Origin of the sequence: Caldimonas mangrovi (assembly GCF_023721835.1) — a bacterium.
Lineage (GTDB): Bacteria > Pseudomonadota > Gammaproteobacteria > Burkholderiales > Burkholderiaceae_C > Caldimonas > Caldimonas mangrovi.
This window is the reverse complement of the sequence record NZ_JAMKFE010000002.1, coordinates 281,630-336,271: the sequence shown is the minus strand read 5'-3', so window position 1 is coordinate 336,271 and position 54,642 is coordinate 281,630. Positions and strand designations below refer to the sequence as shown.

Below are 54,642 nucleotides of genomic sequence, written 5' to 3'. Positions count from 1 at the left end.
ATCACCTTCATGCTCGAAGCCGTGCTGAGCAAGCGCCGCATCCTCGAGATCTACCTGAACAACGTCGAGTGGGGCGACGGCGTCTTCGGCGCGGAAGCGGCCGCGCAACATTACTTCCGTGTCGGCGCCGACCGGCTGACACCCTACCAGGCCGCGCGTCTGGCGGTGATGCTGCCGGCACCGAAGCGCTTCGAAAAGCGCCCCGGCTCGGCCTATGTGTCCGGGCGCGCCGGCACCATCGTGGCTCGCATGGGCGCAGTCCAGCTGCCATGACCGCCAGCGAACACCCCAAAGGCAGCAGGCCCGCAGCCGAGGTGCGCGCGCGGCCCGCTCCTAGAATGCCGGTTGCCCTGCCCCGCCTGCCCATGCCCGCATCCCTGTCCCCGCTTGCTGCCGAAATCGCCGCCACCGCCGCACGGCTGATCGTGGAGGAAGGCATGGAGTACGGCCCCGCCAAGCGCAAGGCGGCCAAGCTGCTGTCCAAGCGCACGCTGGCCAGCGTGGACCTGCCGGGTAATGACGCGGTCGAGGACGAGGTGCGCGCTTACATCGACATCTTTTGCGCCGACACGCAGCCCGCCGAACTGGCCGCGCTGCGCGCCATCGCACTGCGCTGGATGGAGCGGCTCGCCGAATTCCGGCCGTATCTGGCCGGCGCCGTATGGAATGGCACCGCGACGCGGCTCAACGACGTCTGGCTGAACCTGTTCTGCGACGATTCCAAGTCTGCCGAGATTCGCCTGATCGACCGCGGCATGGACTACGAGGTCGGATCGGTCCAAGGCTTCCGCGGCGAACAGGTCGACGTGCTGACGCTGACCGAGACCAGCCACGAGCTGAGAGCACGCGTGTCGGTGCACCTCGTCGTCTACGACCTCGACGATCTGCGCGGCGCCTTGAAGCCGGACGCTCGCGGGCGCACCGAACGCGGTGGCGTCGAAGCCGTCCGCGCCCTGGTCGAGGCCGGCTCATGAACCGCCGCCAGTGGACCATCGCCGCCGGCGCCGGCGTGATGGCGGCGGCAGGCGGCACCGGCCTGGCGCTGTGGCAGCGTCGCGGCGAGCCTGCTGCCGCCACCGACGCCGACGCGCTGTGGCGGCATGATTTCGAAACGCCGGACGGCGCGGCGCTGTCGATGCGCCAGCTGCGCGGCCGCCCTTTGGTCGTGAACTTCTGGGCCACCTGGTGCGCCCCCTGTGTGCGCGAGATGCCGGAGCTGGACCGCTTCCACCGGCAGTTCCGCCCACACGGCTGGCAGGTGGTCGGGATCGCGATCGACCAGCGCGAGCCGGTGCAGGCCTTCTTGCGCAGGCTGCCGGTGGGCTTTCCGATCGGCCTGGGCGGTTTCGCCGGCATGGAACTCGTGCGCGCGCTGGGCAACCCCCACGGAGGACTGCCGTTCACGGTGATGATCGACGCCGCGGGCCGCAGCGTGCGGCGCAAGCTGGGCGAGACCAGCCTCGAGGAACTCGCCGGCTGGGCCCGCGACCTCGGCACCTAGCGGGCGCCCACCATGAAACAATTTCTCGACATTTGCGCCCATTTGCGCGTAAAGTCTCGCCTTCTCAGCTAGAAGGCCGTCCCGACGACCCCACGCCGATGTCCATCCTCGTTCTGCACGGTCCCAACCTGAACCTGCTCGGCACTCGGGAGCCGCAGGTCTATGGCTCGGTCACTTTGCCTCAGATCGACGCAGATCTGAAGAAGTTGGCCGCGGATCGTGGGGTAGCGCTGGATCACCTGCAGAGCAATCATGAAGGGATGCTGATCGAGCGCGTGCATCTGGCACGCACCGACGGCACCCGCTTCATCATCATCAACCCCGCCGCCTACACCCACACCAGCGTGGCCTTGCGCGACGCGCTCGCGGCCGTGGCCATTCCGTTCATCGAGGTGCACCTGTCCAACGTGCACCGCCGTGAGGCCTTCCGCCACCACTCCTATTTCTCGGACCTGGCCGAAGGCGTGATCTGCGGGCTGGGCGCAGCGGGCTACCGCGTGGCGCTCCAGCACGTGCTCGAAAAGCTGGCCCCCGCGGCCTGACATAATCCCCGGTTTTATTCGAGATCGCAGCGGTTGATCGCAGATGCGCGCCTGGTTGGCGCCCGATTACCGCGGTTCGAAGACAAGAAGCAAAGTTGGAGAGCACCATGGATCTACGCAAGCTCAAGACCCTGATCGACCTGGTCTCTGAGTCGAACATCTCCGAACTGGAGATCACCGAGGCCGACGGCAAGGTGCGCATCGTCAAGTCGGACGGGCAAGCCCCGGCCGTGGCAGCCCCCGTCATGATGGCAGCGCCGGCGGCGGCGCCGGCCTCGGCAGGTACTGCAGCACCCGCCGCGGCAGCTCCCGCGGCGGCGGCTCCGGTCGAAACCGGTCATGTCGTCAAGTCGCCGATGGTCGGCACCTTCTACCGCTCCTCCAGTCCCGGTGCCAAGCCGTTCGCCGAACTGGGCCAGCAGGTCAAGGAGGGCGAGCCGATCTGCATCATCGAGGCGATGAAGATCATGAACGAGATCGAGGCCGACAAGTCGGGCACGGTCACCAAGATCCTCTGCGAGAACGGGCAGGCCGTCGAATACGGGCAGCCGCTGTTCGTGATCGAGTGAGGGCAGGAACGCCTCCGACCCTCTAACCGCTGATCGCCCGAGAGCGCGCTCAGCGACCCAGCCAGCTTGGCGCAGCGGCGAAGCGAAGCACCGATGGATGCCCCGGCACCGGACCAGCTCGTCGCGGAGATCACGATGTTCAAGAAGATACTGATTGCCAACCGCGGAGAGATCGCCCTCCGCATCCAGCGAGCCTGCCGCGAGATGGGCATCAAGTCGGTCGTCGTCTACTCGGAAGCCGACCGGGATGCCAAATACGTGAAGCTCGCCGACGAGGCGGTGTGCATCGGCCCTGCCGCATCGAGCCAGAGCTATCTCAACATGCCGGCCATCATCTCGGCCGCCGAAGTGACCGACGCCGAAGCCATCCACCCCGGCTATGGCTTCCTGTCCGAAAACGCCGACTTCGCGGAGCGCGTCGAGCAGAGCGGTTTTGCCTTCATCGGGCCGACGCCCGACTGCATCCGCCTGATGGGCGACAAGGTCTCGGCGAAGAACGCGATGATCAAGGCCGGCGTGCCCTGCGTGCCCGGCTCCGAGGGCGCACTGCCCGAAGACCCGAAGGAGATCATCAAGATCGCTCGCGCCGTCGGCTACCCCGTCATCATCAAGGCGGCCGGCGGCGGCGGTGGGCGGGGCATGCGCGTCGTGCACACTGAAGCTGCGCTGATCCATGCGGTGCAGACCACCCGTTCCGAGGCCGGTGCGGCCTTCGGCAACCCGTCGGTCTACATGGAGAAGTTCCTCGAGAACCCGCGCCACATCGAGATCCAGGTGCTGGCGGACCAGCATCGCAGCGCGGTCTACCTCGGCGAACGCGACTGCTCGATGCAGCGGCGCCACCAGAAGATCATCGAGGAAGCGCCGGCGCCCGGCATCCCCCGGCGTGTCATCGAGAAGATCGGCGCGCGCTGTGCAGACGCCTGCCGCAAGATCGGCTACCGCGGCGCCGGCACCTTCGAATTCCTGTACGAGAACGGCGAGTTCTATTTCATCGAGATGAACACCCGTGTGCAGGTCGAGCATCCGGTGACCGAGCTGGTGACCGGCATCGACATCGTGCAGATGCAGATCCGCGTCGCGGCCGGCGAGAAGCTGCCGTTCGCACAGCGTCACATCGAGATGCGCGGGCACGCGATCGAGTGCCGCATCAATGCCGAAGACGCGTACAAGTTCACGCCCTCGCCCGGTCGCATCACCATGTGGCATCCGCCCGGCGGCCCTGGCGTGCGCGTCGACTCGCACATCTACACCAATTACTTCGTGCCGCCCAACTACGACTCGATGATCGGCAAGATCATCGTGCACGGCGATACGCGCGAACAGGCGCTGGCGCGCATGAGCATCGCGCTGTCGGAGACGCTGGTCGAGGGCATCCAGACCAACATCCCGTTGCACCGCGAGCTGCTGGTCGATGCCAAGTTCGTCGAAGGCGGCACCAGCATCCATTACCTCGAAGGCTGGATGAGCCAGCACAAGCGCTAGTGATCGGCTCCCCCCCTTCGCGCCTCGCGCGCCCCCGCGCGGGGGCGCCACTGGCAGACCGGCGGAGCCGGACCTGCGGTGTCTGCTCGAATGTGGTTCGTGCTGGCTATGGCGCGGTGGAGTACTCGCATGGTTGAACTGCTGCTGCTGGCCGGTGAGGCGCTCGTCGAAACGGTCTCGGACGCGCTGATGGAGCTGGAGGCGCTGTCGGTGTCGGTCGAGGACGCCGATGCAGACACCGACGCCGAGCAGGCGCTGTTCGGCGAGCCGGGCATGCCAGCACCGAAAGGCGGCTGGCAGCGCTCGACGCTGCGCGCTCTGTTCCCCGGCGAGGCGGAAGCCACCGAAGCCGCGACACTGCTGCTGGCCCAGCCTTGGGCCCACGACGTCCACGTTGTCGCGCTGCAACCGGTGCCGGAGCAGGATTGGGTGCGACTGACCCAGTCGCAGTTCGCGCCGGTCGAGATCACGCCGGAGTTCTGGATCGTGCCGACCTGGCACGAGCCGCCGGCTGCAGCACAGCGCGTGATCCGGCTCGACCCGGGGCTGGCCTTCGGCACCGGCACCCACCCCACCACCCGCATGTGTCTGCGCTGGATTGCGCGGCATGCCGGGTCGCACGCGTCCGCGTGGCATCGCGTGCTCGACTACGGTTGCGGTTCCGGCATCCTCGCGATCGGTGCGGCGCTGCATGGAGCGCGCCAGATCGACGCGGTCGACATCGACACCGCGGCGGTCGAGTCGACACGGGCCAACGCGCGGGCCAACAGCGTTGCGCTGAATGCCGGCCTGCCCGAACTTGCGCAGGGCAGCTATCCGCTGGTGCTCGCGAACATCCTCGCGACGCCGCTGAAGCTGCTCGCACCGCTGCTGTGCGCCCATGTCGCGACCGAAGGGCACCTGGTGCTCGCAGGCATCCTCGAGCGGCAGGCCGACGAGCTGACCGCGGCCTACGCCCCCTGGTGCGAGCTGCGCGTCAGCGACCGCGAAGAGGGCTGGATCCTGATGACGGCGCGCTTCGACACACCGGCGTGAGGGGGCCGGAATTGCCGACCCTGATGGCATCATTCGCGCCATGAGTCTTGCCACCCGTTGCCCTGCCTGCAGCACCACCTTTCGCGTGGTGCAAGACCAGCTGAAGGTCTCGGAGGGCTGGGTTCGCTGCGGGCGCTGCAACGAGGTCTTCAATGCAATAGAGGGGCTGTTCGACCTGGACCGCGACAGCGCGCCGACGGTCCCGACGCCCTTGAAGGACCGACCAGTGGCTGCAGCGGGTGGCGGGGCCGTCGTGCGCGAGACCACACCACCACCACCGCCACCACCGCCACCGCCCCAACCACAGGCTGCTCCGTCGCCGCCCCCCTCCCCGACACCACCCCAGCCCGCCGTGGCGGACGGCGAAGAAGCACCCACCGCCTACGAAGTGCTCGACTCCCGCTTTCTGAACCGCAGCACCTACGGAGCGCGCAAGGCACCGGACTTCGACGACGGTTTTGCCGATGCGCGCTTCGACAGCACGCTCGAAGGCCACGAACTCGAGTCACAAGCGGTGGCCGCCGGCGTTGGTGCATGGCAGCCGAAGCCTGGCGGCGACGCGCGCCGCAAGAGCCGATCGCGTTCTTCTTCGTCGCCGCGGGACAAGCGCGGCAAGCCGGACGTGGCCAACGCGCCCGAGTTCCTGCGCAAGGCCGAACGCGAGGCACGCTGGCAGCGTCCCTGGGTGCGAACCGTGCTGGGTCTGATGACGCTGCTGCTGCTGGCAGCGCTGCTGCTGCAGGCCGCTCACCATCACCGCAACTGGCTCGCTGCAACCCGGCCGGCGACGCGACCGTGGCTGGCCCGTATCTGCAACCTGGCCCGATGCACGATCGGCCCATGGCAGAACATCGACGCCGTCGCGATCGCCGGCAGCAGCCTCTCGCCCGGCGCCGCCACCGACAGCTACCGCCTGACGGTGCTGCTGCGCAACGACGCCGCGGTCCCGGTCGCGCTGCCGGCCATCGATCTCAGTCTGTCCGACTTCAATGGCCAGCTCGTCGCGCGCCGTGCGCTGTCGCCGGCCGACTTCCGCGCCAACGACGCCATAGGCGCACAAGAAGAGGTTTCGCTCGAACTCGAATTCAGCAGTCCCGGTCGACGCGTCGCGAGTTTCACCGTCGGCGCCTTCTACCCCTGACGCCCCCTCACCTGGAGCAACCATGTCTGCCCTGATCTGCGGCTCGCTTGCCTTCGACACCATCACCAACTTCCATGGACGCTTTCGCGAGCAGATCCTGCCGGAGCAGATCCACATCCTGAACGTCTCGTTTCTGGTTCCGACGCTGCGGCGCGAGTTCGGCGGCTGTGCGGGCAACATCGCCTATTCGCTGAAGCTGCTCGGCGGCGAGCCGCTGGTGATGGCCTCGCTCGGGGCCGACGGGCTGGAGTACCTGGACCGGTTGCGCGGCTGGGACGTCTCGACAGAGTTCGTCCGCACCATCGGCGAGAGCTACACGGCGCAGGCGATCATCATGACCGACGCCGACAACAACCAGATCACCGCCTTCCATCCCGGTGCGATGCAGTTCGCGCACCAGACCGCGGTGCAGCCGCGCAGCGACATCCGCCTCGCGATCATCGCGCCGGACGGCCGCGACGCCATGCTGTTGCACGCCGAACAGCTCGCGGCAGCGGGCATTCCCTTCGTGTTCGATCCGGGCCAGGGTCTGCCGATGTTCAACGGCGACGAACTGCGCCGCTTCGTCTCGCAGGCCACCTGGGTGGCCGTCAACGACTACGAGGCCAAGCTGTTGTGCGAACGTACCGGGCAGGACCTCGCCGAGCTGTCGCGTTCGCACCTGCAGGGCATCGTCGTCACGCTCGGTTCGCAGGGCTGCGAGGTCTGGGCCGGAGGCGAGAAGCACCACGTGCCCGGCGTGCCGGCCAGCGCGGTGGTGGATCCGACGGGCTGCGGCGACGCCTTCCGCGGTGCGCTGCTCTACGGGCTGGAGCGCGGCTGGGATCTCGTGCGCTGCGCCGAGCTGGGCAATCGCGTGGGAGCCATCAAGATCGCCTGCAGCGGCCCGCAGAACCACAGCTTCGACCGCGCCGCGCTCGGCCTCGCGTAACCTTCAGGCCGTGTGGGGCACCAGGCGCGCGAGCAGCGCTCCTGCCGCGCCCGCGTCGGCACCGCTCTCCACCAGCACTGCCTTGCGGCGCGATGTCTGGCCCCGCAACACCTGCAGCGACGCGCGGCCGACTCCCAGCCGCTCGGCCAGCCAGCGCAGCAGCGCCTCGTTCGCCTTGCCGTCGACCGGCGGTGCTTGCAACCGCACCCGCAGCGCACCGTCGTGCAGGCCGACGATCTCGGTACGCTTCGCATTCGGGATCACGCTGAAGTCGAGTTCCAGCCCGCGACGCGTGAGCTTCGCGTAAGACGGCAGATCGCCCGCGGCAGCAGTCCTCACACGCCGGCCAAGGTGCAAGAAAAAACCCGGCCGCAGCCGGGTTTGGATTGCAGGCGAGAGCCGCTCAGGGCTTGGCGCCGGTCGGGAAGGGCCACGCAGCCTGGGGGCTGAGCGTGGTCTTCGCCGCAGGCGCTGCAGGCGCGGGAGCCGCAGCAGGGGCAGCGGCAGCGGCAGCCTTCTTCGCAGCAGGCTTCTTCGCAGCTTTCTTCGCAGCAGGCTTCTTGGCAGCAGGCTTCTTCGCAGCGGTCTTCTTCGCAGCGGCCTTCTTGGCAGGAGCCTTTTTCGCAGCGACCTTCTTGGCAGCAGCCTTCTTCGCCGGTGCGGCCTTCTTCGCCGCAACCTTCTTCGCTGCGACCTTCTTGACGGCAGCCTTCTTCGCCGGTGCCTTCTTGGCAGCGGCCTTCTTGGCCGGCGCTGCCTTCTTCGCGGCGACCTTCTTCACTGCGGCCTTCTTGGCCGGTGCTGCCTTCTTGGCCGGAGCCTTCTTGGCAGCGGCCTTCTTGGCCGGAGCCTTCTTGGCCGCGGCCTTCTTCGCGGGAGCGGCCTTCTTCGCGGCCGGTTTCTTTGCAGTTGCCATAACGATTCTCCTTGATCAAGTTGCAAAAAGCACCGTGCTGCTCGATACAGCGCGGCGATTCACCACCCGAAGATTCGTCTTGGAGAGACGCCCCGGTGCGGTGAATGGGGTGGCAAGCAGTGTCTGCAGCTTCTGTGTCTGCCGATCATCACTTGCGAATCTTGATCTCTTCTTCATCATGACCTGGAGAGCAGCGTTCGTGCCCGCGCTTCAATCCCAGGACAACGCGCCACCGGACTGGTACTCGATGACGCGGGTCTCGAAGAAATTGCGTTCCTTCTTCAGGTCGATCATTTCGCTCATCCACGGGAACGGGTTTTCCTCGTTCGGGAAGAGCTCCTCGAGGCCGATCTGCGTCGCGCGCCGATTCGCGATGTAGCGCAGGTAGCCTTTGAACATCGAAGCATTCAAACCCAGCACGCCGCGAGGCATGGTGTCCTCGGCATAGCGGTACTCCAGCTCGACGGCCTTCAGGAACAGGGCCTTGATCTCGGCCTTGAACTCGGAGGTCCAGAGGTGGGGGTTCTCCAGCTTGATCTGGTTGATGAGGTCGATGCCGAAATTACAGTGCATCGACTCGTCTCGGAGAATGTATTGGTACTGCTCGGCCGCGCCGGTCATCTTGTTCTGGCGTCCGAGCGCCAGGATCTGCGTGAAGCCGACGTAGAAGAACAGCCCTTCCATCAGACAGGCGAAAACGATCAGCGACTTGAGCAGCTTCTGGTCGTTCTCCGGCGTGCCGGTGTGGAAGTTCAGATCCATGATCTGATCGATGAACGGAATCAGGAACTCGTCCTTGTCCCGGATCGACGACACCTCATGGTAGGCATTGAAGATCTCGCTCTCATCGAGGCCGAGCGACTCGACGATGTACTGGTAGGCGTGCGTGTGGATCGCTTCCTCGAACGCCTGACGCAGCAGGAACTGCCGGCACTCCGGTGCAGTCACGTGGCGGTAGGTGCCCAGCACGATGTTGTTCGCCGCGAGCGAGTCAGCCGTCACGAAGAAGCCGAGGTTGCGCTTGATGATGCGACGCTCGTCGTCGGTCAGGCCGTTCGGGTCTTTCCACGTGGCGATGTCCCGCGACATGTTGACCTCTTGCGGCATCCAGTGGTTGGCACAGGTGGCGAGGTACTTCTCCCAGGCCCACTTGTACTTGAACGGCACCAGCTGGTTGACGTCGGTCTGGCCGTTGATGATGCGCTTGTCGGCGACGTTGACACGACGCGTGCTGCTCGATTGCACGCTGTGCGCGGCGAGCGGCGCTTCGCCGGCAGACGGGGGGACCGATGAGAGTTGAGGCTGAGCGAACGCTGCAGCGGAGGAAGCGACGGACACCGATTGTTGGGGTGACGGGGGCATGGCCCGCGCTGCACTGGAGAGGTTCGGCGCGGTGCTCGTCGAGTGATTTGTCGAGGGATGGAGCTCTTCTTCCCAAACCAACATGGTGGACTTCCTATGGACGCGAATTATGAGAGTGTTGTGTCAAAACACCAAGCACTTCTTGACATGCGAGCGATGAACTTGTTGCGGTGTCGCATCGCTTTTTCGAGTGCTCGGTGTGCGATGCATCGGCCATCGCATGCGTCGCAGTGGCGGCATCGCGATCGATGCAATGCCCCACTGCTTCGCTCATGCGATCACTGGCAGGCTTCGCAGGTGGGATCGTCGATCGCGCAGAACTTGATGTCGGTCGCGGGCTCCCCTGCAGCAGCTGACGCCATCTGCGACTGCGCCGCCTTCGCCGCTGCTTCCATCGCCGACATGCCGCCACCGCCTTGCGTCGGCACCGCGTTCAACTGGCCCGACTTCACGGTCGATTTCTCGGCGTGCGTCGCGCCGACGGTGCGCAGGTAGTAGGTCGTTTTGAGGCCGCGCAGCCAGGCGAGCTTGTAGGTCTCGTCGAGCTTCTTGCCGGAGGCTCCCGCCATATAGATATTGAGCGACTGCGCCTGGTCGATCCACTTCTGCCGCCGCGCCGCCGCTTCGACCAGCCACTGCGTCTCGACCTCGAAGGCCGTCGCGTAGAGCTGCTTCAGGTCTTCGGGCACACGGTCGATGCGGCGCAGCGAACCGTCGAAGTGCTTCAGGTCCATGACCATCACGTCGTCCCACAGGCCCAGGCGCTTCAGGTCGCGCACCAGGTACTCGTTGACGATGGTGAATTCACCCGACAGGTTGGACTTGACCGACAGGTTGCCGAAGCAGGGCTCGATCGACGCGTCGACGCCGATGATGTTGGAGATCGTCGCGGTCGGCGCGATCGCCACGCAGTTGGAGTTGCGCATGCCGTTGACGCGGATGCGCTCGCGCAGCGACTCCCAGTCCAGCGTGCGGGAGCGGTCGACCTCGACATACCCGCCACGCGCTTCGGCGAGCAGGTCGAGCGAGTCGATCGGCAGGATGCCGCGGTCCCACAGCGAGCCCTTGTAGCTGGTGTAGCGGCCGCGCTCGGCGGCGAGTTCGGTGGAAGCCCAGTAGGCGTAGTAGCAGACGGCTTCCATCGAGCGGTCGGCGAACTCCACGGCGGCGTCGCTGGCATACGGGATGCGCAGCTGGTAGAGGCTGTCCTGGAAGGCCATGATCCCGAGGCCGACCGGACGGTGGCGCATGTTGGAGTCACGCGCCTTCTTGACCGCGTAGTAGTTGATGTCGATGACGTTGTCGAGCATGCGCATCGCCGTCGCCACCGTCTTCTTCAGCTTCTCGTGGTCGATTTCCTTGCCGTTGGCGCCGTCCTTCAGGTGTTGCGCCAGGTTGACGGAGCCCAGGTTGCAGACCGCGATCTCGTTGTCGTTGGTGTTCAGCGTGATCTCGGTGCACAGGTTGGACGAGTGCACGACGCCGACATGCTGCTGCGGCGAGCGCACGTTGCAGGCGTCCTTGAAGGTGATCCAGGGGTGGCCGGTCTCGAACAGCATCGACAGCATCTTGCGCCACAGGTCGACCGCGCGCACCTTCTTGAACAGCTTCAGCTCGCCGCGGGCAACCTTGTCCTCATAGCGGGTATAGGCCTCCTCGAAGTCGCGGCCGAACTTGTCGTGCAGGTCCGGGCAGGTCGACGGCGAGAACAGCGTCCACTCGCCGTTTTCCATCACACGCTTCATGAACAGGTCCGGAATCCAGTTCGCGGTGTTCATGTCGTGCGTGCGGCGGCGGTCGTCGCCGGTGTTCTTGCGCAGCTCCAGGAATTCCTCGGCATCCAGGTGCCAGGTTTCGAGATAGGCGCAAACGGCCCCTTTGCGCTTGCCGCCCTGGTTGACTGCCACCGCCGTGTCGTTGACCACCTTCAGGAAGGGCACGACCCCCTGGCTCTTGCCGTTGGTGCCCTTGATGTGCGAGCCGAGCGCGCGCACACGGGTCCAGTCGTTGCCCAGGCCGCCGGCGAACTTGGACAGCAGCGCGTTGTCCTTGATGGCTTCGTAGATGCCGTCGAGGTCGTCGGGCACGGTGGTCAGGTAGCAGCTCGACAGCTGCGAACGACGGGTGCCCGAGTTGAACAGCGTCGGTGTGCTCGACATGAAGTCGAAGCTCGACAGCACTTCGTAGAACTCGATCGCGCGCGCTTCACGGTCGATCTCGCCCAGCGCCAGGCCCATCGCCACGCGCATGAAAAATGCCTGCGGCAGTTCGATGCGTTCGCTGTCGACGTGCAGGAAATAGCGGTCATACAGGGTCTGCAGGCCGAGGTAATCGAACTGCAGGTCCCGGTCGGCCTTCAGCGCGCCGCCGAGCTTCTTCAGGTCGAACTGCAGCAGCCGCTCGTCCAGCAGTTCGGCGTCGACGCCCTTCTTGATGAAGCCGGGAAAATACTCGGCATAGCGCTCGTGCATATCGGCGTGCATCACCTCGTCGCCGAGGATCTCGCGGCGAATGGTGTGCAGCAGCAGGCGAGCCGTGGCGCGGGTGTAGCCGGGGTCCTTTTCGATCAGCGTGCGGGCCGCGAGGATCGATGCCTTGTACACCTCGTCGATCGGTACGCCGTCGTACAGGTTGCGGCGCGTCTCCGCCAAAATCGGTTCCGGCTTCACGTCGGCGCCGAGCCCGGCGCAGGCCGACTCGATCAGTCCCTGCAACTGGGGCATGTCGAGCGGCACGCGCTGGCCGCGATCGATCACGTGCAGCGCCGGCTCCGACGCCGCGGCCGGTTGTTGCTCGCCCTGACGCGCGCGCTCCTGCGAACGCCGTTCACGGTAGAGCACGTAGGCGCGCGCCACCTCGTGGTGTCCGCCCCGCATCAAACCCAGCTCGACGTGGTCCTGCACGTCCTCGATGTGGAAGGTGCCGCCGCCGGGACGCGAGCGCATCAGCGCGCGCACCACCGCCTCGGTCAGGCCGTCGACCATCTCACGCACACTCGCCGATGCCGCCCCCTGCGTGCCGTGCACCGCGAGGAACGCCTTCATCAGCGCCACCGCGATCTTGTTCGGCTCGAAGGCCACCACCGCGCCGTTGCGACGAATGATCTGGTAGCCGGCATACGCCGACGCGACCGGCGCGACCGGACGGCTGGTGCCCGGCGCATTGACGGCCGCTTGTGGATCGACGCTGGTGCTGGTGGTCTGCATGAGTTTCCCTTCCTACTGGCTGCACTCAAGAAAAAACAAAACCCTCAACGCACGCGTCGGCCCGGCTGAGCGCGCTGGCAGGTCGAGGGAGAGATGTGTCGGTGGTGCCCGTCGCGGTACCGGCCCTGGCCGCCGCGCCTGTGGCGCTGCTTCGCGCCGAGCGCTCGAAGGCGAGCCGGCTCAGCGTTTTGCGAGGGCGCGAGGATACCATGGCGGAACACTATATCTAGCGCCCCGACCCACTTCAAGCGCTAGCGATAGCGTTTCGTGAAGACTTATGAGGATTGACTCGCGGCGCTTTTTTTGCATGGCTCTTCGCACCGCCTCGGTGCCGCGTGGCGCAAACGCGCATCGTGACTGGTGCCTGCACGGTGAGGCCGCGCCGGTGCTTGTTCTGCGGGCAGGATGGTGCCGCGTGCGGCGTCGATGCTGCGCTGTGCGTGCAGCGCGCGGACGTCACTTCTGCTTCAGGCGGGCCGGCGATGCGCTCGCCGCACGCGCATGAACCTGCTGCGACCAGGGAAAACACCGATCGGGCCACTGCGTGGCGCGGGCGAGTGCAGGCCAGTCGAAACCTGGCCCCGGATCCTGCTTGCGTCCTGGCGCGACATGCTCATGGCCGGCGACATGCTCGATCGGATAGCGGTCCCTGAGCGCGGGCAGCAAGCGCGCGAGCGTGTCGTACTGCGCGGGCTCGAACGGCCCGCCCTCCAGCCCTTCGAGTTCGATGCCGATGGAGAAGTCGTTGCAGTTTTCTCGGCCGAGGAAACACGATCGGCCGGCATGCCAGGCGCGCTCGTCGCACGAGACGAACTGCAGCAGCTCGCCATCACGGCGTATCACGAAATGCGCCGACACTTGCATGCCGCGGATCTGCTCGAAGTACGGATGCGCGTCCCAATCGAGCCGGTTCATGAACAGCTGCTCGATCTCGTGGCCGCCGTAGTGCCCGGGCGGCAGGCTGATCGAATGAATGACGGCGAGATCGATGCGTGTGTCGGCCGGCCGCGGGCCGAAGTTGGGCGATGCGACCCGCCTGGCCGGCACATACCAGCCCTCTTGCCAGGCCGCTGTGCCGTCCATCAGGGCTCGTCGGGCTCTACCGCGACGCCGTGCTCGGCGACCATCACCCCGAGCCGCGCCATGCGGTAGCGCATCTGCCGCAGCGACAAGCCCAGGCTCGCGCCGGCCGCCGTGCGGTTGAAGCGATGGCGTTCGAGCGCCCGGATCAGGATGTCGCGCTCGACGGCATCGAGGTAGGCCGCGAGGTCATTCGGCAGTGCCTGCGCCGGCGGTTCCCCGCCGGCGGCCACCGGCGCAGCAACGGCCACGTCGGCGGAAGCCCCAACCGCAGTGGTCTCGAGATCATGCAGCCCGGTCTCGTGGAACACGGTGTCAGGCAGCGCGAGGTCCGCCTGGTCGATCCACTCGCCGCCCGACAGCGCGACAGCGCGGTGCAGCAGGTTCTCCAGCTCGCGCACGTTGCCGGGGAAGGCATAGCGCGAGAGATGCGACAGCGCCGCATGCGTCAGGCGCGGCGGCGGCCACACCTCGGCGTCCTGTGCGATGCGTTCGAGCACGCGCTCGCAGATCAGCGGCAGGTCTTCGAGCCGCTCACGCAGCGCCGGCACCCGGATCTGGATCACGTTGAGGCGGTAGTAGAGGTCCTGCCGGAAGCGCCCGGCCTGCACCTCGGCGGCAAGATCCTTGTGCGTCGCGCTGACGATGCGCACGTCGATCGGCGTCTCGACCACCGCGCCGACCGGACGCACCGCACGCTCCTGGATCACGCGCAGCAGCTTGGACTGCATCGACAGCGGGAGGTCACCGATCTCGTCGAGAAACAGCGTGCCGCCCCGGGCTGCCTGGAAAAAACCTTCCCGGTCCTCGGTCGCACCGGTGAAGGCGCCCTTGCGATAGCCGAAGAACTCGGCTTCGAGCAATTGCTCGGGAATCGCGCCGCAGTTGACCGCGATGAACGGCTGCGCGCGGCGCGCGCTGACCTCGTGGATGGAACGGGCGACCAGTTCCTTGCCAGTGCCGGATTCACCCTGCACCAGCACCGGTGCCATGCTGCGCGCGACCTTGTCGATCAGGCTGCGCACCTGCTGCATCGTCTGCGATGCGCCGGCCATGCGGTCCAGCGTGCCCGAGCCGCCGGTGACCAGTACCGCGGGGGCCGCCGAACGCACGCTGCCGCGCGCACTCGGCGGAGCCGGCACGGCGGAGCTGGCCGCCGCGCTCGGTGCCGGCACCATGCTCGGCCGCCCGAGCGCCGATGCCACCACGGTGCGAAACTGCTTCAGGTCGACCGGCTTGGTGAGGTAGTCGTAGGCACCCGCCTTCAGCGCCTCGACGGCGTTCTCGGGCGACGCGAAGGCAGTGATCATGATGGCCTTCTCGCGGCGGCCGGCATCGTCGAGACGGCGCAGCAGGTCGAGCCCGGTGCCGTCGGGCAGCCGCATGTCGGTGATCACCGCGCTGTAGGTGCGATCCTTCAGCCGTGCCCAGGCGTCCTCGACCGTGGCGGCCGTTTCGACGTCGTAGCCCTCGCGCAGCAGCGTCAGTTCGTACAGGGTGCGCAGGTCGGGTTCGTCGTCGACCACCAGCAGGCTGTAGTGTGAGGCAGATGTCATCGGGCGAGATTCAAACTGGCGGTAGGTGCTTCGTGGGGGCCGAGCGGCTCGAGCCGCATCACCATATAGAACTCGTTGCGCGCCGGATACTGCGGGCCCCGCAGCCGATAGTCGATCGTCGCGCCGTAGCGCTCGCACAACTCTTTGCAAATATACAGGCCCAGGCCCGTGCCCCGGCTGCGTGTCGAGAAGAAAGGCTCGAATAGATAACGCTCGACGTCGGGAGGAATGGGCGGCCCGTCGCTGCTCACACTCAGGGTCAGCACTTCGGGTTCGACGACTAGCCGCAGCTCGACGCTGCCCGGTCCGCCCGACGCATGCCGGTAGCCGTTGTCGAGCAGGTTGACCAGCACGCGGCGCAGGTGCTCGGGGTCGAAGCTGGCGCCCGCCGGCGTCACGGGCAGCTCAACGCGCAGTGCGCTGCGATCGTCCATCGGCAGCCGCGCGGTGCGCGCCCATTCGCTGCAGGTGTTGGCCACCAGCGTGGTGACATCGATCACCTGCGCCCGTACGGCCGGGCCGCCGGGCGCCACCTCCATCACGTCGTCGACGATGCGCTTGAGCCGTTCGACGTTGTCGGAGACCATCTGCGAGAGCTGACGCTGCGGCGAAGACGTGAGGTCCTCCGCAAGCAGTGCATTGGCCTGCGCGATGGCCGACAGCGGGTTGCGGATCTCGTGCGCGATGCCGGCCGAGATGCGCCCCATGGCCGCGAGCTTCTCCTGCCGCATGCGCGCCTGCACATCCCGCAGGTCCTCGAGAAACAGCACGCACAGCTCTTCCGACGACTGCGGCTGGCGGCGTTTGGTGAAGCGCATGCGCACGCGCAGCGCGCGCGTCTGGCCGGACGCGAACTGCAGGCCGACTTCGCGCCCGGCCTCCGGCCACGCTCCCTGGTCGAACGCACGCTGCACATTCGACGCCAGCGGCGCCCAGACCGGGTGGCTGTGAAGGTGGAAGGGCGCGGGCCGCACCAGCCCGTCTTCGGCGATCAGGCGGCGGGCCGCTGGGTTCGCCGCACGCACACGGCCGCGCCGGTCGACCACCATCACCCCGTCCTGCATCTCCTCGATCACGAGCCGGTTCAGCTGAGCCTGCTGGCGCGCCAGCTCCATGCTGCCGCGCGCGGCCAGTTCCTCGCGAGCCAGACGGCCGGCCAGTTCGCCGGCCAGCAGCGCGATGACGAAAAAACCACTGCCCACCAGCCCGGCCTGGGTGATCAGCACGGTCGCATCGCTGCCCAGCGAGCGCAGTGAGGCGTCGGCGAGCAGCAGCAGCGTGATGCCGGCAGCCACCGTCAGTGCCGACAGCCGCGAGGTCAGCACGCCCGCCATCAGCACCGGCAACACGAGCAAGGGCAGGAAGTTGATGCTGCCGCGCGATGCCGCGATGTGCAGCGCACCGAACACCACCACGTCGAGCCCGATGCTGGACAGCCATTGGCTGCGGTGCAGGCGGTTGATCGGCCGGCCCTGTTCGGTGCCGGTTTGCCGGCGTGCCAGCCACCAGACGACCACCGTCGCGGCCACGTAGCCGGCGCTGGTCAGCAGCGCCCATGGCACGCCGGGGGCGCCTGAGCCGACCAGGTAGGACGCCCCCTGCGCGCCGAGCAGCAACATGCCGACCGCCACACGCGCTCCCAGGAAGGCGCGGTAGATGCGCTGGAACGATGGTTGTGCGACGCCCAGCATGCGCCGCGCCTGGCGCGTCAGGAAGCGGGAATCGTCGGCCTCGGCGCCGCCCCAGTCGGTATAGCGTGATTCGCCCGGCCCGGCCGTGCCGTCTTCGTCGATCTGCGTGTCGTGACTGACGCCGAGGGCGGCGAACCACGACTCGTCGGCCTGCTGCCGCGCAAGTTTCGGCGAGCGGGGAGCCTGGCGGCGGGCCATGCGGGCGATCGCTTCAGCGCTGCGAAGCGCGATGCGCTTCGCAGCAATAGTGCCCGCCCGGCCCCGGCAATGCCTCGTCGGCCGGAAGGTGCACGCCGCACTGTGCGCAGACCACCATCGGTCGTGGCGAGCCGTTGGCCGGCGTCTCGCGCGACGGCTGGCGCTCGGACTGCGCGCGACGGCCGCCGGGGACACGCGGCCGCCCGGCCAGCCATAGCACCAGCACGACCACCAGCAGCAGCACGAGGTATTTCATCATCAGCGCCGGGACGGGGGCCGTCAGCCGGCGACAGCGGCGCGGCCGAGCAGCACCTCGAGCACGAAGCGCGAACCGACGTAGGCCAGCAGCAGCAGCGCCGCACCGGTATAGAGCCAACGCACCGCCATGCGGCCGCGCCAGCCGAACGCGCGCCGGCCGGCGAGCAACGCCGCAAATACCGCCCAGGCCAGCACCGAGAAGATGGTCTTGTGATCCCAGCGCCACGGGTCGGCAAACCACACGCCGAGCACCAGTGCGGCTGACAGCACTGTGAAGCCGGCCGTCACGAAACGAAAGGTCAGCTTCTCGAGCCGCAGCAGCGGCAGACCCAACGGCGTCGGGGGCATCGCACCGCGCGCATCGCGCATCTGGCGCTCGGCATTGCCCAGCAGCGCCGCGTGCAGCACGGCTGCACCGAACAGGCCGTACGACGCGATGCCCAGCACCCAGTGCAGCGGCATCCAGGCCGAGCCGAGGTGCGGCCGCACCTCGCCGGGGAAAAACAGCGCCAATGCCACAGCGGTCAGCCCCAGCACGGCGAGCGTGCGCCGCACACCGGGCAGCGGCACGAAGCGGCTTTCGACGGCATAGACGGCCAGCACCAGCCACAACGTCATCGACAGCGCCGGCGCAAAACCGAAACGCGCACCGGGATTGGGGACGCCCACACCCGACGTGTCGAACACCAGTGCCAGCCCATGCGCAACCCAGCCGATCAACAGCGCCCAGCGCAAGGCAGCCGCGGCACGCTCGCTCTGCGCCACCGCGACCGCGTAGGCCAGCAGCGCGGCAAGGCTGGCCGCCACCGTCATCGACGACTGCGCATAGAAGGCGGCTGCGGGCCCGGAAGCTAGAATCATCCGCACAGTGTACTTTCGCGGCACGCCGTTCTGCGCTGCCGCGCCCTCCCCCGGTCCACCCTCCGCAACCACTCCATGGCCTCTACCCTTTCCGACCGCCTGTCGCGCCTGGTCAAGCAGATGCGCGGACAGGCACGCATCACCGAGGACAACGTGCAGGACATGCTGCGCGAGGTCCGCATGGCGCTGCTGGAAGCCGACGTGGCGCTGCCGGTGGTGCGCGACTTCGTCGCGCGCGTGAAGGACAAGGCGCTCGGGCAAGAGGTCGTCGGGTCGCTATCGCCCGGGCAGGCATTGGTCGGTGTCGTGCACAAGGAACTCGCAGCGACGATGGGCGAAGGTGTCGCCGATCTGAATCTCGCGACGCAACCGCCGGCTGTGATCCTGATGGCCGGCCTGCAAGGCGCCGGCAAGACCACCACCACGGCCAAGCTCGCGAAGCTGCTGATCGAGAAACGGAAGAAGAAGGTGCTGACGGTCTCGGCCGACGTCTACCGACCCGCGGCCATCGAGCAGTTGAAGACCGTGACGAAGGCCGCTGGTGCCGAATGGTTTCCGTCCAGCGCCAACGACAAGCCGATCGACATCGCGCGCGCGGCCCTCGACCATGCCCGCCGCCACTACTTCGACGTACTGCTCGTCGACACCGCCGGCCGGCTCGCGATCGACGAGGCGATGATGGCCGAGATCCGGGAACTGCACGCAGCGCTGTCCCCGATCGAGACGCTGTTCGTCGTCGATGCCATGCAGGGCCAGGACGCGGTGAACACCGCGAAGGCTTTCAAGGATGCACTGCCGCTGAGCGGCGTGGTGCTGACCAAGCTCGACGGCGACGCCCGCGGCGGTGCGGCGCTGTCGGTACGCGCCATCACCGGCGCGCCGATCAAGTTCGCGGGTGTCTCCGAGAAGATCGACGGCCTGGAAGTCTTCGATGCCGACCGCCATGCCGGACGGGTGCTCGGCATGGGCGACATCGTCGCGCTGGTCGAAGAGGTGCAGAAAGGCGTCGACCTGCAGGCCGCCGAGAAGCTCGCACAAAAGGTCAAGTCCGGCGAAGGCTTCGACCTGAACGACTTCCTCGCGCAGCTCAGCCAGATGAAGAAGATGGGCGGCCTGTCGGGCCTGCTCGACAAGCTGCCGACACAGATGGCTGCCAAGGCCGGTCAGGCCGACATGGACCGCGCCGAGCGCGACGTACGGCGCATGGAAGGCATCATCAATGCGATGACCCCGCTCGAACGCCGCAAGCCGGAACTGATCAAGGCCAGCCGCAAGCGCCGCATCGCCGCCGGTGCCGGTGTCCAGGTGCAGGAGGTCAACCGCCTGCTCAACCAGTTCGAGCAGATGCAGGGCATGATGAAGAAGATGAAGGGTGGCGGGCTGATGAAGATGATGAAGCGGATGGGCGGCATGAAGGGGCTGCCCGGCATGGGTCGGTAACCGGGTGTTCTCCGACGGCAGGATTCGCAGGAAACCGCGGCTTCCGACGCACCGCCACGCACATCTACGAGTTGACCAAGCGAGGTGCGGCCGCTAAGGTCCTTGCAGGTCACCTTCCTCTTCCAGAATGCAACAAATCGTTCTTATCCTGCTCGTGCTGGTGGCGATGCTCGCCGCGGTGTTCTGGTGGTGGACCCACCGTTCGGCGCCGGTGTCCAGCGCGCGCCAGAGCAAGCGCGGCGCTGAAAGCCTCGACACGCTGATGGCATGGACGCCGCAGCCCAGCCGCATCCTCACCTCGGCCGAACGTCAAGCCTACTTAGTGCTGCGCCGGGCACTGCCCGATCACATGATCCTCGCGCAAGTGCCGATCGCACGCTTCCTGAAGGTGCCGACCCGTCATTCGTACAGCGAATGGCTGCGTCGTGTCGGGCAGCTGTGCGTCGACCTCGTGGTCTGCGACAACACCTCGCAAGTGGTGGCGGTGGTTGAACTCCGTGCGCCCGACGAAGAGGAAAGCGAACGCACGCTGAAGCGGCACGCCCGCATGGACCGGGTGCTGCAGGCGGCCGGCGTGCCGCTGCACGTGTGGCGCGAGAACCAGATCCCGTCGGCCGCCGCCGCGCGTGAAGCGCTCACCGAAGGGCATCCGGCCGACCTCGACCAGCACGAAGGCGCCGCGTCGATCAGCACCCGTCCGGCAGGGGCGGTCAACGGCGCAGGCCATCCGGGAGCCGACTTTCCTATCATCAACGGCACGCGCGAGCAGCAGCAGGAGCCTCCTTCGTCGACCTGGTTCGACGATCTCGACTCCGGCATGGCGCCGCTGGGTTCGTCTTCCTCGTCGGATCGCCCGCACTGAGCCGGCAGCCGGAACAAAGGCCCGCATCAGCGGGCCTTTTTTACGTGCGTCAATGCTGCGCAGCAGGCGCAGTCACCGTCTCAGCTCAGCAGCGCCTGCGCGAACTCGCGCGCATCGAAGGTCTGCAGGTCTTCGAGCTTTTCGCCGACACCGATGAAATAGACCGGCACCGGCCTTTCTCGCGCGATGGCGGCCAGCACGCCGCCCTTCGCGGTGCCATCGAGCTTGGTGACGACCAGGCCGGTGAGCTTCAAGGCCTCGTCGAAGGCCTTCACCTGCGCCAGCGCGTTCTGGCCGGTGTTGCCATCGACCACCAGCAGCACCTCGTGCGGTGCGCTTTCGTCGGCCTTGGCGATGACGCGGCGGATCTTGCGCAACTCTTCCATCAGGTGCAGTTGCGTCGGCAAGCGGCCCGCGGTGTCGGCAATGACGACATCGCTGCCCCGTGCCTTGCCTGCCGACACGGCATCGAAGGTCACTGCGGCCGGGTCGCCGCCTTCCTGGCTGACGATCTCGACCTGGTTGCGCCCGGCCCACACCGCCAGTTGCTCGCGCGCCGCGGCGCGAAAGGTGTCGGCCGCCGCCAGCAGCACCTTCTGGCCTGACTCGGCCAGGTGGCGGGTCAGCTTGCCGATGCTGGTCGTCTTGCCGGCACCGTTGACGCCGACCACCATGATGACCGTCGGTGTCTGCTGCCCGACGACGAGCGGTTTCTCCAGCGGCTTGAGCAAGTCGGCCACGGCATCGGCAAGCAACGTCTTCACGGCGGCCGGGTCGGTCGCCTTGCAGTCCTTGACGCGGCGCTTCAGGTCGCCGAGCAGGAACTCGGTCGCCTTCACCCCGGTGTCTGCCATCAGCAGCGCGGCTTCGAGTTCCTCGTAAAGCGTGTCGTCGATCTTCGTGCCGTTGAAGACCTGCGTGATGCTGCTGCCCGTCTTGCGCAGCCCGGTCTTCAGCTTGTCGAGCCAGGACCGGCGTTCGGATGACGGCTCCGGAGCGGTGGCTGCAGCGGGTGCGGTGACGGCTGGCAGCGGGGCGTCGGCCGCAGCAGGCGCAGGAGCAGGCGTCGGCTCGGGCCGTACCGTGGGAGCAGGGGCGGCCTGGGGTGCGGGTGCCGAAGCGGGTGCCGGAGCGGGAGGCGGCGTTTTTTTCTTGAAGAAGCTGAACATGGATTCCCTGTGGGTTGCGGCCGATTCTAAGGAAGCGCCTTGCCCCTCCATCGCCTCCTACAATCCAGGCGCCCGACCTGAAGCGACATGCCAGCACGCCCTCCCCGTTCACAACTGCCCCGCGAAGTCCGCATCATCGGAGGCCAATGGAAGCGCACCAAGCTGCCGGTGGCCGACAGGCCAGGCCTGCGGCCGACGCTCGACCGGGTGCGCGAAACTCTGTTCAACTGGTTGGGGCAGGACCTGAGCGGATGGCACTGCCTCGATGCCTACGCCGGCACCGGCGCGCTCGGCTTCGAAGCGGCTTCGCGCGGAGCGGCCGAGGTGGTGCTGCTGGAGCACGACGCAGCGCTGGTGCACCAGTTGCAGGCGCTGAAAGCGAAGCTGGCCGCCGCCAGCGTGCGGATCGAGCGCGTCGATGCGCTGGCATGGATGCGCCGGGCACCCGCCGCGCGTTTCGATCTGGTGCTGCTCGATCCCCCTTTCGCAGCCGGCCTGCTCGAGCCGGCATTGCGAGAAGCGATTCGTTTACTGGCACCTGAAGCTTTCGTCTATCTGGAAGCCGGTGCAGCACCCGATCCGGCGCTGCTCGACGCGCTCGGGCTGCAGGCCTACCGCGCCGGGCGGGCGGGTTCGGTGCACTTTCACCTGCTGCAGCGCGCAGCGGCCCGATAAACTGCACGTCCCGCCCTCGCAGCAGGAGAGCCAGCGATGACTTCCCCCCCCATCACCCGCATCGCGGTCTACCCCGGCACCTTCGACCCGATGACGCTCGGCCACGAGGACCTGATGCGGCGAGCCAGCGCGCTGTTCGACCGGCTCATCATCGCAGTGGCGGCCGGCCACCACAAACGCACGATGTTCACGCTGGACGAGCGACTTGACATCGCCCGCGAGGAGGCCCGTCCCTATCCCAATGTGGAAGTGATGGCATTTCGAGGGCTGCTGCGCGATTTTGTCGTGGCGCACCAGGGCCGCGTGGTGGTGCGCGGGCTGCGCGCCGTCAGTGACTTCGAATACGAATTCCAGATGGCAGGAATGAACCGACAGCTGATGCCGGAGGTCGAAACGGTGTTCCTGACACCGTCGGACCAGTACCAGTTCGTCTCGGGCACCTTCGTGCGCGAGATTGCCATGCTCGGTGGTGATGTCTCCAAATTCGTGGCACCCTCGGTGCTCAGGCGACTGCAGGATCGCGTGAAACAAAGCAACTGAGGATCTCGATGGCCCTGATGATCACGGACGAATGCATCAATTGCGACGTCTGCGAACCGGAATGCCCGAACCAGGCCATCTCGATGGGCCCGGAGATCTACGTGATCGACCCGAAGCGCTGCACCGAATGCGTCGGGCACTTCGACGAACCTCAATGCGTGCAGGTCTGCCCGGTCGAGTGCATTCCCATCCATCCCGAGCACCAGGAAACGAAAGATCAGCTCTGGGCCAAGTACCGGGTGCTACAGGGAGCGGCAACCGCTGCCGACCCGAAGGACTGACGGAGCTTTCCAGGGGCCGTCAGGGCGCGGCGTGCTTCAACCCGGCTGGTGCCGCCCTGTCTTGCGTGCGGTGCTTGTGCCTGGCTGAGCGCTTGCTGCGCGGCTTCGCAACCGGCGCCTCCTCTTCCTGCGTCTTTTGCACGCCATGGATGCCGCCGGCCGCAACCGGCTGTGCCTCGAATTCGCGCCGTTCGCGCGCCAGCTGCTCAGCCATCTCACGATGTCGCTGCTGTGCCTCCAGCGCCTGCTCGCGCTGGGCGTCTGAGCGCTCGTCGTCACGCCTGTCGATTTCGCTCGCGTCGCTGCAGGGGCGCTCCGAATACGCGTTGCCGCAGCGATAGATCGACTGGGCGCCGGCGATGGAACTCGCAGCAGCCAGCAGCAAGGCGCCGAACAACGCGGGGCACCTCATGACGCAGGCTCCTCGGGCCGTGCAGGCTTCGGTCGCGGCGGCTTCGCATGGATCAGGCGCATCGCGGCCTCCATCTCACCGTGCAGCAGCGCGTCGAGCGCCGGCAGCGAGCGGTCGATGGCCTGCTCCAGCGCCTCGCGGTGCTCAGAAGCCGGCTTGCGCAGCACGTAGTTCGGCACCTCGGCCTTGATGCCCGGATGCCCGATGCCCAGGCGCAACCGCCAGAAGTCGGCGCTGCCCAGGTGTGCATGGATGTCTTTCAGACCGTTGTGGCCCGCATGCCCGCCGCCCAGCTTCATCTTCGTCTGGCCCGGCGGCAGATCGAGTTCGTCGTGTGCCACGAGAATCTCCTGCGGCGCGATCTTGAAGAAACGCGCCAGCGCCGCAACCGACTGGCCGGAACGGTTCATGTAGGTCTGCGGCTCCAGCAACCATACCGGGCCGTCGACGCCGGGCCGCGGCCGGTTCACGCGCGCCACCAGCCCGTGGTAGCTGCGCTCGGCATGCAGCGTGGCACCCAGCTTGCGTGCGACCGCGTCCAGCCACCAGAAGCCGGCGTTGTGGCGCGTCGCCTCGTACTCCGGCCCGGGATTGCCCAGGCCCACAAACAAACGGATCATGGAGCGCGATTATCCCGGGGTTGGCGTGAACAGCCCTCCCCTCCAATGAGGGACCAGCAACGAAAAAGCCCCGCGATGCGGGGCTCTTCCGAAAGCCGTAGGGCCTGAATTACTTCTTGCCCTTGCCTTTGCCCTTGGCCGGCTCGGCGGCCGGGGCTGCCGGGGCTTCGACGATCACTTCCTCGACCGGGGCAACGGCCGTGGCGATCACCGGGTTCGGCTTGCCGTGCGTGACGACCTTCACGCCCTTCGGCAGCTTCAGGTCGTTGACGTGCAGCGACTGGCCCTTGACGACTTCGCCCAGATCCACTTCGATGAACTCGGGCAACGCCTGCGCCAGGCACTGGATCTCCAGGTCGGTGGCGATGTGGCTGATGGTGCACTTGTCGGTCTTGACAGCCGGCGAGTTCTCTTCGTTGATGAAGTGCAGCGGCACCTTCTTGACGATCTTCGTCTTCGGATCGACGCGCTGGAAGTCCACGTGCAGCACGATGGGCCGGAAGGCATGCATCTGCACGTCTCGCAGCAGCACCTTCTCGACCTTGCCGGCCAGTTCCATCTCGAGGATGGACGAGTGGAAGGCTTCCTTCTTCAGCGCGTGGAACAGCGCGTTGTGATCGAGTTCGATCATGGCCGGCGTACCGGCTCCGTAGACGATGCCAGGCACCTTGTCGGCGCGGCGCAGGCGGCGGCTCGCTCCGGTCCCCTGCAGTTGGCGCTCAAATGCGACGAATTTCATTCATCTCTCCAATCAACGTATGCGTCCGCGACCAGACGCGAAACGGCCGCAACATTGCGGCCTGCGGGCCGGACGACCGCCCGGGCGTGTCGTCCGTTCGGTTCTCGGCATCAAAAGTTGTTGTTCTGCTCCGAGAACAGGGAAGTCACCGACTCGCCATCGGAAATACGGCGGATCGTTTCGGCGAACAGGAAGGCGACCGACAGCTGGCGGATCTTCGTGATCGGCTTGGCAGCCTCGGCCAACGGGATGGTGTTGGTGATCACCACCTCGTCGAGCTCGGAATTCTTGATGCGCTCGAGCGCCGGGCCCGAGAACACCGGGTGGGTGCAATACGCGTAGACCGACTTCGCGTTCCGTTCCTTCAGCACCTCGGCCGCTTTCACCAGCGTGCCGGCGGTGTCGATCATGTCGTCCATGATCACGCAGTTGCGGCCTTCGATCTCGCCGATCACGTGCATCACTTCCGAGACGTTGGCCTTCGGGCGGCGCTTGTCGATGATCGCGAGGTCGCAGCCGAGCTGCTTGGCCAGCGCACGCGCACGCACGACGCCGCCAACGTCCGGCGAAACGACCACGAGGTCGTCGTAGTTGCGCGACTTCAGGTCGGACAGCAGTACCGGCGACGCGTAGATGTTGTCCACCGGGATGTCGAAGAAGCCCTGGATCTGGTCGGCATGCAGGTCCATCGTCAACACGCGGTTGACGCCGACCACCTCAAGCATGTTGGCGACGACCTTCGCGCTGATCGGCACGCGCGTGGAGCGCGGGCGGCGGTCCTGGCGGGCGTAGCCGAAGTAGGGAATGACGGCCGTGATGCGGCGTGCCGACGAGCGCTTCAGTGCATCGACCATGATGCACAGCTCCATCACGTGCTCGTTGGTCGGTGCACAGGTGGGCTGAACGACGAAGACATCGCGCCCGCGCACGTTCTGCTGGATCTCGACCGTGACCTCACCATCGGAGAAGCGACCCACATTGGCGCGACCGAGCGTCAGCCCCAGGTGGGTGGCGATTTCCTGGGAGAGCGCGGGGTTGGCGTTGCCGGTGAACAGCAGGGTGTCGGACAGCATCTTCCTCTCCGTCGAGGCCTACAGTGAGTGCGTCGTGACCGTCTCGGTATCGTCGCCCTGCACGCAGAGGACCAACTTCGCGCGGGCATCGCTCAAAACTACGGAAGCCCTGGGCCGATGCTGCGGCCCAGAGCTTCCTGGGTGGTTTTGGCAGGGGAGGAAGGATTCGAACCCTCGAATGTCGGAATCAAAATCCGATGCCTTAACCGACTTGGCGACTCCCCTACACGGGCCCTCGCAACAGCCTTGCGGGCGGAAGCGCGAGCCTTGAAAACGTCGCGTTTCAATCTGGTGTCCAGTCCCGTAACGGGTGCTGTTCCAGACTGCGGCAACCTCTGCTGCGCCAGCCGGCGGGAAGCTGTGTCAGCTCGCTGCCGTCCGGAGCCTCATCGGCACCGATCCTCGCGAACACCGCACTGCCCGAACCCGTCATCCGGCTGTTGCCGTAGCGCTGTTCCAGCAGTCTCGAAGCTTGCCCGACCTCGCTGCACAAAGCTTGTGCGGCGTTTTGCAGGTCGTTCTTGCCGAACCGGCCAGTGTCTGCGAGAAAGTCCGTGACTATAGCAGGTTTGGTATCGCGTACCAAGTGGGGGCTGGAAAAGATGTCCTTCGTCAACACATGGGCCGGCGGTTTGACGACCATGTAGCGGGCCGAAGGCAGCGACACCGGCGTGAGCCGTTCGCCGATGCCTTCGACCCAGGCGGGGCCGGTGCCGAGGAAGAACGGAACGTCGGCACCGAGCCTGGCGCCCAGCTCGATCAGTCGCGCGCGAGTCCAGCCGAGCCGCCACAAGCGATTGAGTGCCATCAGCGTCGTGGCGGCATCGGAACTGCCCCCACCCAACCCGGCACCGGACGGCAGCGTCTTCAGGATCGAGATGTCGACGCCCCAGCAGGTGCCGCTCGCGTGCTGCAGCGCGTGCGCCGCGCGCAGGCACAGATCGTCGGCCGGCAAGGGCTCGCCGAGATCGTGGCGGGCCAGCGCCCCGTCGTCGCGCAACTCGAAGTGCAAGGTGTCGCACCAATCGATAGGCACGAAGACGGACTGCAGCAGGTGGTAGCCGTCGTCGCGCCGGCCCAGCACGTGCAGGAAGAGGTTGAGCTTGGCCGGAGCCGGTACGTCGTAGAGCGCTTTCATGCGGTCGCGTCAGCCGGGGTCCAGCCTCGCTCGCACCGTCACCGACGGTGCGGCCGGCCGCACTGCAGTGATCAAGCCATCGTCGGCACGCACGAGCTCGACGCGCCAGCCCAGCTGCATGAAACCCGGCTCGCCACCGGGCAACGGCTCGCTGGCCTCACCGTCCCACGGGCGACCGCGCAGCCAGTCGAACAGGGCCGCGACCGGCAAAGGCTCGCCGACCATTTCGCGGGTCAGCTCGTCGAGGTCGGTGTAGCGCCGGGTCTTGCCCTCCGCCCGCAGCCACGCTTCACCAGGCTGCCAGTAGGCCACCGCGAGCGTCGTGCCGAGCGAGTTCGACAGGCGCAGCTCGCCGCGCGCCGGTTCGCCAAGCAGCTCGAAGAAGGCCGTGGACGAGCGTGGCGATTCGCCGGGCTGCGCCGCATCGATGCGGATCGCCAACCGGCCGGAGGCCGCCACCGCCAGTCCGTCGAGCACCGGCGTGCGCAGGCTCGCACAACCGGACAGCACCACCGCGCAGCCGAGGACGGCCGCACGCAACATGCCGGTTGCGCTCACAAGTTCACCTTCAAGCGGGCCAGCGTCTCCTTCAGCACCTCGTTGCCGCCGTCGCGTTCGCGCGCTTCGCGCCACACCTTGCGCGCCTCGTCCTCGCGCCCGAGCGCCCACAGCACCTCGCCGAGGTGCGCGCCGATCTCGGCGTCGGGCCGCGCCTGGTAGGCGCGCAGCAGATGGCGCAGCGCTTCCTCGCGGCGGCCCATCCGGTATTCGATCCAGCCCAGGCTGTCGATGATGAAGGGCTCGTTCGGCGCCAGCTCGAGGGCCTTGCGCACCAGATCGCGGGCTTCCTCGAGCCGGGTGTTGCGATCGGCCAGCGTGTAGCCGAGCGCGTTGTAGGCGTGGAAGTGGTCGGGCTTCAGCTCGATCACGCGACGCAGCAGGCGCTCCATCTCTTCGACCTTGTGCAGCTTCTCGGCCATCATCGCCTGCTCGTACAGCAGGTCGACGTCGTCGGTGAAGCGCTGGTTCGCCTCGGCCAGCACGTCATAGGACGCGGCCCAGTCCTTCAGCTCACGCATCAGCTGGGACTCGGCCAGCAGCTTGGCGCGCGCGTCTTGCGGCGCTCGTTCGGGCACCTTGCGGATCAGTTCGCGTGCGTCGCGCACGTTGCCCTGCTTCGCCATCAATGCGGCGCGCCGCAGCTGCACGCTGATCGCGCGGTCGGCATTGTCGATCTTCGCGAGCCACTGCTCGGCCTGCGCGAAGTCGCGCTGCTCTTCGGCAGCCTGCGCAAGCAGCAGGTAGGCCTGGGTCAGGCCTTCAGCGGGCGACGCCGACACGATCTCGATCGTGCCCTCCTCGGTCGCAGTCGGCGGGGGGGGCTCGGCGCGCGTGGCACTCAGTTCGAGATAGCGCTTCAGCGCAAGCTCGGCTTCGCGCGGCTGCTTCAGCTCGAGCCGCAAAGCGCCCAGGCTGAGCCAGGCAGGCGCGAGCGTCGGGTCGGCACGGGTGGCGTGTTCGAGTTGGGCCACGGCGTCGGCATAGCGCTGCAGGCTGACCAGGGCGCGCACATAGGACAGCCGTATCGCCGCCGTGTCGGGCTTGGCCTGCAGATAGCCCTGCACGATCGTTTCCGCGGCCGGCTGAGCCGGCATCAGCTCCAGTGCCAGCAGTGCCACCCCTTCCGATGCAGGGTCGAGGCGCGACGCCTGCTCGGCGAGCGCGAGCGCCCGCTCGGGCTCCTCGGCCAGCAGGCGCATGCGGCCGTTCGACAGCAGCGTCGGCAGCCGGGTCTCGGGAATGGTGGCGTACGGCTGCAGCGCCTGCTCGAGCACGCCCGCGACCGTCTTGCGATCTGCGGCACGCGCGAAGAAGCGCGGCAGCAGCGAGATCGTCGCCGGCCGCTCGGGTGCCGGTGTATTGGCCAGCAGTGCGCGCAGCGGGTCGAGCGCCTCGGCGGCGCGATTGAGCCCCACCAGCAGCTGCGCGGCGTAGCGATGCGCCTCCACGGAACCGGGCACGGACGTGCGCCAGGCCTGCGCGGCGGCAAGCGCCTGGTCGCCGGCGCGGCCCTGCAACGCGATCTCTACGGCGCGGCGGAACAGGCGCTCGTCGCCGGTCTTGCGGGCCGCATCGAGCAGGATCTCGTAGGCCGCCGCGGCATTGCCCGAGCGCTGCTCCATCTCGCCGATCAGCAACTGGTAGAACATCGGCGCATCGAGATTCGACGGCACCGCCGGCGCCTCGGCGGGCGTGCCAGTGGCCGCGGATGCCGCGTAGGCTGGCAGCGCAGCCCCCCAACCGCCGCCGGCAAGGCAGGCGGCCAGCGTGAGCACGCGGATCGAGGGGGCGGCAAACGGCATGAACAAACTCCTGGATGTGCGGAACGCGGTGCTGCGCCCGGCCTGATCGATCTGATTCTACGGAGCGGCCGATAATTCCCCGCATGCCCGAGTTACCGGAAGTTGAAGTCACGCGGCTGAGCTTTGCCGAACGCATCCACGGCGCCCGCGTGGAATCCGTGCGCCTGGGCAAACCGCTGCGCTGGCCGCTCGGCTGCGAGCCGGCGCTGCTGGCTGGCCAGACCGTGGGCCCGGTAAGCCGCCGCGGCAAATATCTCTGGCTGCCGCTGGATCACGGTGGCCTGCTGCTACACCTGGGCATGTCCGGTTCGCTGCGCTTTGCGCCCGACGTGCCGGCCCCGGGGGCGCACGACCACTTCGACCTCACGACCGATCGGGGCGTACTGCGCCTGCACGATCCGCGCCGCTTCGGGGCCGTGGTGTGGTCGCCTTCACTCGACGCCGATCCGGCGCGCAAGCTGCTGAGCACGCTGGGCATCGAGCCCTTCGACGCAGCGTTCACTGCAGCCTACCTGCATGAGCGGCTGCGCGGCCGGCGCGCGCCGATCAAGCAGGCACTGCTGGCCGGCGACATCGTCGTGGGGGTCGGCAACATCTACGCGTCCGAAGCCCTGTTCGGCGCCGGCATCGACCCCCGCGCTGCCGCCGGGCGCGTCAGCCTGGCGCGCTGCCAGCGCCTGGTCGACGCGGTGCGCGGCACGCTGCTGCGCGCGCTGCAGGTCGGGGGTTCCACGCTGCGCGACTTTCGCAACGCCGACGGGCAAAGCGGCTACTTCCAACTGGAGACACAGGTCTACGATCGCGAAGGTCAGCCGTGCCGCCAGTGCGCCGCGCCGGTGCGGCGCATTCAGCAGGGGCAGCGCTCGACTTTCTTCTGCCCGGGCTGCCAGCGACGCTGACCCGCCAGAGACGTGACCGACGGTAACAGCCGTGGTGCGCGCGCAATACAGCGCGGCCGGGCCGCGCCTGCGGGCTGGCCCGGGCTTGCATTGCGACGCCATGGGCTACCATTCGCGGGTCCCCCACTGCCTGCCGCGTTGTCTCCATGGTGCCGTCCTTTGCGAACAAGCTCGATGCGCTCGGCGCATGGCGCGCCGATCTGGAATCGAGGCTCGGCGAGCTCTCGCGCTTCCTGTTCGACCATGACCTGCTGGACCAGCCGGCCTCGGAGCTGCTGGATTCGCTGACGCTGCGGCTGTCCAGCGAGAAGCTGGTGGTGGCATTCGTCGCCGAGTTCTCGCGCGGCAAATCCGAGCTGATCAACGCGATCTTCTTCGCCGACACCGGCCGGCGCATCCTGCCGGCCACGCCCGGGCGCACGACGATGTGCCCTGTCGAACTCAGCTACGACGCCGAGGAGCCGCCGATGCTGAGGCTGCTCGACATCGATTCCCGGCTCGGCAGCGCCTCGCTGTCCGATTTGCGTGGCCACCCCAGCGCGTGGAAGCAAACCGAGCTGAACGTCAAGCGTCCCGACCTGCTGGCCGAAGAGCTGCTGCAGGTGATGCGCACCAAGAAGGTGCCGCTGGACACCGCGCGCGACCTGGGCTTCTGGGACGACGCACGCCCCGACGACAACCCCCCGCGCGACAGTGCCGGCATGGTGGAGGTGCCGGCCTGGCGCCACGCGATCATCAACTACCCGCACCCGCTGCTCAAGCGCGGCCTGGTGGTGCTCGACACGCCGGGCCTCAACGCCATCGGCGCCGAGCCCGAGCTCACGGTGAGCCTGCTGCCGTCGGCGCATGCCACGGTATTCATCCTGGCGGCCGACACCGGTGTCACGAAGTCCGACCTGGCAATGTGGCGCGACCATCTGTGCGGCCAGCCGCTGGCCCGCTACGTCGCACTCAACAAGATCGACACGTTGACCGACCCGTTGAGCCCGAGCGCCGAGGTCGAGATCCACATCGCGCGCCAGCGGGCGATGACGTCGCAGACGCTGGACATCCCCGAAAACCGCGTGTTTCCGATCTCGGCCAAACAGGCGCTGGCGGGCCGGGTCAGCGGCGACGCGGACATCCTGCGCTCGAGCCGCATCCTGGCGCTCGAGGACGCGCTGGGCCACCAGTTGCTGCCGCAGCGCCGCGAGGTGCTGGAGCGCGTGGTGCTCGCCGGCACCGGCCAGATCACGGCGCAGATCGGTCGCCGCCTGAACGACCGCCGCCGACAACTGGCCGAGCAGCTGCTCGAACTGCGCGGCCTGCGCGGCAAGAATTCCGGCATGGTGGGCGTGATGCTCAAGCGCGTTGACGCCGAGAGCGCGGAATTCGAGCAATGCATCGCTCGCGTGCAGGCCATGCGTTCGGTGCACACGCGCATGCTGAAGGACGCGCTGCTGACCATCAGCAACGACGTGCTGCGCGAACACACCGAAGCCCTGCAGGAAAAGCTGCGCACCGCGGTGCTCAACTTCGGCGTCAAGCGCACCTTCTCGGACATGTGTGCCGCCTTGCGCGAGCACCTGAAGAAGGCGCAGGTCAAGGGCCACGAGATCCACGACATGCTCGGGGCATCGTTCACCAAGCTGAACGCCGAATTCGGCTTCGGCCTGTCGGTGCCGCCAGCAGCGGACCTGTCGCGCTTCATCGCCGACCTGGACCTGATCGAGCGCAACTACATGCAGTATCTGGGGCTGTCGCACGCGATGCGCCTGTCGCAGAACCGCTTCATGGAGCAGTTCCGCCGCATGCTGGTGTCCAAGCTGCGGGTGGTGTTCGAAGGCGCGAGCAGCGAGCTGGAACTCTGGAACAAGACCGCCTCGGCGCAGATCGATTCACAGCTGCGCGAGCGTCGCCGCAACTTCAAACGCCGGCGCGAGTCGCTCGAGCGCGTGCAGCTGGCCAGCAACGAACTCGAGTCCCGCATTCAGGAAGTCAGCGCCCAGGAAGAACGCCTGCGCCACTTGCAGGCACGCCTGGCCACGCTGATCGAGGGCATCGAAGTGTCCGCGACCGGCCCGCTGCCGATGGGCGGGATCGACGCCGTGACGATCGAGCTGCCGCTGGGCGACGTCGCAGCCGCGCGCGCCTGACGGGCCCACCCGTACGCCATGCCGCAGCCGCGCACGGTCGATCTCGCTCGCCTCCAGACCGAGTTTGCGCCCCGGGTGATCAGCTGGCAGCACCAGCACGGCCGCCACCAGCTGCCTTGGCAACGCACGCGCGACCCGTATCGCGTGTGGCTGTCCGAGATCATGCTGCAGCAGACGCAGGTCAGCACGGTGCTCGGCTACTACGACCGCTTCCTGCAGCGTTTTCCCGATGTGCTCGCGCTGGCCGACGCGCCGTTGGACGACGTGCTGGCGGCCTGGAGCGGACTCGGCTACTACAGCCGTGCCCGCAACCTGCACCGCTGCGCGCAGGCCGTGCGCGATGAGCACCGCGGCAGCTTCCCGCGCGCCGCCGCTGAACTCGAACAACTGCCGGGCATCGGCCGCTCCACCGCAGCGGCCATCGCCGCCTTCTGCTTCAGCGAGCGGGCCGCCATCCTCGACGGCAACGTCAAGCGCGTGCTGACGCGTGTGCTCGGGTTTGGCCACGACCTCGCCCAGAGCCGTCACGAGCGGGAGTTGTGGGCATTGGCCGAAGGCCTGCTGCCGGCCGAAGGCATCGAAAGCTACACACAAGGCCTGATGGACCTGGGCGCTACCCTGTGCCTGGCGCGATCGCCGAGCTGCCTGCTGTGCCCGGTGCAACCGCTATGCCGTGCCAGCGCCGAGAGCCGGCCCGACGCCTACCCGGTCAAGACGCGCAAGCTCAAGCGCTCTCGGCGCGAGAACTGGTGGCTGTGGGCCGAGCACGAAGACGCGGTGTGGCTGACGCAGCGCCCGGACACGGGCGTCTGGGGCGGCCTTTTCAGCCTGCCCGAATTCGCGACGCTCGATGCACTGCACGAAGCTGCGGGGGCGCACGGCAGCGCCGCGGTTGCACAGCCGACCATCGAGCACGCGCTGACGCATTTCGACTGGGTGCTGCACCCGATCAAGCTGCCGCTGGAAGAGGCGCCGCGCTGGAGCGGCGGGCAGTGGGTGCGCTACGAGCGCCTGCCCGACATCGGCCTGCCGGCCCCGTTGCGCAAGCTGCTGTCGCTACGCTGAAACACGACGGTCCTCAGTCCTGCAAGATGCCCTTCTGGCGCAGGAACTGGTCGACCAGTTGCAGGCGCACCAGTGCGTCGGGCAGCTCCATCAGCTTCTGTCGTGCTGCCAGCGGGATGGGCAGGATCTCGCACCACCGGTTGGCAATCCATCCGGCGTCCTCGAAACGGTAGGGTTCGAGGAACGGCGCCTGGTTGCGCCGCTTCATCACCTGGATGGCGTTGGCCAGGCCCTTGGCCGAGCCGAGCAAGTCCTCGGTCGGCAGTTGCTGCGGATCGGGCTCGATGTACTCGACCTGCGCCGTCCACAGGCCGTTGGACGCCTGCTGGCTGTCGATCACCGAAAAGCGTTGCCCGCCGCGGCAGCGCACCTGCAGGATGCCCGGCTGAGCGCTGTCGACTTCGAGCAGCTCCGCCACGCAGCCGACGCTCTCGAATTCGACCGGCTCGCCGTCGCGCTTGACCTCAGCACCGCGCAGCAACGCCACCACACCGAAGGGCTTGCTCTCGCGCAGGCAGTTGCCGATCAGATCCAGGTAGCGAGCCTCGAAGACCTTCAGGCTCAACAGGCCTTCGGGGAACAACACGGACTGCAGCGGAAACAGCGGGAGTAGGGAGGGTTCTGCGGGAATGCTCATGCAGTGGCATCACGCGCATCGAGTTCGCGATGGCGTGTCAAGGTGGTGCCGCGAGCCGTGAAGCGCTTGGCCAGTTGTTCCACGCAGTACACCGAACGGTGCTGCCCCCCGGTGCAGCCGATCGCCACGGTGAGATAACTGCGCTGGTCCTGTTCGAAAGCCGGCAGCCAGCGGCGGATGAAAGCCTCGATCTGGGCCACCATCTCCGGCACTTCCGGCTGGGCTTCGAGATAGTCGATCACATCGGCGTCGCGGCCGGTCTGCGGCCGCAGCTCGCGGATGTAGTACGGGTTGGGCAGCACGCGCACGTCGAACATGTAGTCGGCGTCCAGCGGCACGCCGTGCTTGAAGGCAAAGGATTCGAACACCAGCGTCAGCTTGGCCGCCGGCGCCTGCACGACGTTCTTGATCCAGCTGCGCAGCTGGGCCGGACGCAGCTCGCTGGTGTCGACCACGGTGGAGGTCTGCCGCAGGTCGGACAGCAGCTCGCGCTCCAGCTCGATGGCCTCGATCAACGCCCGGTGCGCATCGTCACGGTCGTGCCTGGCATCGGACAGCGGATGCCGGCGACGTGTCTCGGAGAAGCGGCGCACCAGCGTGTCGGTCGAGGCGTCGAGAAAGACCGAACGCACCGTGACACCGCCGTCTCGCAGCTTCGCCATCGCCGGCAGCAGGTGCGGCAGCGAGCGAGCGCTGCGCACGTCGGCAGCAATCGCCACGCGCGGCGTGAAACGGGAATGCTCGAGCGCCACGAAACTTTCGATCAACTCGGGCGGCAGGTTGTCGACGCAGAAATAGCCGGCGTCTTCGAGCGCATGCAGCGCCACCGACTTGCCTGAGCCGGAGATGCCGGTGATCAGCACCACCTCGTGCAGCGCGTTGCGCTCTTCGACCGGCATGTCGCTCATGAGCGCTTGCGGCCTCGCGGGGGCGCTTCCGTGGAGGTGGTGCCCGGCGCCGCGAGGGCCGTGGCGAGCATTTCCTGTGCATGCGCGAAGCTGGTGCCCGACAGCTGCTGGCCGCCCAGCATGCGGGCGATCTCAGCCACGCGCTGTTCACCGGTCACCGGGTGCACTTCGCTGGTCGTGGTGCCGTCGCGACTGGCTTTGCTGACGACGTAATGATGGTCGGCGCAGGCGGCGACCTGGGGCAGGTGCGTGACGGCCAGCACCTGGCGGTCGCTGCCCAGCTGTTTCATCAGGCGGCCGACGGTATCTGCCACCGCGCCGCCGACGCCGGCGTCGACCTCGTCGAAGATGAGTGTGCCGGCCTCGCCGAGACGGCTGGTGGTGACCGCGATCGCGAGCGCGATGCGCGACAGCTCGCCGCCCGATGCCACCTTGGCGAGCGGCCGCGGCGTGCTGCCCTCGTGGCCGGCGACCAGAAACTCGATCGATTCCAGCCCGAAGGATTGCGGCGCGTCGAGCCGCACCAGGGCCACGTCGAAACGCCCGCCGCCCATGCCCAGGGCCTGCATCGCCTGCGTCACGGTTTCCGCCAGCGGGGGGGCGGCCTGCCTGCGGGCCTGCGACACCTGCTTCGCTGCTTCGTCGTATCGCTTGCGCGCAGCTGCGGCCGCTCGCTCCAGCGCCTCGAGATCGGTCGCAGCGTCGAGCCGGCGCAGCTCGTCTTTCCAGCTGTCGAGCAGCGCGGGCAGCTCCTCCGGCGCACGGCGATAGCGGCGCGACAGGCTGATCCAGGCCGACAGCCGCTCGTCCAGTTCCTGCAGCCGACCGGAGTCGAGTTCGGCGTGACGCAGATAGCCGTGCAGGCTGTGCGAGGCGTCCTGCAGCTGCGCCTGCACGCCCGTCAGCACGTCGATCACGGCGGCCAGCGACTCGTCGTACTCGGCCACCGCCTGCAGGTTCTCGACCGCGCGGCCGGTCAGTTCGTCGGCACTGCCGTCAGCCTCGGAGACGGCCTCCAGTGCGCCCTGCACCGCGTCGAGCAAGGCCTGCGCATGGCTCAGCCGCTTGTGCTCGGCGTTCAGATCCGCCCACTCGTCGCTGCCGGGCGCGAGCTTGTCGACCTCGCCGATCTGCCACGCCAGCCGCTCGCGCTCGCGCTCCAGGTCAGCCTGGCGCGAGCGCGCGTCGTCGAGCAGTTGCTGCGCGTCGCGCCATGCCTGCCACGCCGTCGCCAGCGGCTTCAAGTCGGTGCCGGCGTACGCGTCCAGCAGTGCCCGCACGGAGTCATTGCGCGTGAGGCTTTGCCACGCATGCTGGCCATGGATGTCGAGCAGGTGCTCACCGGCCGTCTTGAGCTGCGCCATCGTCGCGGCGCTGCCGTTGATCCATGCGCGGCTTTTTCCCAGCGCGTCGATCGTGCGCCGCAGCAGCAACTCGTCGCCGGTGTCGAAGCCGGCCTCTTCCAGCCAGTCGTGCAACGCCGACGGCGTGTCGAACACCGCGGTGATTTCGGTGCGCTGGGCGCCTTCGCGCACGACACCTGCGTCGCCACGGCTGCCGAGCGCCAGTTGCAACGCATCGATGAGGATGGATTTGCCGGCACCCGTTTCGCCGGTCAGCACGGAAAAGCCGCGCTCGAACTCGACGTCGAGCTCGCTGACGATCACGAAATCCCGCAAGGAGATGCGACGCAGCATCAGGCCCCCACTCCCTCGTTCCAATGCAGCTTCTTGCGCAGCGTCGCGTAATAGCTCCAGCCGCGCGGGTGCAGAAAGCGTACCTGGTGCGCCGAGCGCTGCACCCGGATGCGGTCGCCGTGCAACAGGCTGGCGAGGCTTTGCATGTCGAAATTCACGCTCGCGTCGCGGCCGGCGACGATCTCGACCGTCACTTCGCTCGCATCCGGCAGCACGATGGGCCGGTTCGACAGCGTGTGCGGCGCAATCGGCACCAGCACCCAGCCCTTGATCGCCGGGTGCAGGATCGGCCCGCCGGCCGACAGCGCATAGGCCGTCGAGCCGGTCGGCGACGCAACGATCAGGCCATCCGCACGCAGGTTCGCCATGAACTGCGCGTCGACGTCGACGCGCAGTTCCACCATGCTGGCGGTCGCGCCGCGGCTGACGACCACGTCGTTCATCGCGAAGCCGTCGAAGATCACCTCGCCGTCGCGCAGCACCTGCCCTTCGAGCATGGTGCGGTGTTCTTCTTCGTAGTCGCCGCGCAGCATGGACCCCAGCGCCGCGCGCACGTCGTTGACCGGCACGTCGGTGATGAAACCCAGGCGGCCCTGATTGATGCCGATCAGCGGCAGGCCGTAGCGCGCCAGTTCGCGCGCGATGTGCAGCATGGTGCCGTCGCCGCCGATCACCACCGCGAGGTCGCAGGCGGCGCCGATGCCGTCGACGTCCAGCGTGGGATAGCCCGCGAGGCCGGTGTTCTGCGCCGTGTCGTGCTCGAGCGTCACCTCGGCCCCTTGCCTTAGGATGAACTGGGCAATGTCTTCCAGTACCGGCTCGATGCCTTGAGCCTGGTATTTGCCGATCAATGCGACGTGGCGAAAGCGCGACTGCATGGGCGGGATTACACCACAGCACCCCCCGCATTCCGGGGGCGCTGGAGGGGGGGATCCCCCTGCGAAAACCCCCAGTCGACGTCGCGAACAATGGCGCTGACAACAATGCCCTACCCGCAGGGGGAAGCCGCGACCTACAATCTTTTGCATGTTGGACGACCGCTCCAGGATGCTGTTGAAGGCGCTGGTCGAGCGCTATATCGCCGACGGGCAGCCGGTCGGTTCGCGCACGCTTTCCCGGGCCTCGGGGCTCGAGCTGTCTCCGGCCACCATCCGCAACGTGATGGCCGACCTCGAAGAACTCGGCCTGATCGCCAGCCCGCACACCTCCGCGGGGCGCATCCCCACGCCACGCGGCTATCGCCTGTTCGTCGACACGATGCTGACGGCACGTGCGCTCGATGCCGAAGCGACGCCCACTGTCGCCAGCCAGCTGCAGCCGGACCAGCCCAAGCGCGTGATCGCCAATGCGGCGCAGATGCTGTCCAGCCTGTCGCAGTTCGTCGGCGTCGTCACGACACCGCGCAAGCCGTCGGTGTTCCGCCACATCGAGTTCCTGCGGCTGTCGGACCGCCGCGTGCTGGTGATCCTGGTCGCCCCGGACGGCGACGTGCAGAACCGGGTGATCTTCACCGAGCACGACTATGCCGAGTCCGAGCTCGTCGAGGCGACGAACTTCCTGAACACCCATTACGCCGGCCTGACGATCGAGGAAGTGCGCGGCCGGCTGAAGAGCGAGATCGAAGCGCTGCGCGGCGAAATCGCGGCCCTGATGCAGGCGGCCGTGCAGGCCGGCACCGAAGTGATGGCCGAAGACGATGACCAGGTCGTCATCTCCGGCGAGCGCAACCTGCTGCAGGTCCAGGACTTTTCCAGCGACCTGGCCTCGCTGCGCAAGCTGTTCGACCTGTTCGAACAGAAGACCCAGCTGATGCGGCTGCTGGACGTCTCCAGCCGGGCCGAAGGCGTGCGCATCTACATCGGCGGCGAGAGCCAGGTGGTGCCGTACGAAGAGCTGTCGGTCGTCTCGGCCCCGTACGAGGTGCACGGCCAGATCGTCGGCACCTTGGGCGTGATCGGCCCCACCCGCATGGCTTATGACCGCATGATCCAGATTGTCGACATCACCGCGCGGCTGGTGTCCAACGCATTGAGCCAGAAGTAGCGGCCTACAATGCGCGGTTCCGGCCCGCGTGTGCGCCGGATACGGGCCGTTAGCTCAGTTGGTTAGAGCAGAGGACTCATAATCCTTTGGTCGCAGGTTCGAGCCCTGCACGGCCTACCAAAAAACATCAAGATTCCCGCGTCGAGCCAGCCCTCGGCATCGGGTCGGCGCTCGAACTCGCCGCCACGGCGAACGCCCGCAAGCCGGTGCTCATGGCAAGGTGATGGGACGACACAGCTCGTCGCGGTTGCCGCCGCCATCGACGGCGTTCATTTGCTCCTGCGGAAATACGCGCCCTGCAAGTCCTCGCTGGATCACTGTGTTCTTGAAGGTGGTCGGGTGGCCAAGGTACAGGGTGTAGTGGCCGGTGGCAGGTTGCGCGCCGGCGGGCACCGGCTCGGCAAGAATGGCTGAATCCTCGAATCTGACTTCGGAGGCCTTCGAAAAGATCACGGCCGTCTGCGCGTTCGTGAACACGCCATTGTTCCGGAACACGACGCGGCGGAAAGTCTGGTCCCGTCCACCCAGCATCTGCATCGCCTCCGAATGCGCCGGCGGCTGGGTCTGTCCGATCTCGACGATGGAGTCCTCTACCAGCAGCGGCCGGCGGCTGGCCGCGTCGTACAGCGTGCGACCGTTGGGACGCAGCCCGACTGTCTGTCCACGGCCGTGAATGTGGGTGTTGCGCAGCGTCCAGCGGGCAAGCTCCGGATGGGTGGACCACGCAGGCATCCACCCCGTCTCCTGGGCCACGCTGCCCTCGACGATGCAACGCTCCAGCGTCAATCGCCCCACCCACACGAGCGACCCCCGGATGATGCAGTCGCTCAGGGCCAATGCACGGTCCGGCGCCAGCTGCGATATGGTCCCCGAGATCTCCACGCCGCTCCAGGTTCCACCTGCCGAGGCTGTCTCGGGAGACAGCGGGAGCAAGGCGTCGTGGGACGGCCCCACGCGAGGCGACGGAATGCAGGACGAGGAAGGCGGGCCCGGGGGTTCCGACGGCTGTTCGGTGCCGTCTCCCTTGTTCGAGCCGCCCCCGCAAGCCGTCATGAGAAGCACTGTCGACGCCAGCGCGATCGCCTCGAAGATCTTCATTTCCGTTCATTCCTTTAGCACGGTTGCGGCGATATCGGTTCTCAGGCGGACCGGTATTTCAAGATGGTCGTTGAATGGCCGAGACGCTAGGCGCGCTCGAGGCCCGCATCAACTACCTGGCAGGTGCAGCCACGCTCTCGGGACGGTGACAGGAGCCGATACGGGCACACACCTGTGCGCGCACCGCTGCGGCACGTCATCGGCCAGCCACGAGCGCCACCAAACAATTTCATTTGGCATTAATTTCATTATGCAATTATTATTTGCGATCGATGACTGAATGTGAGGGACGGCGATGCGGATGGACGAAAACCTGGCGGCCTTGCTGCGTTCAGCCCGCCGGGCGAGAGGGCTCAGCCAGCTGGAACTGGCGTTGCGCCTGGGCGTGTCGCAGCGCCACGTCGGGTTTGTCGAGAAAGGGCGGTCCCATCCGAGCCGGTCCTTGTTGATGGCGTGGATGCGAGAGGTCGACGCCCCCCGTTCGCTGTGCAATGTCGCCCTGCTGTTGGCCGGTTATGCGCCCACCCCGGTGCTCGACCCTGCCGCCAAGCCTCAGGCAGAGGTCGAAGCTCTGTTGCACCGGACGATCTCACTGCATCACCCGAGCCCGGGCCTGGTCTTCAACCAGGACTGGTGGATTGTCGGCATGAACCCCGCCGCGCGACGGCTATGCGAGCTTTTGATGCCGGAGGTCCCGCGAGAAGCAGACCGGCTCGACATGCTGGCGTCGCTCGTGCACCCGAGCGGATGGCTGAGCCGGGCGCGACAGCCCGTCGCGATCGCCGCCGCGCTTCTCGCACAGCTTCGCGTCGAGCAGTGGGCAAGGCCTGCCCTCGGGCCGCGGGTCGATGCCGTCGAGACGGCGCTACGGGGCCGCTACGGTGCGCTCGACGCCTGCACCGCCCGCGCTCCGTCGTCGACCTGCTTGAACATCGTGCTGGACACCCCCCTCGGCGTGCTGTCGTTCTCGGCGATCCAGACGGTCGTCGGCTTGCCGCCGGACACCGCATGGGCGCCTCTGCGCGCGGAACTGTGGTTCCCGGTGGATGCAGCCACAGTTGCCGTACTGCAAGCGCTCGACAGCGACACGGCGAGTGCCGAATCCCGGCCACCCGCCGCGCAACCGGCGGCAGCATGACCGACGAGCGCAGCGGGCCGGCATGGGGCACGTCCGCATCGGGGGCGCTCGGCCGACCGTCGAAGGGAGCAGACGCCTGGCGTCGCACGAAGGGGCGCAACGATTTCGCTTCACAATGAAGTTTTTTCAATGGAATGGGCATCATGCCGGCAAGTGCCGCTCCTCGCTTACTGCGTCTCGAGACCAGCCTGCTCTATCAGTTCTCGGTCATCAGCAATCGTGTGGGTGGCACGGTTCACGCGCTGTGCCGCGAGCGTTTCGGCGTGTCGGCCGCGGCTTGGCGCGTCATGGCGCACCTCGGTGAATTGCAACCGGTCACCGCCAAGGAGATCGCCAAGCGATCCGCCATGGACAGCGTCAATTTGTCGAGGGCGCTGAATCTGCTGGACGAACTCGGATACGTCGAGCGCCGCATCGACCCTTCGGACAGGCGAAGAATCATCTTGCATCTGACCGCCACCGGGCAGGCCGTCTACGACGAGGTCGTCCCGTACACGATCGCTGCCGAGCAGCGCTTGCTGTCCGAGCTGGGAGCTGCAGAACGCGCCACCCTGCGCAAGTTGATGAAACGCGTGTGGGAGCGCTCGGCCGCCATGCACGACGCGGACGGCGACGCGGAAACCCCGCAGGACTGATGCCGCTGCGTCGACGCCACGCCGCACGGCCGCACTGCTTTCGCCCTCCAGCGAGTCAGGAGCCCCGGGCGCCGGGGCAACGACCTGTGAGGTAGTCGACGGCGACGCCTTGCCGTCCGAGACTGGCCGTCTCGCTTTTGACAAAAACACGCCATGAGTCAAGCTCTCCCCGTGCAACGCCTCGGTTCGCGCCTGCCCACCCTCAGGACGGTACTCACGCTGGACGCGATGAGCTGCCTGCTCCTGGGGCTCGGTCTCACTGTGTTCAGCGCCAGCCTCAGCCCCTTGCTGGGCTTGCCGGCCACCTTGCTCCAGGGGGCGGGCCTGGTCCTCCTGCCTTGTGCCGCGCTCATGTGGATCGCAGCCAGACAGACACGCCCTTCGCCGATGCTGGTGTGGCTGATCGTCCTCGGCAACTTGGCCTGGTCGGCCGCAAGCCTCTGGGTCGCATGGATCGCGTTCACTCCGACGGCGCTCGGGCTGACCTTCGTTCTCGCCCAGGCCGCGTTCGTGCTGGCCATGGCCGGGCTGGAGTGGAGAGGTAGGGCACGGCCGCGCTGAGCACGGGCCATTGTTCAGCGGTGGCGCCACACACGCGCCCCCGGGCCACGCGCAGCACCATGACACCCGCCAACTCCCACGCCGCGTTCATTGCCTTCGCTGCCCAGCGTGGCGTGACATTGGCACGGAGCACCCCCCGATCGGGTATCGGGCAGATGGTCTCCTTCTACCAGGTCATCCGCGCCGACGGGTGCACGGGACCCGATGGGGAGATGCTCTTGTTGCAATGGGGCCCGCACGACTGGGGCGCGGGCCCGTCCTTTGAACTCTCCATCACGCGGCAGTTCATCGAGCAACGCGCGCGAGGCGACGACGCGCTCAGTCAATTGAGACTGACGTACAGGTTCCAGCCGTCGCCTGCGCTTCGAGCGCTGAGTGACGGCGAGCTGTGGTGTCACGAGCCTGCCGGAGCAATCCCGTTTCACGAGCTCGCTCTGTCCACGGTGGCGAGCCCGAAGCTCGTGGACGCCGCCGCTGCTGAAGTGGAACTCACGTACTCGCTCGTATAGCGGCACAAGGGCCCGAGTCCGGGCGGCGCCACCCGAACCCTCAACCACACAGCGTGTGGTCGCGATCGGTGACCGAAGCTCGCCGACCCTAAGCGGGATACAGGCCCCTCACCTGGGCCTGCAACCGCACCAGCCCGAGCAGGGCATCGATGTTCGGCGTGGCGATCCCGAGCTTGCACCCGATCTCGTGCACCACGGTGACCAGCGCATCCAGCTCGATCGGGCGACCGGCTTCGACGTCCTGCAGCATCGAGGTCTTGAAGGCACCCAGCTTGCGCGTGACGGCATTGCGGTCTTCGCCGCTTTGCTCGATGGAGCAGCCGATGCGCTCGCCGACGGCTTTGGCCTCGGCCATCACGTCGAGGCAGAAGCGGCGCACCAGCGGGTCGTCGAGGATGCGGTCGCACGTGGCGCCGGTCAGTGCCGAGACCGGGTTCATCGTCATGTTGCCCCACAGCTTGTACCAGATGTCCTGCTGGATATGCATCGACGCCTCTGCGTCGAAGCCGGCCTTGCACAGCAGCCCCACCAGCGATTCCAGGCGGGCGCTGGCGCCGCCGCGCGGCTCGCCGAGGACGAGCCGTTGGCCGAAGCCGTGGCGGACCAGACCCGGCTCGGGTGTCGAGCAGGTGGCATGCACGACGCAGCCGACCACATGCTGCGCCGGAATCGCCGCGGCGATACGGCCCCCAGGATCGACCGCGTCCAGCTGCATTCCCGCGTGCGCGCCGGACACCCCTTCGAAAAACCACCACGGCACGCCGTTCATGGCGGTCAACACCACGGTGTGCGGCGCAAGCAGCGGAGCGATGCCGGCGGCCACCGCGGCCAATGCAGGTGCCTTGACGGCCACGACCACCAGATCCTGAGCGCCGAGCTCCGAGGGGTTCGGGCTGACCCCGGCTGTCGGCCAGGATGCGACGCCGCCCGGCGTCTGCAGCCGCCAGCCACGCGTCCGCAACGCTTCGGCGGTAGCGCCCCGGGCAACGGCCGCGACCGACACGCCACACGCGGCCAACCGAGCCCCGATAAAACCGCCGATCGCACCGGCGCCGTAGATGCAGATTTTCATGGGCGAGTTGTCCTCCCCGGGTCTTTCAGCGCGGGACCGCAGCGGCTGGCGGGGCCCCGAGCTCGCAGCACGCGGCGGCCAGCGCCTGCTCGCGTCCACTGGGCAGGTGGCGCATCACACACCGCCCCCCTACCGACTGCAGGCTCAGGCGTTCGGGCGGCTCGATCATGCGGCCGCTGTGGTGCTGCGCGGCGGACTGCAGCAGCACCGGGCCGGAAAAGAACGCATCCGGGGCCAGGCGCACGGGGCGGCCCGACAAGTCCCCGGCCGTTCGCTGCAATGTCTCGAAGGGGCAGGCCTCGTTGGCCTGCAAGGGCGGCGCGGGCGCGCACCCCAGCATGAACGCGGCCGCAGCTGCGACGCTCAGCCGCGCAGCAGCGGGCCCTGCCTCAACGGCGCAGCAGCTTGATTTCGCGCAACGGCGATCTGGCTTCGATCTTTCCGGCATGCGGGCGCTCCGATTGCAGGGACTGCTCCGACGCCACCGTACACGATCCGGTCGACCGGTAGGCCAAGGCCGCGGCCAGCATGCCCTCGGTCGTCGAGCCGAGCGCTCGATCGAAGTCGTCCGCCACCGTGCACGTCGGCGTGATGCCGCTGGCGGGAAAGGTCTGCCCCAGGTGATTGCGGCCTTCGAACTCGAGCGGGAAATACGCCAGGGTGCAGTTGTTCTCCTGCGTGAAGCCGTAAGGCTTGCCGCAGGTGGTGCGACCGATCAGGACGACCTCGAGCCCGATGCCTCGCAAGCCGCTGATCAGCGATTCGCTGGCCGAGCAGGTGTTGCCCGAGACCAGCACGAACACGCGCGACAGGTTCAACGAAGGCAGGGCCTCGCCCTCGCGCTCGGTACCGGCGAAACCGATGACCTCGTCGAAGAACGGGTAGGCGACGTCGTCGTCCCGGCGCTTGCGGTTGTGCACCAGTGTCTCGAAGGTCTTGTCCGCCGTGCGCCCCGCCCCGGCCAGCATGTAGCCGAGCTGGGACGAGATGGCGAGATAGCCGCCGCCGTTGTAGCGCAGGTCGAGCACCAGGTCGGACACGCCCTGGTCGGCGAACGCGGCGATCGCGTCGGCCAGCTGCAGCTCGCCCGCCGGAGAGGAAAAGTCGGTGTAGTGCAGGTAGCCGACGCCGTCCGGCAGCAGGTCGCTGCGGTGCACCGGATGCAGCGTGTAGACCGCATTGGTGAGCGACACCGTGGCCGTCGTTGCATCAGCGGGTGTCGTCTTCACGCCGAGCGCGATCGTGCCGCCTGCCGCCTCCGGGTAGAGGGCCGCAGACTGGACGTCGGTGAGCTCGCTGCCGACCGGCGTGCCGTCGATCGACACGATCTGCGCGCCGCGCACCAGTTGCCCATCTGCCGGCGAGCCCGTCTCGACATAGGCCACCCGCAACCGGTTCTGGCCATCGTAGGCGAAGCTGGCACCGGTGCCGGTCGCCGTGCCGGCCTGGAAGGTGGCGTCCGCTTCGCTCTGCGCAATCACGAAGCTGAAGCGGTCCCGCGAGGCGAGGCTGACCCGGGTCATCTGGTAGAACACGTCGGTCGGGCCGACGTACGCCAAAGGATCGATGCTCGGCAGCGCGTCGTAGAAGAGATAGTCCTCGTTCAGGTCGGCACGCACCCAGTAACGTTGCCGCTCGGACGTGCAGCTCGTTGCCGACCAGTCGCTGGCCTGGGCACCGGCGCCCGGCGCTGAATTGGTCAGGACGCCTGCGTACTGGCTGGACGCACCGATGGAGCCGCCGTTGCCATCGTCGGGGGGAAAGGGCGACACGCCCGGGCCGTCGCTGGCGAACGGCGGCGTGCCGGCGTCGCTGCCGCCGCCCCCGCAAGCGGCGACGCCAAGCGCCAGCGCCGCCAAGCACAGGCTCGTACGCGCGAACACCGCGCAATTCAGCGTGAATCTCGAGATCATGACTCCCTCAACCAGGACATGGCGGGGCCTGCGCTCTTGAATGGCGGCGTCCCGGCCGGTGCAAAGGTGCACAGCATACAAGCGAGGCGGCATGATGGGGTGGCCCTATCATGCGTGCACCCCTCACTTCGATGACTTCTTCCTCGCGTCCATTGCCCGTGGTCCCTCGCCTGTTCGGCGCCTGGGTGCGCTTCGTCTCGCCGGCCACGCTGCGCGCCGACCTGCTGGCCGGCCTGCTGGGCGCGGTGCTTGTGCTGCCGCAGGGCATCGCCTTCGCGACGCTGGCCGGCCTGCCGCCGCAGCACGGGCTCTACGCGGCCATCGTCCCCTGCATCGTCGCTGCGCTGTTCGGCTCGAGCTGGCATGTCGTCTCCGGCCCCACCAACGCCAACTCGCTGGCGCTGTTCGCGATGCTGTCGCCGCTTGCTCTGGCCGGCAGCGCGCCCTACATCGAACTCGCGCTCGTGATCACCGTGATGGTCGGCGTGATGCAGTTGCTGATCGGCGGCCTGCGGCTGGGATCCATCGCCAACTTCATCTCGCCGGCGGCATTGCTCGGCTTCACCAGCGGCGCGGCGATCCTGATCGCGGTGCATGCGTTGAAAGACTTCCTGGGCTTCGGCCCCGATGCCGGCATCAGTGCTGGCGCCGTGCTGCAATACGTCGTCGCGCACGCGGCCGAGGCCCATCCGGGCGCCGTGCTGGTCGGCATGGTGACGCTCGCCGCAGCGCTCGCCGTGCGGCACTTCAAGCGCCACTGGCCCTACATGCTGATCGGGCTGGCGGCAGGTACCCTTGTCGCCGTCAGCGTGAACGACCGCGGCGGCGAGTGGGCAGTGCGCACGCTCGGCGTGCTGCCGTCGGCTTGGCCGCCTTTCCATGTGCCGCGTATCGATTGGGAAACCGTGCCCGACCTGCTGGGGCTGGCCTTCGCCTTGACCATCGTTGCACTCGGGCAGTCGATCTCGATCGCGAAGGCAGTGGCCGCCCGTTCCGGCCAGCGCATCGACGCGAACCGCGAGTTCCTCGGCCAGGGGCTGTCGAACATTGTCGGCGGCTTTTTCTCGTCGTATGTGTCGTGCGGCTCGTTGAATCGCTCGATGCCCAACCTGGAAGCCGGCGCACGCACGCCGCTGGCGGCAGTTTTTTCCGCCGCGCTGCTGCTCGCGCTGGTCGCATCGACCGCCCAGGCCCTGGCGCTGATACCGTTCCCGGCGATCGCAGGACTGCTGGTGTTGGTCGCCTGGAAGCTGCTCGACGTGCCGCGCTGGCGGCGGCTGTCGCAGCTGAACCGCACCGAGTTCGGCATTGCAGCGGCCACGATGGTGGCCACCGTGGCGATCCGGCTCGAGATGGCGATCCTGCTCGGCACCATCCTGTCGCTCGTGAGCTACCTGTACCGCACGGCCAAGCCGGCGATGCGACCGATGGGCTTCGACAGCATGTCGCCCGAGCGGCACTTCGTCGTCGTCAGCGACACGCCGAACGCGCTGCCCGAGTGCCCGCAGCTGAAGCTGCTGCGCATGGAAGGCTCGGTCTACTTCGGCGCCGTCCAACACGTGGCCGATCGCCTGCACGAGCTGCGCGCCGCTCCCGACGCCGCGCGCCACCTGCTCGTGATGGCCAAGAGCATGAATTTCATCGACCTGGCGGGTGCCGAGCTGTGGCAGGCCGAGCTGATGGCGCGGCGCGCGATGGGCGGCGACCTCTACTTCCACCGCCCACGGCCGCAGGTGCTGGAAATGTGGGAGAAGACCGGCTTCATCGAGCTGCTCGGGCGCGACCACATCTTCCCCGACAAGCGCACCGCGATCGAGGCGATCTTCAAACGGCTCGACCCGCGGCTGTGCGCATCGTGCCGCGCGCGGGTGTTCTGGGAATGCAAGGACGCGCCCTACACGCCCACGCCGCCCGAAGAAAAGAAGGACCCGGCCGTCGACGCCCTGCAACCGCCGTAACGCCCGCGTTGCCCGGGCGCTGCCATCATCCGGGCATCGCTTACCACCCAAGGAGAACGACATGCCCTTGCGCACCCTGCTGGTGCTCGCCACCCTGGCGCTGGTCGCGCTGTTTGCCGCCGTCAACTGGGCGGCCTTCACCGCACCGACCGAGCTGTCGCTGGTCGTCGGGAACGTGCAGGCGCCGCTGGGCGTGATCCTGCTGGCGCTGCTCGCGCTGGAGGCGGTGGTGTTTTTCGTCTACGTGACGGCCATGCAGGCGCAGCGACTCGTCGACGCGCGACGCTTCGGTCAGAGCGTGCAGCAGCAGATGCAGTTGGCCGAGAAGGCCGAAGCCTCGCGCCTGACCGAATTGCGCGGCTTGCTGGAAACCGAGATGGCCGCGCTGCGCACACGGCTCGACGCGATGGAGGGGCAGCTGCGACGCAGCCTCGACGAATCGAACAACGTGCTGGCCGCGCACATCGGCGAAGTCGAGGACAAGCTGGACCGGCTGCTGCCGCCGGCGCTGCCCCGATAGGCGGCCGGGTTCAGGCCGCCAGGCGCGACGGCTGCTCGAGCGAGCGCAGCACGCGCTGCAGCGCGTCGACCGCTTCGTCGAGCTGCGCACGCGTGACCACCAACGGCGGCGCGAGGCGCACCACCGTGTCGTGCGTGTCCTTGCTCAGCACGCCTTCGTGCATCAGGCGCATGCAGACCTCGCGCGCAGATGCGAAGCCAGGGTCGATCTCCACGCCCACCAGCAAGCCCTTGCCGCGCACCTCGGTGACGGCCGGGTGCTTCAGCGCGAACAGGCGCTGGCGCAGGTGGCGGCCCAGTTCGTCGGCGCCTTCCGCAAGCCGTTCGCGCTCCAGCAGCTCGAGCGCCGCCAGACCGACGGCAGCCGCCAGCGGGTTGCCACCGAAGGTGCTGCCATGGTCGCCGGGCGTGAACACCGCCATCACGTCTTCGCGCGCCACGAAGGCGGACACCGGCAGCAGGCCACCGCCCAGCGCCTTGCCGAGCGTGATGCCGTCCGGTGTCACGCCTTCGTGCTGGCAGGCCAGCAGGCGGCCGGTGCGCCCCAGCCCCGTCTGCACCTCGTCGCAGATCAGCAGCACGTGGTGGCGCGTGCACAGCTCGCGCGCGGCACGCAGGTAGCCCTCGGGCGGCACGACGATGCCGGCCTCGCCCTGGATCGGCTCGAGGAAAAAGGCCACGGTGTCGGGCGTGATCGCGCGTTCGAGCGCTGCGATGTCGCCATAGGGCACGTGCACGAAGCCCGGCGCGAAGGGGCCGAAGCCGTCGCGGTACTGGGCCTCGCTGGAAAAACCGACGATGGTGGTCGTGCGCCCGGCGAAGTTGCCTGCCGGCACGATGATCTGCGCCTGGCCTTCCGGCACCCCCTTGACCTTGTAGCCCCACTTGCGTGCGGCCTTGATCGCCGTCTCGACCGCTTCGGCGCCGGTGTTCATCGGCAGCGCACGGTCCAGGCCGGTCATGCGGCACAGCTTTTCGAGGAAGGGGCCGAGCCGGTCGGTGTGGAAGGCGCGCGAGGCGATCGCCAGCCTCTGTGCCTGCTGCGTCAGCGCGGCCACGAGCTCGGGATGGCTGTGGCCGAAGCTGACGGCCGAGTAGGCGGACATCATGTCCAGGTAGCGCCGCCCTTGCTCGTCCCACAGGTGGACGCCCTCGCCGCGCGTCAGCACGACGGGCAGCGGCGCGTAGTTGTGGGCGCCGTAGCGGTCTTCGAGGGCTGGTGCCCGGGAGGGAGTCGTCTGGCTCATGGCTGTGCAGTCCCTGGTGTGCAGCGAAGCAGTGGCTGAAGCCACCACTCTAGGCGCCTCGCGGGGAAATTTGCACTCCATTTCTTTTGCATCTAGCATCGAACACGAAATTTTCTTGCGTGATAGGAGGGCCCGCGATGGCTGGCGCACACCTGGATGCCATCGACCGCCGGATCCTGAAAGTGCTGCAGGAAGACGGTCGCGCTTCGAATGTGGAACTGGCGCAGCGGGTGCACCTGTCGGCGCCGCAGTGCCTGCGCCGGGTGCGCGCCCTGGAAGAGCGCGGCGTGATCCGGGGCTACGCCGCCCACGTGGACCGGGAATCGCTCGGCTACGGCGTGATGGCGTATGTGAACCTCAACATCGACCGCGAGCAGTTCGGCCGCGTGCGCGAGCTCGAACAGATCCTGCGCTCCTTCCCCGAGATCATCGAGTGCCATTGCATCTCGGGCGACCACGACTACCTGCTGAAGGTGGTGGCGCGCGACCTGAAGTCGCTGTCGCAGTTCCTGACCGACCGGCTGATGCAGGTGACCGGCGTCGACGACGTGCGCTCGATGATCTGCATGGAAGAGATCAAGCCGAGCGCGCCGCTGCCGGTGGACTAGGGCCGCACTACGCGAGGCGGTCGATGCGCTTTGCGAGCACGATGGATGTGGTCGTCTTCACGACGCCCTCGACCTCGCCGATCTCGTCGAGCAACGCATCCAGCCGTTCCGGCGTCTCGGCACGCAGCCACGCGACATAGTCGTATTCGCCGCTCACCGCGCACAGCTGCTGCACCTCGGGCATGCTCGACAGCCGCCGAGTGACGTCGCGCCCGGACTTCGGCTGCACCGTGATGCCGACATACGCCTGCAGCGCTGCCCCCTGCGCATCCCGCGCCAGCCGCACCGTGTAGCCGACGATGACCCCCTGGGCCTCGAGCCGGGCCAGGCGCGCCAGCACCGTCGTGCGGGCCACGCCCAACTTGCGGGCGAGGTTGGCGGCGTTCTCACGCGCGTTGGCCTGCAGCAGCACGATCAGGCTGCGGTCCAGCGAATCGATTGCCTTCATCGGTTCTCCTGACGATGTGGCAACAATTGTCGCCGATTCGACGAAGCACCGATCCTTTTTGACGATATCGCGCTATCTTCCGGCAACATCACTGCCTAGACTGCTCCTCATATTCCACCCAGAGGAGACCCCCATGCGCGTCGTATTGCTCGGTGCCGGCCACATCGGCCGCACCATTGCCCGGCTGCTCGGCGAAAGCGGCGATTACCAGGTAACGCTGGTCGACAAGAACGAAGCGGCGCTCGACGGCCTGGCGACCGACGCGGTCTCGACCGTCGTCGCCGACACCGAACACCCGAGCCGTCTGGGTGCCGTAATGCGCGGGCACACGACGGTCGTCAACGCGCTGCCCTACCATCTTGCGATCGGCGTCGCGACACAGGCACGCGAGGTGGGTTGTCACTACTTCGACCTGACCGAAGACGTGGCTGCGACCCAGGCCATCAAGCGCCTGGCCGACAGCGCACCCAACGCCTTCATGCCGCAATGCGGGCTGGCTCCCGGCTTCATCGGTATCGTCGCGCACCATCTCGCGCGCGACTTCGACGTGCTGCATGACGTGAAAATGCGCGTGGGCGCCCTGCCCGCCTTTCCGACCAACAGCCTGAAGTACAACCTCACCTGGAGCGTCGACGGGTTGATCAACGAGTACTGCCACCCTTGCGAGGCCATCCACGACGGCGAGCGCATCGAGTTGCTGCCGCTCGAAGGCCTGGAGCACTTCTCCCTCGATGGCGTCGAGTACGAAGCCTTCAACACGTCCGGCGGCCTCGGCACCTTGTGCGAGACGCTGGAAGGCAGGGTCCGCTCGCTCGACTACAAGTCGGTGCGCTACCCCGGCCACGGCGCCTTGATGAAGTTCCTGCTCGAGGAATTGCAGCTCCGGTCCGACCCCGGCACGCTGAAGCACATGCTGCGCAAGAGCGTGCCCGCGACGATGCAGGACGTGGTGCTGGTGTTCGTCACCGTCAGCGGCCTGCGGCGCGGGCACCTGGTGCAAGAGGTGTTCGCGCGCAAGATCTTCGCGGACCGCCATGGCGAAACGCCGCTGAGCGCAATCCAGATCACCACGGCGGCCGGCATCTGCGCCGCCGTCGACTTGTTCCGCGAGGGTAAGCTGCCGACACGCGGATTCATCCGCCAGGAGCAGATCGACCTGCCGACCTTCCTGGCCAACCGGTTCGGCCAGGCGTACCAGCAGTCGCGCCAGATCGAATCCATATCGTGATGGACCACCCCCTGCGCGCTTCGCGCGCCCCCTTCAAGAAGGCACCACCCGCGGACCGGCGGGCCCGGCTGCGCGGCGGTCGCCGGCATGGAATGCTGTCGTGCCGCCGTGATGGCGCTTGAACCGTTTGGAGCACAGAGATGAACCTCGACGACCTGATGAAAGCCCTGGGTGTGCCGAAGAGCGCGTATGCCGACGGGCCGATCCCGACCCGCTCTCCGATCGACGGCCGCCTGCTGGGGCAGCTCCGGCAGGCGAGCGCGGCCGATACGGCGGCCGCCGTCGAACGTGCACAGGCTGCCTTCTTGCGCTGGCGCGACGTGCCGGCGCCGCGCCGCGGCAAGCTGGTGCGGCTGCTCGGCGAAGAGCTGCGCCGGCACAAGGCCGAGCTGGGCTGGCTGGTCTCGCTCGAAGTCGGCAAGATTGCCGCGGAAGGCGAAGGCGAGGTGCAGGAGATGATCGACATCTGCGACTTCGCGGTCGGGCTGTCGCGTCAGTTGCACGGGCTGACCATCGCCTCCGAGCGGCCGGGGCACCGGATGATGGAGACGTGGCACCCGCTGGGCGTCGTGGGCGTGATCACGGCGTTCAACTTCCCGGTCGCGGTGTGGGCCTGGAACGCCGCCCTGGCGCTCGTGTGCGGCAACGCCGTCGTGTGGAAACCGTCCGAGAAGGCGCCGTTGTGCGCGCTCGCCGTGCAGTCGCTGTTCGAACGTGCGTGTAGCGCCTATGGCGACGCTGAACTGGCGCAGCTGTCTCAGGTGGTGGTGGGCCTGGCCGACGCGGGCGCCGCCCTGGCCGACCACCCGAGGGTCGCGTTGGTCTCGGCCACCGGCAGCACGCGCATGGGCCGCGCGATCGGGCCGCGCGTGGCACAGCGTTTCGGCCGCTGCCTGCTGGAGCTGGGCGGCAACAACGCCGTCATCGTCGCGCCCTCGGCGGACCTGGACCTCGCGACACGGGCCATCGTTTTCGCAGCCGTCGGCACCGCCGGGCAGCGCTGCACCACCGCACGCCGGCTGATCGTGCACGAGAGCGTGTACGTGGAGCTGGTCGGCCGGCTGAAACGTGCCTACGCGAGCGTGCGCGTCGGCGACCCGCTGGAGACCGGCACGCTGATGGGTCCGCTGATCGACCAGGCCGCGTATGAAGGCATGCAGCGCGCACTCGACCAGGCCCGCTCGGAAGGCGGCAGCGTGCACGGCGGCGAACGGGTGCTGGCCGATCGGCACCCCGAGGCCTGGTACGTCAGCCCGGCGCTGGTGGAAATGCCGGCGCAGACCGAGGGGGTGCGCGGCGAAACCTTCGCACCCATCCTGTATGTGATGCACTACGCCGACTTCGACAAGGCACTGGCGCTGCACAACGACGTGCCGCAGGGCCTGTCATCGGCCATCTTCACGACCGACCTGCGCGAGGCGGAAGCCTTCCTGTCGGCGCGCGGCTCGGACTGCGGCATCGCCAATGTCAACATCGGCACGTCCGGCGCCGAGATCGGTGGCGCGTTCGGCGGCGAGAAGGAAACCGGCGGCGGCCGCGAGTCGGGCTCGGACGCGTGGAAGGCCTACATGCGGCGCGCGACGAACACCATCAACTATTCGCGCGAACTGCCGCTGGCGCAGGGGATCAAGTTCGATCTCTGAGCCGCTCAGGTCATCCTGGCTGCCAGTGCGCCGTCGCGCTGGCGCAGGAAGGCTCTGAGGCGTTCTGGGTAGTCCGGCGCGACGGCGTCGCGCACCGACGGCCTCGCGCTCAGCGCCTGCCGCCACGCCTGCACCTTCGGCAGACCCTCGAACACACCGAAGTCGGCGATCTCGTCGAACACGTCCCAGTACCGGAATACCGGCCCGAACACCGCGTCGACGAGCGAGAAACGCAGCCCGTCGAAATACGGGCCGTCGCCGAGCACCTGCTCGATGCGCTCGAACTTCGCGCGCATCGCATCGCGCTTCTGGCTCAGCACGGCATCGTCGGGTGCCGTCTCGAACCCCCACAGGTCTGCCAGTACGCTGGAGCCGAACTCGATCCAGCCGCGGTGACGCGCCCGCTGCAGCGGGTCGGCGGGGTGCAGCGCGGGCGCCTGCGTCTCTTCGAGGTATTCGAGGATCACGGCCGATTCGAAGATGACCTCGCCGTCGACGCGCAGCAGCGGCACCTTGCCCAGCGGCGAGATTTCGGTGAACCAGCCCGGCTTGTCGTCGAGATCGATCGTGGTGCGCTTGAACGGCACGCCTTTCTCGGCCAGCGCGATCGCCGCGCGCTGCACATAGGGGCACAAGTGGTGGCTGACGAGTTCGAGTGTCATGGCAGGTTTTCGCAGGTGGGTGGATCAGAGGCGCTCACGCTTCAGCGCCAGCACGCCGTCGCCGAGCAGGAAATGCGCGATCGATGCGACGATGAGAAAGACCGGGTACTCCCAGCCGCCGTTCGGGTTGGTGAACACCCAGCCATTGCCGGCGTGGATGTGCGTCGCGCCGAGCAGGATGGGCAGCAGCGCCAGCGAGACCCAGCGGCCGTGGACGCCGAGCACGATGGCTGTGCCACCGGCGATCTCGGCCAGCACGACGGGCCAGGCGAGTACCGACGGCAGCCCTTGTGAACTCATCCAGCCGGCAAAGCCGTCGATGCCGAACGTCATCAGCTTGAGCACGAGGCCATGGGTGATCCACATGACGCCGAG

General features: G+C 67.5%; 56 protein-coding genes, 2 tRNA genes and 1 pseudogene (2 of these 59 only partly in view). 29 read left to right on the top strand and 30 right to left on the bottom strand.

What is annotated here, in order from left to right; all coding sequences use genetic code 11:
* The 9 genes from mtgA to M8A51_RS04125 form a co-directional block, all read left to right on the top strand.
* Positions 1-273 carry the final stretch of a monofunctional biosynthetic peptidoglycan transglycosylase gene (gene mtgA / locus M8A51_RS04165; RefSeq protein ID WP_251776862.1) on the top strand. The gene continues 474 nt to the left of window position 1, outside the view, so only the last 273 of its 747 coding nucleotides appear in the window; its start codon lies beyond the left edge, outside the window; the stop codon is at positions 271-273.
* A 92-nt stretch (positions 274-365) separates the two neighbouring features.
* On the top strand, positions 366-974 hold the full coding sequence (locus M8A51_RS04160) for a hypothetical protein (RefSeq protein ID WP_251776861.1): 609 nt from the start codon (positions 366-368) through the stop codon (positions 972-974).
* Positions 971-1,501: a TlpA disulfide reductase family protein gene (locus M8A51_RS04155; RefSeq protein WP_251776860.1), complete on the top strand. Its 531-nt coding sequence runs from the start codon at positions 971-973 to the stop codon at positions 1,499-1,501. Before M8A51_RS04160 ends, M8A51_RS04155 begins: the two co-directional genes overlap by 4 nt.
* A gap of 98 nt (positions 1,502-1,599) precedes the next feature.
* Positions 1,600-2,043, top strand: a complete 444-nt coding sequence (gene aroQ / locus M8A51_RS04150) for a type II 3-dehydroquinate dehydratase (RefSeq protein WP_251776859.1) — start codon at positions 1,600-1,602, stop codon at positions 2,041-2,043.
* A 107-nt stretch (positions 2,044-2,150) separates the two neighbouring features.
* Positions 2,151-2,612: an acetyl-CoA carboxylase biotin carboxyl carrier protein gene (accB, locus tag M8A51_RS04145; protein ID WP_251776858.1), complete on the top strand. Its 462-nt coding sequence runs from the start codon at positions 2,151-2,153 to the stop codon at positions 2,610-2,612.
* Positions 2,613-2,747: 135 nt separating this feature from the next.
* On the top strand, positions 2,748-4,097 hold the full coding sequence (accC, locus tag M8A51_RS04140; protein ID WP_251777040.1) for an acetyl-CoA carboxylase biotin carboxylase subunit: 1,350 nt from the start codon (positions 2,748-2,750) through the stop codon (positions 4,095-4,097).
* 129 nt (positions 4,098-4,226) lie between these two features.
* Positions 4,227-5,132 carry a 50S ribosomal protein L11 methyltransferase gene (prmA, locus tag M8A51_RS04135; RefSeq protein ID WP_251776857.1) on the top strand — a complete coding sequence of 302 codons (906 nt, stop codon included), beginning with the start codon at positions 4,227-4,229 and terminating at the stop codon, positions 5,130-5,132.
* A gap of 40 nt (positions 5,133-5,172) precedes the next feature.
* The gene (locus tag M8A51_RS04130; RefSeq protein WP_251776856.1) at positions 5,173-6,273 is read left to right on the top strand and encodes a zinc-ribbon and DUF3426 domain-containing protein; all 1,101 of its coding nucleotides are present in this window, start codon (positions 5,173-5,175) and stop codon (positions 6,271-6,273) included.
* 22 nt (positions 6,274-6,295) lie between these two features.
* The gene (locus tag M8A51_RS04125) at positions 6,296-7,204 is read left to right on the top strand and encodes a carbohydrate kinase family protein (RefSeq protein ID WP_251776855.1); all 909 of its coding nucleotides are present in this window, start codon (positions 6,296-6,298) and stop codon (positions 7,202-7,204) included.
* A 3-nt stretch (positions 7,205-7,207) separates the two neighbouring features.
* On the opposite strand, the gene M8A51_RS04120 is transcribed toward M8A51_RS04125, so the two are convergent.
* From M8A51_RS04120 to M8A51_RS04080, 9 genes are all read right to left on the bottom strand, one after another.
* The gene (locus M8A51_RS04120) at positions 7,208-7,543 is read right to left on the bottom strand and encodes a DUF167 domain-containing protein (protein ID WP_251776854.1); all 336 of its coding nucleotides are present in this window, start codon (positions 7,541-7,543) and stop codon (positions 7,208-7,210) included.
* Positions 7,544-7,607: 64 nt separating this feature from the next.
* Entirely contained in the window at positions 7,608-8,120 is a 513-nt protein-coding gene (locus M8A51_RS04115) for a histone H1-like DNA-binding protein (protein ID WP_251776853.1), read from the bottom strand.
* Positions 8,121-8,330: 210 nt separating this feature from the next.
* Positions 8,331-9,566 carry a ribonucleotide-diphosphate reductase subunit beta gene (locus M8A51_RS04110; RefSeq protein WP_251776852.1) on the bottom strand — a complete coding sequence of 412 codons (1,236 nt, stop codon included), beginning with the start codon at positions 9,564-9,566 and terminating at the stop codon, positions 8,331-8,333.
* Positions 9,567-9,760: 194 nt separating this feature from the next.
* Complete coding sequence (locus M8A51_RS04105; RefSeq protein WP_251776851.1) at positions 9,761-12,688, bottom strand: ribonucleoside-diphosphate reductase subunit alpha; 2,928 nt, start codon at positions 12,686-12,688, stop codon at positions 9,761-9,763.
* A 456-nt stretch (positions 12,689-13,144) separates the two neighbouring features.
* Complete coding sequence (gene ampD / locus M8A51_RS04100; RefSeq protein ID WP_251776850.1) at positions 13,145-13,771, bottom strand: 1,6-anhydro-N-acetylmuramyl-L-alanine amidase AmpD; 627 nt, start codon at positions 13,769-13,771, stop codon at positions 13,145-13,147.
* Positions 13,771-15,324 carry a sigma-54-dependent transcriptional regulator gene (locus tag M8A51_RS04095; RefSeq protein ID WP_251776849.1) on the bottom strand — a complete coding sequence of 518 codons (1,554 nt, stop codon included), beginning with the start codon at positions 15,322-15,324 and terminating at the stop codon, positions 13,771-13,773. The genes ampD and M8A51_RS04095 overlap by 1 nt, the downstream gene beginning before the upstream one ends.
* Complete coding sequence (locus M8A51_RS04090; protein WP_251776848.1) at positions 15,321-17,213, bottom strand: two-component system sensor histidine kinase NtrB; 1,893 nt, start codon at positions 17,211-17,213, stop codon at positions 15,321-15,323. Before M8A51_RS04090 ends, M8A51_RS04095 begins: the two co-directional genes overlap by 4 nt.
* Positions 17,214-17,226: 13 nt before the next feature.
* Positions 17,227-17,469 (bottom strand): PP0621 family protein, encoded by a 243-nt coding sequence (locus M8A51_RS04085; protein WP_251776847.1) that lies wholly within the window; start codon positions 17,467-17,469, stop codon positions 17,227-17,229.
* Positions 17,470-17,492: 23 nt separating this feature from the next.
* Positions 17,493-18,332, bottom strand: a complete 840-nt coding sequence (locus tag M8A51_RS04080; protein WP_251776846.1) for a cytochrome C assembly family protein — start codon at positions 18,330-18,332, stop codon at positions 17,493-17,495.
* 75 nt (positions 18,333-18,407) lie between these two features.
* On the opposite strand from M8A51_RS04080, the gene ffh reads away from it, so the two are divergent.
* Together ffh and M8A51_RS04070 are read left to right on the top strand one after the other, a co-directional pair.
* Positions 18,408-19,772, top strand: a complete 1,365-nt coding sequence (gene ffh, locus M8A51_RS04075; RefSeq protein ID WP_251776845.1) for a signal recognition particle protein — start codon at positions 18,408-18,410, stop codon at positions 19,770-19,772.
* A gap of 127 nt (positions 19,773-19,899) precedes the next feature.
* Positions 19,900-20,634 carry a DUF2726 domain-containing protein gene (locus M8A51_RS04070; protein ID WP_251776844.1) on the top strand — a complete coding sequence of 245 codons (735 nt, stop codon included), beginning with the start codon at positions 19,900-19,902 and terminating at the stop codon, positions 20,632-20,634.
* Between the two features lie 80 nt (positions 20,635-20,714).
* Here the strand turns inward: M8A51_RS04070 and ftsY are convergent, their stop codons facing one another.
* Positions 20,715-21,803, bottom strand: coding sequence for a signal recognition particle-docking protein FtsY (ftsY, locus tag M8A51_RS04065; RefSeq protein WP_251776843.1), 1,089 nt, complete (start codon positions 21,801-21,803; stop codon positions 20,715-20,717).
* An 87-nt stretch (positions 21,804-21,890) separates the two neighbouring features.
* Here ftsY and rsmD point away from each other — a divergent pair, with 87 nt between their 5' ends.
* From rsmD to M8A51_RS04050, 3 genes are read left to right on the top strand one after another with little or no spacing between them, the layout of a single operon-like run.
* Positions 21,891-22,478 carry a 16S rRNA (guanine(966)-N(2))-methyltransferase RsmD gene (gene rsmD / locus M8A51_RS04060; protein ID WP_251776842.1) on the top strand — a complete coding sequence of 196 codons (588 nt, stop codon included), beginning with the start codon at positions 21,891-21,893 and terminating at the stop codon, positions 22,476-22,478.
* Between the two features lie 36 nt (positions 22,479-22,514).
* Positions 22,515-23,018: a pantetheine-phosphate adenylyltransferase gene (gene coaD, locus M8A51_RS04055; protein ID WP_251776841.1), complete on the top strand. Its 504-nt coding sequence runs from the start codon at positions 22,515-22,517 to the stop codon at positions 23,016-23,018.
* 8 nt (positions 23,019-23,026) lie between these two features.
* Positions 23,027-23,299 carry a YfhL family 4Fe-4S dicluster ferredoxin gene (locus M8A51_RS04050; protein WP_251776840.1) on the top strand — a complete coding sequence of 91 codons (273 nt, stop codon included), beginning with the start codon at positions 23,027-23,029 and terminating at the stop codon, positions 23,297-23,299.
* A gap of 19 nt (positions 23,300-23,318) precedes the next feature.
* On the opposite strand, the gene M8A51_RS04045 is transcribed toward M8A51_RS04050, so the two are convergent.
* The 8 genes from M8A51_RS04045 to M8A51_RS04010 form a co-directional block, all read right to left on the bottom strand.
* Positions 23,319-23,711 carry a hypothetical protein gene (locus M8A51_RS04045; protein ID WP_251776839.1) on the bottom strand — a complete coding sequence of 131 codons (393 nt, stop codon included), beginning with the start codon at positions 23,709-23,711 and terminating at the stop codon, positions 23,319-23,321.
* Positions 23,708-24,331, bottom strand: a complete 624-nt coding sequence (gene pth, locus M8A51_RS04040; protein ID WP_251776838.1) for an aminoacyl-tRNA hydrolase — start codon at positions 24,329-24,331, stop codon at positions 23,708-23,710. Before pth ends, M8A51_RS04045 begins: the two co-directional genes overlap by 4 nt.
* Positions 24,332-24,440: 109 nt before the next feature.
* On the bottom strand, positions 24,441-25,070 hold the full coding sequence (locus tag M8A51_RS04035) for a 50S ribosomal protein L25/general stress protein Ctc (RefSeq protein ID WP_251776837.1): 630 nt from the start codon (positions 25,068-25,070) through the stop codon (positions 24,441-24,443).
* Between the two features lie 110 nt (positions 25,071-25,180).
* On the bottom strand, positions 25,181-26,143 hold the full coding sequence (locus M8A51_RS04030; RefSeq protein ID WP_280925980.1) for a ribose-phosphate pyrophosphokinase: 963 nt from the start codon (positions 26,141-26,143) through the stop codon (positions 25,181-25,183).
* 148 nt (positions 26,144-26,291) lie between these two features.
* A tRNA-Gln gene (locus tag M8A51_RS04025) sits at positions 26,292-26,368 on the bottom strand.
* Positions 26,369-26,426: 58 nt separating this feature from the next.
* Complete coding sequence (gene ispE / locus M8A51_RS04020; protein ID WP_251776836.1) at positions 26,427-27,281, bottom strand: 4-(cytidine 5'-diphospho)-2-C-methyl-D-erythritol kinase; 855 nt, start codon at positions 27,279-27,281, stop codon at positions 26,427-26,429.
* A 9-nt stretch (positions 27,282-27,290) separates the two neighbouring features.
* Positions 27,291-27,839, bottom strand: coding sequence for a lipoprotein insertase outer membrane protein LolB (locus M8A51_RS04015; RefSeq protein WP_251776835.1), 549 nt, complete (start codon positions 27,837-27,839; stop codon positions 27,291-27,293).
* On the bottom strand, positions 27,836-29,644 hold the full coding sequence (locus tag M8A51_RS04010; protein ID WP_251776834.1) for a tetratricopeptide repeat protein: 1,809 nt from the start codon (positions 29,642-29,644) through the stop codon (positions 27,836-27,838). The genes M8A51_RS04015 and M8A51_RS04010 overlap by 4 nt, the downstream gene beginning before the upstream one ends.
* Positions 29,645-29,727: 83 nt before the next feature.
* Between M8A51_RS04010 and mutM the strand changes: the two genes are divergently transcribed.
* The 3 genes from mutM to mutY all read left to right on the top strand — a co-directional run bounded on the left by mutM (position 29,728) and on the right by mutY (position 33,743).
* Positions 29,728-30,543, top strand: coding sequence for a bifunctional DNA-formamidopyrimidine glycosylase/DNA-(apurinic or apyrimidinic site) lyase (gene mutM, locus M8A51_RS04005; protein WP_251776833.1), 816 nt, complete (start codon positions 29,728-29,730; stop codon positions 30,541-30,543).
* 146 nt (positions 30,544-30,689) lie between these two features.
* Positions 30,690-32,678: a dynamin family protein gene (locus M8A51_RS04000; RefSeq protein WP_251776832.1), complete on the top strand. Its 1,989-nt coding sequence runs from the start codon at positions 30,690-30,692 to the stop codon at positions 32,676-32,678.
* An 18-nt stretch (positions 32,679-32,696) separates the two neighbouring features.
* On the top strand, positions 32,697-33,743 hold the full coding sequence (mutY, locus tag M8A51_RS03995; RefSeq protein WP_251776831.1) for an A/G-specific adenine glycosylase: 1,047 nt from the start codon (positions 32,697-32,699) through the stop codon (positions 33,741-33,743).
* A 13-nt stretch (positions 33,744-33,756) separates the two neighbouring features.
* On the opposite strand, the gene M8A51_RS03990 is transcribed toward mutY, so the two are convergent.
* Genes M8A51_RS03990 through M8A51_RS03975 form a run of 4 tightly spaced genes read right to left on the bottom strand, consistent with a single transcriptional unit; the run spans position 33,757 to position 37,863 of the window.
* Positions 33,757-34,380, bottom strand: a complete 624-nt coding sequence (locus M8A51_RS03990; protein ID WP_251776830.1) for an LON peptidase substrate-binding domain-containing protein — start codon at positions 34,378-34,380, stop codon at positions 33,757-33,759.
* Positions 34,377-35,279, bottom strand: a complete 903-nt coding sequence (rapZ, locus tag M8A51_RS03985) for an RNase adapter RapZ (RefSeq protein WP_251777038.1) — start codon at positions 35,277-35,279, stop codon at positions 34,377-34,379. The genes M8A51_RS03990 and rapZ overlap by 4 nt, the downstream gene beginning before the upstream one ends.
* 5 nt (positions 35,280-35,284) lie before the next feature.
* Positions 35,285-36,985, bottom strand: a complete 1,701-nt coding sequence (recN, locus tag M8A51_RS03980; protein ID WP_251776829.1) for a DNA repair protein RecN — start codon at positions 36,983-36,985, stop codon at positions 35,285-35,287.
* The gene (locus tag M8A51_RS03975) at positions 36,985-37,863 is read right to left on the bottom strand and encodes an NAD kinase (protein ID WP_251776828.1); all 879 of its coding nucleotides are present in this window, start codon (positions 37,861-37,863) and stop codon (positions 36,985-36,987) included. The genes recN and M8A51_RS03975 overlap by 1 nt, the downstream gene beginning before the upstream one ends.
* A gap of 148 nt (positions 37,864-38,011) precedes the next feature.
* On the opposite strand from M8A51_RS03975, the gene hrcA reads away from it, so the two are divergent.
* Positions 38,012-39,028 (top strand): heat-inducible transcriptional repressor HrcA, encoded by a 1,017-nt coding sequence (gene hrcA / locus M8A51_RS03970; protein WP_251776827.1) that lies wholly within the window; start codon positions 38,012-38,014, stop codon positions 39,026-39,028.
* A gap of 43 nt (positions 39,029-39,071) precedes the next feature.
* Positions 39,072-39,148: transfer RNA gene (locus M8A51_RS03965), tRNA-Ile, on the top strand.
* A gap of 90 nt (positions 39,149-39,238) precedes the next feature.
* Here M8A51_RS03965 and M8A51_RS03960 read toward each other — a convergent pair.
* Positions 39,239-40,126, bottom strand: a complete 888-nt coding sequence (locus M8A51_RS03960) for a hypothetical protein (RefSeq protein ID WP_251776826.1) — start codon at positions 40,124-40,126, stop codon at positions 39,239-39,241.
* A 295-nt stretch (positions 40,127-40,421) separates the two neighbouring features.
* Here M8A51_RS03960 and M8A51_RS26455 point away from each other — a divergent pair.
* The 5 genes and pseudogenes from M8A51_RS26455 to M8A51_RS03940 form a co-directional block, all read left to right on the top strand.
* Positions 40,422-40,520, top strand: a pseudogene (locus M8A51_RS26455) (helix-turn-helix domain-containing protein); the annotation flags it as partial.
* A gap of 63 nt (positions 40,521-40,583) precedes the next feature.
* Complete coding sequence (locus M8A51_RS03955; protein WP_251776825.1) at positions 40,584-41,264, top strand: MmyB family transcriptional regulator; 681 nt, start codon at positions 40,584-40,586, stop codon at positions 41,262-41,264.
* A 134-nt stretch (positions 41,265-41,398) separates the two neighbouring features.
* Positions 41,399-41,899 (top strand): MarR family winged helix-turn-helix transcriptional regulator, encoded by a 501-nt coding sequence (locus M8A51_RS03950; protein ID WP_251776824.1) that lies wholly within the window; start codon positions 41,399-41,401, stop codon positions 41,897-41,899.
* Between the two features lie 153 nt (positions 41,900-42,052).
* The gene (locus M8A51_RS03945; protein WP_251776823.1) at positions 42,053-42,460 is read left to right on the top strand and encodes a hypothetical protein; all 408 of its coding nucleotides are present in this window, start codon (positions 42,053-42,055) and stop codon (positions 42,458-42,460) included.
* A 59-nt stretch (positions 42,461-42,519) separates the two neighbouring features.
* Positions 42,520-42,969 carry a hypothetical protein gene (locus M8A51_RS03940; RefSeq protein ID WP_251776822.1) on the top strand — a complete coding sequence of 150 codons (450 nt, stop codon included), beginning with the start codon at positions 42,520-42,522 and terminating at the stop codon, positions 42,967-42,969.
* Between the two features lie 88 nt (positions 42,970-43,057).
* Here the strand turns inward: M8A51_RS03940 and M8A51_RS03935 are convergent, their stop codons facing one another.
* The 3 genes from M8A51_RS03935 to M8A51_RS03925 all read right to left on the bottom strand — a co-directional run bounded on the left by M8A51_RS03935 (position 43,058) and on the right by M8A51_RS03925 (position 45,954).
* Entirely contained in the window at positions 43,058-44,041 is a 984-nt protein-coding gene (locus tag M8A51_RS03935; RefSeq protein ID WP_251776821.1) for a 2-dehydropantoate 2-reductase, read from the bottom strand.
* 25 nt (positions 44,042-44,066) lie between these two features.
* Positions 44,067-44,300, bottom strand: coding sequence for a hypothetical protein (locus M8A51_RS03930; protein WP_251776820.1), 234 nt, complete (start codon positions 44,298-44,300; stop codon positions 44,067-44,069).
* A gap of 130 nt (positions 44,301-44,430) precedes the next feature.
* Positions 44,431-45,954 carry a S41 family peptidase gene (locus M8A51_RS03925; protein ID WP_251776819.1) on the bottom strand — a complete coding sequence of 508 codons (1,524 nt, stop codon included), beginning with the start codon at positions 45,952-45,954 and terminating at the stop codon, positions 44,431-44,433.
* 110 nt (positions 45,955-46,064) lie between these two features.
* Between M8A51_RS03925 and M8A51_RS03920 the strand changes: the two genes are divergently transcribed.
* Positions 46,065-47,912 carry a SulP family inorganic anion transporter gene (locus M8A51_RS03920; RefSeq protein ID WP_251776818.1) on the top strand — a complete coding sequence of 616 codons (1,848 nt, stop codon included), beginning with the start codon at positions 46,065-46,067 and terminating at the stop codon, positions 47,910-47,912.
* A gap of 61 nt (positions 47,913-47,973) precedes the next feature.
* Positions 47,974-48,432, top strand: coding sequence for a LapA family protein (locus M8A51_RS03915; protein WP_251776817.1), 459 nt, complete (start codon positions 47,974-47,976; stop codon positions 48,430-48,432).
* Between the two features lie 10 nt (positions 48,433-48,442).
* Here the strand turns inward: M8A51_RS03915 and rocD are convergent, their stop codons facing one another.
* On the bottom strand, positions 48,443-49,678 hold the full coding sequence (rocD, locus tag M8A51_RS03910) for an ornithine--oxo-acid transaminase (protein WP_251776816.1): 1,236 nt from the start codon (positions 49,676-49,678) through the stop codon (positions 48,443-48,445).
* A 137-nt stretch (positions 49,679-49,815) separates the two neighbouring features.
* Here rocD and M8A51_RS03905 point away from each other — a divergent pair, with 137 nt between their 5' ends.
* A complete protein-coding gene (locus M8A51_RS03905) occupies positions 49,816-50,286 on the top strand; it encodes an Lrp/AsnC family transcriptional regulator (RefSeq protein ID WP_251776815.1) in 471 nt (156 codons plus the stop codon).
* 7 nt (positions 50,287-50,293) lie between these two features.
* Here M8A51_RS03905 and M8A51_RS03900 read toward each other — a convergent pair whose 3' ends face one another.
* Positions 50,294-50,734 carry an Lrp/AsnC family transcriptional regulator gene (locus M8A51_RS03900; RefSeq protein WP_251776814.1) on the bottom strand — a complete coding sequence of 147 codons (441 nt, stop codon included), beginning with the start codon at positions 50,732-50,734 and terminating at the stop codon, positions 50,294-50,296.
* A gap of 133 nt (positions 50,735-50,867) precedes the next feature.
* Here M8A51_RS03900 and M8A51_RS03895 point away from each other — a divergent pair, with 133 nt between their 5' ends.
* Both M8A51_RS03895 and amaB read left to right on the top strand, forming a co-directional pair.
* Complete coding sequence (locus M8A51_RS03895) at positions 50,868-51,962, top strand: saccharopine dehydrogenase family protein (protein WP_251776813.1); 1,095 nt, start codon at positions 50,868-50,870, stop codon at positions 51,960-51,962.
* Positions 51,963-52,102: 140 nt separating this feature from the next.
* Positions 52,103-53,605: an L-piperidine-6-carboxylate dehydrogenase gene (amaB, locus tag M8A51_RS03890; RefSeq protein ID WP_251776812.1), complete on the top strand. Its 1,503-nt coding sequence runs from the start codon at positions 52,103-52,105 to the stop codon at positions 53,603-53,605.
* A 5-nt stretch (positions 53,606-53,610) separates the two neighbouring features.
* Here amaB and M8A51_RS03885 read toward each other — a convergent pair whose 3' ends face one another.
* On the bottom strand, positions 53,611-54,267 hold the full coding sequence (locus M8A51_RS03885) for a glutathione S-transferase family protein (RefSeq protein ID WP_251776811.1): 657 nt from the start codon (positions 54,265-54,267) through the stop codon (positions 53,611-53,613).
* 24 nt (positions 54,268-54,291) lie between these two features.
* Positions 54,292-54,642, bottom strand: partial view of a DoxX family protein gene (locus tag M8A51_RS03880; RefSeq protein WP_251776810.1) — the 3' portion only. Its footprint extends 54 nt past the window's final position; the window shows 351 of its 405 coding nt (coding positions 55-405); its start codon lies off the right edge, out of view; the stop codon is at positions 54,292-54,294.

Coding starts and splice junctions, on each gene's coding strand:
- ffh (WP_251776845.1), top strand. CDS start 18,408: ATGGCCTCTACCCTTTCCGACCGCCTGTCGCGCCTGGTCAAGCAGATG.
- M8A51_RS04010 (WP_251776834.1), bottom strand. CDS start 29,644: ATGCCGTTTGCCGCCCCCTCGATCCGCGTGCTCACGCTGGCCGCCTGC.
- hrcA (WP_251776827.1), top strand. CDS start 38,012: ATGTTGGACGACCGCTCCAGGATGCTGTTGAAGGCGCTGGTCGAGCGC.
- prmA (WP_251776857.1), top strand. CDS start 4,227: ATGGTTGAACTGCTGCTGCTGGCCGGTGAGGCGCTCGTCGAAACGGTC.
- mutM (WP_251776833.1), top strand. CDS start 29,728: ATGCCCGAGTTACCGGAAGTTGAAGTCACGCGGCTGAGCTTTGCCGAA.
- M8A51_RS04035 (WP_251776837.1), bottom strand. CDS start 25,070: ATGAAATTCGTCGCATTTGAGCGCCAACTGCAGGGGACCGGAGCGAGC.
- M8A51_RS03945 (WP_251776823.1), top strand. CDS start 42,053: ATGAGTCAAGCTCTCCCCGTGCAACGCCTCGGTTCGCGCCTGCCCACC.
- M8A51_RS03925 (WP_251776819.1), bottom strand. CDS start 45,954: ATGATCTCGAGATTCACGCTGAATTGCGCGGTGTTCGCGCGTACGAGC.
- M8A51_RS03990 (WP_251776830.1), bottom strand. CDS start 34,380: ATGAGCATTCCCGCAGAACCCTCCCTACTCCCGCTGTTTCCGCTGCAG.
- M8A51_RS03950 (WP_251776824.1), top strand. CDS start 41,399: ATGGGCATCATGCCGGCAAGTGCCGCTCCTCGCTTACTGCGTCTCGAG.
- M8A51_RS04125 (WP_251776855.1), top strand. CDS start 6,296: ATGTCTGCCCTGATCTGCGGCTCGCTTGCCTTCGACACCATCACCAAC.
- amaB (WP_251776812.1), top strand. CDS start 52,103: ATGAACCTCGACGACCTGATGAAAGCCCTGGGTGTGCCGAAGAGCGCG.
- rsmD (WP_251776842.1), top strand. CDS start 21,891: ATGCCAGCACGCCCTCCCCGTTCACAACTGCCCCGCGAAGTCCGCATC.
- M8A51_RS03955 (WP_251776825.1), top strand. CDS start 40,584: ATGCGAGAGGTCGACGCCCCCCGTTCGCTGTGCAATGTCGCCCTGCTG.
- M8A51_RS04160 (WP_251776861.1), top strand. CDS start 366: ATGCCCGCATCCCTGTCCCCGCTTGCTGCCGAAATCGCCGCCACCGCC.
- M8A51_RS03885 (WP_251776811.1), bottom strand. CDS start 54,267: ATGACACTCGAACTCGTCAGCCACCACTTGTGCCCCTATGTGCAGCGC.
- pth (WP_251776838.1), bottom strand. CDS start 24,331: ATGATCCGTTTGTTTGTGGGCCTGGGCAATCCCGGGCCGGAGTACGAG.
- M8A51_RS04050 (WP_251776840.1), top strand. CDS start 23,027: ATGGCCCTGATGATCACGGACGAATGCATCAATTGCGACGTCTGCGAA.
- recN (WP_251776829.1), bottom strand. CDS start 36,985: ATGCTGCGTCGCATCTCCTTGCGGGATTTCGTGATCGTCAGCGAGCTC.
- ampD (WP_251776850.1), bottom strand. CDS start 13,771: ATGGACGGCACAGCGGCCTGGCAAGAGGGCTGGTATGTGCCGGCCAGG.
- M8A51_RS03900 (WP_251776814.1), bottom strand. CDS start 50,734: ATGAAGGCAATCGATTCGCTGGACCGCAGCCTGATCGTGCTGCTGCAG.
- M8A51_RS03975 (WP_251776828.1), bottom strand. CDS start 37,863: ATGCAGTCGCGCTTTCGCCACGTCGCATTGATCGGCAAATACCAGGCT.
- ftsY (WP_251776843.1), bottom strand. CDS start 21,803: ATGTTCAGCTTCTTCAAGAAAAAAACGCCGCCTCCCGCTCCGGCACCC.
- mutY (WP_251776831.1), top strand. CDS start 32,697: ATGCCGCAGCCGCGCACGGTCGATCTCGCTCGCCTCCAGACCGAGTTT.
- M8A51_RS04030 (WP_280925980.1), bottom strand. CDS start 26,143: ATGCTGTCCGACACCCTGCTGTTCACCGGCAACGCCAACCCCGCGCTC.
- rapZ (WP_251777038.1), bottom strand. CDS start 35,279: ATGCCGGTCGAAGAGCGCAACGCGCTGCACGAGGTGGTGCTGATCACC.
- M8A51_RS04070 (WP_251776844.1), top strand. CDS start 19,900: ATGCAACAAATCGTTCTTATCCTGCTCGTGCTGGTGGCGATGCTCGCC.
- coaD (WP_251776841.1), top strand. CDS start 22,515: ATGACTTCCCCCCCCATCACCCGCATCGCGGTCTACCCCGGCACCTTC.
- M8A51_RS04095 (WP_251776849.1), bottom strand. CDS start 15,324: ATGACATCTGCCTCACACTACAGCCTGCTGGTGGTCGACGACGAACCC.
- M8A51_RS04085 (WP_251776847.1), bottom strand. CDS start 17,469: ATGAAATACCTCGTGCTGCTGCTGGTGGTCGTGCTGGTGCTATGGCTG.
- M8A51_RS03940 (WP_251776822.1), top strand. CDS start 42,520: ATGACACCCGCCAACTCCCACGCCGCGTTCATTGCCTTCGCTGCCCAG.
- M8A51_RS04080 (WP_251776846.1), bottom strand. CDS start 18,332: ATGATTCTAGCTTCCGGGCCCGCAGCCGCCTTCTATGCGCAGTCGTCG.
- accC (WP_251777040.1), top strand. CDS start 2,748: ATGTTCAAGAAGATACTGATTGCCAACCGCGGAGAGATCGCCCTCCGC.
- M8A51_RS04000 (WP_251776832.1), top strand. CDS start 30,690: ATGGTGCCGTCCTTTGCGAACAAGCTCGATGCGCTCGGCGCATGGCGC.
- accB (WP_251776858.1), top strand. CDS start 2,151: ATGGATCTACGCAAGCTCAAGACCCTGATCGACCTGGTCTCTGAGTCG.
- M8A51_RS03935 (WP_251776821.1), bottom strand. CDS start 44,041: ATGAAAATCTGCATCTACGGCGCCGGTGCGATCGGCGGTTTTATCGGG.
- M8A51_RS03920 (WP_251776818.1), top strand. CDS start 46,065: ATGCGTGCACCCCTCACTTCGATGACTTCTTCCTCGCGTCCATTGCCC.
- M8A51_RS04105 (WP_251776851.1), bottom strand. CDS start 12,688: ATGCAGACCACCAGCACCAGCGTCGATCCACAAGCGGCCGTCAATGCG.
- M8A51_RS04130 (WP_251776856.1), top strand. CDS start 5,173: ATGAGTCTTGCCACCCGTTGCCCTGCCTGCAGCACCACCTTTCGCGTG.
- M8A51_RS04115 (WP_251776853.1), bottom strand. CDS start 8,120: ATGGCAACTGCAAAGAAACCGGCCGCGAAGAAGGCCGCTCCCGCGAAG.
- M8A51_RS04090 (WP_251776848.1), bottom strand. CDS start 17,213: ATGGCCCGCCGCCAGGCTCCCCGCTCGCCGAAACTTGCGCGGCAGCAG.
- aroQ (WP_251776859.1), top strand. CDS start 1,600: ATGTCCATCCTCGTTCTGCACGGTCCCAACCTGAACCTGCTCGGCACT.
- M8A51_RS04045 (WP_251776839.1), bottom strand. CDS start 23,711: ATGAGGTGCCCCGCGTTGTTCGGCGCCTTGCTGCTGGCTGCTGCGAGT.
- M8A51_RS03895 (WP_251776813.1), top strand. CDS start 50,868: ATGCGCGTCGTATTGCTCGGTGCCGGCCACATCGGCCGCACCATTGCC.
- M8A51_RS03960 (WP_251776826.1), bottom strand. CDS start 40,126: ATGAAGATCTTCGAGGCGATCGCGCTGGCGTCGACAGTGCTTCTCATG.
- rocD (WP_251776816.1), bottom strand. CDS start 49,678: ATGAGCCAGACGACTCCCTCCCGGGCACCAGCCCTCGAAGACCGCTAC.
- M8A51_RS04155 (WP_251776860.1), top strand. CDS start 971: ATGAACCGCCGCCAGTGGACCATCGCCGCCGGCGCCGGCGTGATGGCG.
- M8A51_RS03905 (WP_251776815.1), top strand. CDS start 49,816: ATGGCTGGCGCACACCTGGATGCCATCGACCGCCGGATCCTGAAAGTG.
- ispE (WP_251776836.1), bottom strand. CDS start 27,281: ATGAAAGCGCTCTACGACGTACCGGCTCCGGCCAAGCTCAACCTCTTC.
- M8A51_RS04110 (WP_251776852.1), bottom strand. CDS start 9,566: ATGTTGGTTTGGGAAGAAGAGCTCCATCCCTCGACAAATCACTCGACG.
- M8A51_RS03915 (WP_251776817.1), top strand. CDS start 47,974: ATGCCCTTGCGCACCCTGCTGGTGCTCGCCACCCTGGCGCTGGTCGCG.